This is a genomic window from Dactylosporangium sp. NPDC050688 (assembly GCF_040654515.1).
Taxonomy (GTDB): domain Bacteria; phylum Actinomycetota; class Actinomycetes; order Mycobacteriales; family Micromonosporaceae; genus Dactylosporangium.
The window spans coordinates 1-57,671 of sequence record NZ_JBFAIC010000005.1 but is presented as its reverse complement, the minus strand read 5'-3'; the positions used below and the strand labels follow the sequence as shown (position 1 = coordinate 57,671).

Sequence of the window (57,671 nt, the reverse complement as noted above, 5' to 3'; positions counted from 1 at the left end):
CAAGTCTCGACGAGGTGGACAGGTGAAGTACCTCGTCGACACCAGTGCACTCATCCGCTTGCACCGCAACCGGGTCTCGGCGGTCTGGGACGACCTTGCCGAACGTGGCCTGATCGCCGTGTGTGAACCGGTGCTGGCCGAGGTGATGACCCTCGCCGAAGCGAAGAGCTACCCGATCCTGAACGAGCGGATCCTCGCGCTCCACCCGTGGGCCGCCGTGCCGGACGGCATCTGGTCCCTGGTCACGGCCATCCGACGCGAGCTGGTCCTGCCGGGCGCGTACCAGGGCGTTTCCGTGGCAGACCTGGTGGTGGCAGCGACCGCGATCCGGCTCAAGCTCTCCGTTCTGCACGAGGACGGCGGCTTCGAGACGATGGCGCGGTATGTACCCGAGCTGCGGCAACGCCGGATCAGCGCGGGACCGGAGTGACCGTTCCGGCCGTGTGCGGCCCCCGGCGGATCGGTTTGAGGGCGGCGAGTGTGTTCGTCGCTGGCTTGCGCTGGTGCACGACACCCATTCCGGTGGCGGGCCCGGTTCGATCCGTCGCACGGCTCGCCGTGGGTCACGGCGAGTGGCCGATCCCGTCGCGGCCGCCACGGCTCACTTGTGATCTTGGGCAGTTGATCGAAGTCCGGGCGACCACGACGCGACTTCGATCAACACGGTGATCCGGCCGGAGTGACGGCGGCCACCGGATGCCGCATGCGCGAGCAGTGCCAGCGGCAACGAGCATGGAAGGCTCCAGCACGGGAACCCCCGGCCGGGCACGTGGTCGGCGTTTCCGTCCGCTGGCGGCCGGTGCATCACTGGCCGGGGCGGACCAGGCCTGATTCGTACGCGTACACGACCGCCTGGACGCGGTCGCGGAGGTTGAGCTTCATCAGGACGCGGGCGACGTGGGTCTTCACGGTGGCCTCGCCGACGGTCAGGGCGGCGGCGATCTCGCCGTTGGACAGGCCGCGGGCCATGAGGCGGAGCACGTCGGTCTCGCGGGGGGTGAGGTCGGCCAGTTCGGGGGGAGGCTGGGGGCCGGGGGTGCCGGCGTACGAGGCGATGACCCGGGTCGTGACCGCCGGGTCGAGCAGGGCCTCGCCCGCGGCGACGACGCGGATCGCGGTGATGAGGTGTTCGGGGGAGGAGACCTTCAGCAGGAAGCCGCAGGCGCCGGCGCGGAGGGCCTCGTACAGGTTGTCGTCGGTGTCGAACGTGGTGAGCACGATGACGCGGGGCGGGTGTGGGGCGGCGAGGAGGGAGCGGGTCGCGGCGAGGCCGTCCTGGCGGGGCATCGCGATGTCCATGAGGACGACGTCGGGGCGCAGGCGCCGGGTCAGGGTGACGGCGTCGACGCCGTCGCCGGCCTCGCCGACGACCTGCATGTCGGGTTCGGTCTCGATGACCATGCGCAGGCCGGCGCGGACCATGCGCTGGTCGTCGGCGATGACGACGGTGATCGGGGGCGGCGGGGCGGCGGTCACGGCGCCACCAGCAGGGGCAGGCGGGCGTGCACGGCGAAGCCGCCGCCGGGGCGGGGGCCGGCCTCGAAGTCGCCGCCGAACAGGGTGGCGCGCTCCCGCATGCCGATCAGGCCCTGCCCGCCGCCCAGCCCGAGCCCGGCGTCCCGATCGCCGGCAAAAGCAGGAGCAGGAGCAGGAGCAGGAGCAGAAGCAGATGCGCCCCGGTCGGGGGCAAGAGCAGAAGCAGCAGCAGAAGCGCCCCGGTCACCGGTGAAGGCAGCGACCGGGCCCGAGTCGGCGACCGACAGGTGCACGCCGTCGAGGGCGTACCGCACCCCGACCGTGACCTGCGCCGGGCCGGCGTGCTTCAGCACGTTGGTCAGCGCCTCCTGCACGATCCGGTACGCCGACAGGTCCGCGGCGGGGGCGAGCGGGACCGGGGTGCCCTCGCGGCGGAGGGTGACCGTGAGACCTGCCTCGCCGACCTGGGTGAGCAGCTCGTCGAGGCGGTCCAGGCCGACCGGGGCCGCGGTCGGCCCGCCGGTGTCGCCGCGCAGCAGGCCCAGGGTGCGGCGCAGCTCGCCGACGGCGTCGCGGCCCGAGGACTCGATGCTGCGCAGCAGGTCCGCCTCGACGGTCAGGCCGGCGTCGAGGCGGCGCCGGACCACGCCGGCCTGGATGACCATGACGGTGACGCTGTGGGCGACCATGTCGTGCAGCTCGCGGGCGATGCGGACGCGCTCCTCCATGACCGCCTCCCGGACCCGCTGCTCGCGGATCGCGGCGCGGGCCGCGGCCGCGTCGCTGCTCTGCCGCTGCTGGACGGCGAACGCGGCGCCGAGGATCCACGGGGCGACGGGGAAGAAGAACGCGCCCATCGGGTCGACCGGGTCGACCTGCCAGAAGACGGCGCCGGTCGCGACGGCCAGGACCAGGCCGGTGACCCCCCGCGCGCGGGCCCGCCAGCCGGTGGTGCCGAGCAACGGGACGTGCCGGCCGACCGTGTACGCGGCGATGATCATGGCGGCGAGCTGCCAGAGGCGGTAGTTGACGACCTGGTGCGGATACCAGTACTTGAGGCCGGCGACGCAGTTGGCCAGCAGGATGGTCAGCGGGGCGGCCCGGCGCAGCGCGACCAGCGGGGCGAACCCGGCCAGGACGAACGGCCACCAGCCGCCCGGCTGGTGCGCGACGACCTCCTCCGTCAGCGCGAACGCGACGAACGCGCCCGCCAGCCCGAGATCCGTCCGGCTCATGTTCACCTGCTGACCGTAAAGGCTGACCCGCGGCGGGTGAGCCCGCCCGCCGGATGACAGGGCGTCCCCCTCGCGGCGGATGACGGTTCCGCCCCGGTGCGGGCGACCCGCCGGCCCGCGCGTCCGTACGGTGCTGGTCCACCTTCGACTTCACCTATGACGATGGGTACCAGATGCGACGTTTCATACTGCAGTTCTTCCTCATTCTCGCGCCGGCCTTCCTCGCCGTCGCCACCGCGGTCGACCCCGGCCTCGGCGACGCGCAGGGCATCGGCGTCTACCGCGCGCACCCGGCAGAGACCCAGTGGCACTCGGTGCTGCTGCACTGGTCGTGGCTGCTGTTCGTGCCCGCCTTCCTGGGGCTGCTCGCGCCGATCCGGCGCCGCGGCTCGGTCCTGGCCCGCATCGCGTGGTGCGCGATCGTGTTCGGGCTCGTCACGTTCGGCGCGTTGATGGCGTACGACCTGGCCCTGCTCGCCATGGAGCAGACGCTGCCCGACGACGCTGTCAAGCGCGCGGACGAGGCGTTCCAGGCGATGGGCTGGGCGCAGTGGGGTTGGCAGGTGCCGGGCCTCGCCGGCTGGGCGGTGGCGCTGCTGCTGACCCCGGTCACGGCCGCCTACGCGAAGGTCATCTCCTGGTGGACGGCCGGCGCGGCGCTGCTCGGCACGGTCCTGTACCTGCAGTTCGCGATCTCGCCGCTGCCGGCGAGCGTCTCCGGGCCGGTGGTGATGCTCGTCGCGTACGGCGTCGCCGGCTGGGAGGCCGGCCGGTTCCGGGCGCGCGAGGACGAGCCGGCGACGTTCGGCGCGTTCAAGGACGCCGTCGGGCGGGTCTGCCTGGTCGCGGCGCCGGTCGTGTTCGGCGCGGGCCTGCTCACCGTCCCGGGCCTGTCACCGGACATGGCGGTCGCGGTGCGCCACCCGGCGCTCGCCCAGGCCAGCGCGTTCCTGTTGCACCTGTCGTGGCTGCTGTTCGTGCCGGGGATGCTGCTGCTGATGCGGCGCGGCGGCCGGTTCACCGCCGTGGCGGCCGCGGTCACCGCGTTCGCGCTGATGCACTTCAGCGGCCTGATGGTCGGCGACTACAGCGACCTGGCGGTGCGGCTGACGGCACCGGCGGAGACCGCGGAGCGGGTGAGCGAGGCGATGGGCGGGTACGCGCTGTTCACGTTCGGCTGGGCGCTGCCGGCGATGGCGCTGAGCCTGCTCGGGCTGATCGCGGTGCCGATCGGGGCCGCGGCCGACGGTCTGGTCCGCTGGTGGGTGCCGGTGCTGACCGGCCTCGGGGTGGTGGCGTTCCTCGCGGTGGGGGTCGGGCCGCTGTCGGTGCTCAGCCCGCTGCTGCTGCTCGCCGGCTTCGGCCTCCTGGCCCGCGCCCTGCCGCCGCGCCGCCCGGCCGCGACGCCCACCCCGGAGCCGGTCGCGGCCTGAGCAGGCGCAAGCGCGCCCAGCGCCCGCGGAACGACGGTGGCCGATCAACCCGAGGGTGGATCGGCCACCGTGCGGGCGGCCGTCAGTCGAGGGCGACCCGCAGGTGGCGCGGCCCGCGCAGGATCGGGCTCGGCCGGTACTCCGGCGGGTCCTCCAGCAGCCGCGCCCGGGCCAGGACCGGCGCCAGGGCCTGCAGCGCCACCTGCGCCTCCAGCCGGGCCATCGGCGCGCCGAAGCAGTAGTGGATGCCGTCGCCGAAGCCGAGGTGCGGCACCTGGCGGCGGTCCGGGTCGAACCGGTCGGGGTCGCTGACGTGCGCCGGGTCCCGGTTCGCGGCCGCGAGGAGCAGGGTGATCGACGCGCCCGACGGGATGGTGACGCCGCCGACGGGGATGTCGTCGAGGGCGGTGCGCCACGGCAGGAACTGCACCGGCGGGTCCCACCGCAGGACCTCCTCGACGAGCGGCACCGCGAACGCCGGGTCGGCCAGCAGCCGGTCGATCCAGCGCGGCTCGCGCAGCAGTACCAGCGACGCGTTCGCGATCAGGTTCACGGTCGTCTCGTGCCCGGCGACGAGCAGCAGCAGCGCGGTGCTGACGAGCTCGTCGCGGGTGAGCCGGCCGTCGGGGCCGTCGTCGGTGGCAAGGGAGCGCAGCAGGCCCGGCTCGGGGCCGGTGTCGACGAGGTCACCGAGGTAGTCGGCGAGCTCCCGGAACGCCCGGGTCTGCCGGGGCTGCCCGGCGGACAGCGCCGCGTCGATCCAGGCCTTGAAGCGCGGCTCGTCGGCGAGGGGCACGCCGAGCAGCTCGCAGATCACCAGGACCGGCAGCGGGTAGGCGAACTGGTCGACGAGGTCCACGGTCGACGGCGGGAAGTCGGCGACGAGCCGGTCGACGATGCCTTCGAAGGACGGCTGGAGGTCCGCGACGAGCGTCGGGCGGTGCGGCGGGCCGAACTGCCGGGTGGCGAGGCGGCGCAGCCGGTCGTGCTCGGGCGGGTCGGTGCGCAGGAAGCTCGGCGACAGCCCGACGAGCTCGTCGGTGGGGGTGAAGGCCGAGCTGATCCGCGGGTCGTGCAGCAGCGCCGTGACCTCCCGGAACGTGGTCGCCAGCCAGGTGCCGTCGGGTTCTCGGCCGACCGGGGTGCGCCGCAGCGACGTGTACAGCGGGTAGGGGTCGTGGCGGTTGACGGGGTCGAGGACCGCGCCGAAGATCGAGCCGACGGACGTCGTCATCGGGGCCCCCTCACGAATGTCGCGGACCGGGAGCTGGGACTGTGCCCGGTGACCACGACGGTGGCGTCGCGGGCCAGGAACTTCGGGTCGGGCACGTCGGCCGGGACCGGCACCATCGTCTCGGGCTGGTCGACGGTGGTGAACCGGGGCGGGAACGGCGCCGCCTGCTCGATCAGCCGCGCGTAGAACGGCAGCCACCGGGCGTGGTCGAAGGTGACGGCGGCGGTGAGGCGGCCCTTGTACCCGTACGCGGCGGCGAAGCGGCGCTGCTCCACGGAGCCCTGGGTGACGACGACCTCGTCGGCGAACGTGGGCACGCCGACGGCCTTGATGTTGGTGCCGAACTGCAGCGACCAGAACGACGGCATGTGCAGGTGCGGCCAGCGGTCGGACTCGTCGCTGACCATGTTGTGCGCGGCGACCTCAGCCTGGGCGACGGCGTTGCCCCAGTGCTCCAGGGCCAGGAACTGGTAGCCGAACATCGCGTTGGGGGCGCGGGCCACGTCGCCGGCGACGAACACGTCGTCCAGGACGAGGCCGTTGGCGTCGAAGGCGCGGCAGCCGGCGTCGCAGGCGAGCCCCCACGGCCCGACCGCGAGGCCCGAGTCGCGCAGCCACTCGACGTTGCGGACCCCGCCGAGCGCGGCGACGACGACGGCGACGTCGACCTGGGTGCCGTCGGAGAGATACGCCCGCCGCACCCGCCCGTCCGGGTCGCCCTCGATGGCCTCGACGGTGACCCCGCAGCGCAGGTCGACGCCGTGCTCGCGCTGCAGGTCGGCGGCGACGGCGCCGATCACCCCGCCGAGCGCGCCGGCGAGGGGCGTGGCGGCGGCCTCGGCGACGGTCACGTCCAGGCCCATCGACCGGCACGTCGAGGCGACCTCCGAGCCGGCGAACCCGGCGCCGATGACGAGGACCCGGGGCGCCGGGCCGTCGTGCCCGCCGGGCTCCGTGGCGGGTGGCGGCTCGGTGCGCAGGTGCGCGGCGGCCCCGTACGGCGCGATCGCGGCGAGCCGCCCGTGCAGCCGCTGCGCGTCGTCGCGGGTGCGCAGCACGAACATGCCGTCCAGCGCCGCCTCGACCGGGTCGTGCCACGGCCTGGCCCGCACGCCGGTGGTGATGAGCAGCCGGTCGAACGGCACGGAGCTGCCGTCGGCGAGGCTGACCCGCCGTCCGGCGAGGTCCAGGCCGGTGGCCGCGACGCCGAGCCGCCAGGTGGCGTCGAGGTCGCTCCGGTGCGGCAGCGTGGTCGCGTGTGGCGGCACCCGGCCGCTGAGGGCCTGTTTCGACAGGGGCGGCCGGTCGTACGGCTCGCAGTCCTCACCGTCGATGAGCGTCAGCGACCCGGTGAAGCCCTCCTCGCGCAGTGCCTCGGCGGCGCGCAGCCCGGCGAGGGACGCCCCGACGATCACGATGCGGGACGGGCGTTCCTGGACCTCGATCGGCGGCATGTCCTGCACCGACAGCCGGTCGATCTGGATCGCCTGCACGGGGCAGGCGGCGGCTGCGCGGGTCACGCGCTCGCGCTGGTCGTCGTCGGGGGCGGGGTCGTACATGAGCGCCTCGTCGCCCTGCATCTGGAACGAGGCGGGCGCCAGGAAGGCGCACTGGGCGTAGCCCTGACACTTGGTGAGATCAACTACCACGCGCATGAGCCAACGGTCACCCCTTCGCGGCGGCGGTGCCTCACCCCACGAGGACGGCGGCGGAGGACGGCAGGATCGCCCGGACGACGGTGCCGGCGCCCGGCGCGCTCATCACGTCGAGGGTGCCGCCGACGAGTTCGGCCCGCTCCCGCATCGAGCGCAGCCCGAGCCGGCCGGCCCGCCCGGGCGCGCCGGCCGGCCCGCCGTCGGAGCCGCCGGGCTGGAAGCCGACGCCGTCGTCGACGACCTCGAGGACCACCCGGGTGTCGTCGCCGGCGAGGCGCACCGTGACCTGCGAGGCGCCGGCGTGCCGGGCGGCATTGCCGAGCGCCTCCAGGGCGATGCGGTACAGCGCCTCCTCCACCTGCGGGCTGACCGCCGGCTCGGCGTCCAGCTGCAGCCCCCAGCCGGGCGGGACGGCGCCGGTGCCGGGCGCGAAGTGCAGCGCGTCGACGATGCGCCGCAGCGCGGTGGCGAGGCCGGCGCCGACGAGGGTCTCCGGGCGCAGCCGCACGATGATGCCGCGCAGGTCGCTGAGGCCGGCGCTGGCCGTCTCCTGGATCCAGGCGAGGGACGCCCGGGCGTTGGCCGGGTCGCCGTGCACGAGCTCGGCGGCGGTGCCGGCGCCCAGGCTGATGCCGTACAGCGTCTGCACGACCGAGTCGTGCAGCTCGCGGGCGAGCTGCTCCCGCTCCCGGGTCGCCTGGTGCTCGCCGGTGCCGAGGACGACCGCGGCCACCGCGGCGAACGCCTCCAGCCGGCGCGGCGGCACCGGGCGGCGCCGGCCGACGGCCGCGATCACGCCGGGCGGCCCGGCAGCGCCGGCCTGGCCGGGCAGCGGCACCGCGCTGACCGGGCCGCGCAGCACGGGAAGGCCGGTGCGCACGGCCCCGGCAAGGGCTCCAGCAAGGGCCTCGTCGAGGCCGGGCCGGCCGTCGTGCGTGCCGCCGCGCAGCCGGCCCGACGCGTCGAAGATCAGCACCGCCGTCGCCGGCAGCGCCCGCCCGGCCCGGTCGCACACGGCCCGCAGGACGTCCTCCGCCGGTGCGCCGCCGCGCAGCTGCGCGTGCAGCGCCGCGAGATGCCTCAACTCGGGGCCGCCGCGTGCACCGGGACGAGCCCGACCCGCATCGCGTACAGGGCGGCCTGCGTGCGGCTCTCCGCGTTGAGCTTCTGCAGGATGTTGCTCACGTGCGTCTTGACCGTCTGCGGCGCGATGTGCAGCTCCCGGGCGATCTGCCCGTTGGCCCGCCCCCGGGCCAGCAGCACCAGGACCTCCTCCTCGCGGCGGGTGAGCTGCGGCGGGGTGCTCGGCACGTGCACGTCGCGCACCAGCCGGGCCGCGACCGCCGGCGACAGCTGCACCTGGCCGGCCGCGGCGGCCCGCACCGCCCGGTGCAGCTCGTCGCAGGAGGTGTCCTTCAGCAGGTACCCGACGGCGCCGGCGTGCAGGGCGTCGGCGATCAGCTGCGGCTCCAGGTAGCCGCTGAGGGCGACGACCTCGACCCCGGGCAGCTCCCGGCGGATCACGGCGGTCGCTGAGATACCGTCGAGGACCGGCATGAGCAGGTCCATGAGGACGAGGTCGGGGCGCAGCTCGTGGGCGAGGCGCACGGCCTCGCGCCCGTCGACGGCGAAGCCGACGGTCTCTAGGTCGCCGCTGAGGGACAGGAAGCCGCGCAGGCCCTCACGGACCATTGCGTGGTCGTCGGCGATCAAGATCTTGATACTCATCGCCGCGGGCTATACCCCGGCGCGGCGGCGAATCACCACGTCGTGGGTGCCGTTCGGCGTACACCGAATGGGGGAGGACCAAGGTCGCCGCCACCGACCGACCGTGGCGGGATGTAAGGCGGCCCCATGCGCGGGCACCGTTGCACCGTGACGCCCAACTTGCGCCGGCTGAGCCGGTTTTCGCTGGTGGGAGCCGGCGGTGTGGTGGTCAACAACGTAACGCTGCTCGTCCTGCACGGAGTCCTCGGGCTGGCGTTGCTGCCCGCCACCGTTGCCGCCGTCGAGCTCGCGCTGGTCACCAACTACGTGCTGCACGAACTGTGGACGTTCCGGCGGCGCCGGCTGTCGCTGCAGCGCTTCGCGTACTTCAGTCTCGCCGGCCTCGCCGCCTTGCCGGTCAACGTCGTCGCCGTCCAGCTGCTGGTCGCGCTCGGTATGCACTACCTGCCGGCGAACCTCATCGGCATCGTGGCCGGGTTCGCCGTGAACTTCGCCGTCAGCTCGAAGTGGATTTGGAGTGAACGCACCGATGGAACAGCTGGTGTTGACCATCCTCACCCTGATCTCGCTGGTGCTGACGGTGCAGGCGGCGCATGCGTTGTACCTCATGATCTACACATGGGACCGGCCGGAGGCCGGCGACAGGGCGCGGGTGCCCGATCGACGTGCTACGCCGGCACTCTCCTTCACCGCCATCCTCCCGGCACGGCACGAGGAGGAGGTCATCCAGCACACCATCGCCCGCGCCGCGTCCGCTGACTACCCGCCGCACCTGGTGCAGATCCTCGTGGTGTGCTCGGCCGACGACGTCGGCACGATCGAGCAGGCACAGGCGCAGGTGAACCGGCTGCGCGCGGCGGGTCGCACCAACGTCGAGGTGGTGGTGTTCGACGACGGCCCGATCAACAAGCCGCACGGGCTCAACACCGCGCTGCGCTACGCCACGAACGACGTCGTGGCGATCTTCGACGCCGAGGACGAGGTCCAGCCGCAGCTGTTCGACATCGTCAACACGATCATGTCGGAGGAGGACGTCGGCTGCGTGCAGGCCGGGGTGCAGCTGATGAACTTCGACTCGAACTGGTACTCGACGTTCAACGTCCTGGAGTATTTCTTCTGGTTCCGCAGCCGGCTGCACTACCACGCGAAGAACGGTGCCATCCCGCTCGGCGGCAACACCGTGTTCTTCAAGCGGAGCCTCATCGAACGCCTCGGCGGCTGGGACGAGTCGAACCTGACCGAGGACGCCGACATCGGCCTGCGGCTGTCCAGCATGGGGGAGAAGGTCCGGGTCGTGTACGACGACCGCTACGTCACGAAGGAGGAGACGCCACCGACGCTGCAGAGCTTCATCAAGCAGCGGACCCGGTGGTGTCAAGGCTTCATGCAGACCCTCAGCAAGGGCACCTGGAAGCTCATGCCGACCCGCCGGCAGCGGTTCCTCGCCTGGTACACCCTGGCGTTCCCGCACGTCCAGGCGATGCTCGGCATCTACCTGCCGGTGGCGCTGCTCAGCGCGTTCGTGCTGAGCGTGCCGGTGCCGGTGGCGATGCTGTCGTGGCTGCCGGTGCTGCTGCTCGGCGCGCACTTCGTGATGAGCGTCGTCGGCCTGTACGAGTTCACCGGCGCGCACGGGCTGAAGGCCACCCCGGCGACCGTGGTGAAGATGGCGATCACCTGGTTCCCGTACCAGATGGTGCTGTCCTACGCGGCGGCGCGGGCGCTGTGGCGGCAGGTCAAGGGCGAGCGCAACTGGGAGAAGACGGCCCACGTCGGTGCGCACCGCACCGCGGCGGAGACTGCGGAGCTGACCAATGTCGGCTGACCTGCTGCAGCGGCCGGGGACGCCGGCCGGCACCCCGAAGAAGACCGTCGCGCCGCAGACGCGCGGCTGGCCCCTCATCATCGTCAGCCTGGCGATCGGCCTGGTGACGCACGGCTGGAACATGTTCCGCTACCCGCTCTACCTCACCGACGAGGGCATCTACATGGAGCAGGCGTGGTCGGTGCTGCGTGAGGCGAAGCTGTCGCCGTACACGTACTTCTACGACCACGCGCCGATGGGCTGGCTCACGATCGCGGGCTGGGTCGCGATCCTGCCCGGCGGCTTCAACGCCTTCGGCAACGCCATCAACACCGGGCGCGTGCTGATGCTCATCGTGCACCTGGTGTCGGTGTTCCTGCTGTACGAGACGGTCCGGCGCTTCACCGGCAGCAAGGCCGGCGCGTTCCTGGCCGTGTTCGTGTTCAACGTGTCGCCGCTGGCCGTGTACTACCAGCGCCAGGTCCTGCTCGACAACCTGATGATGCTGTGGATCCTGCTGGGCCTGTACCTGCTGGCCCGCAAGGACGGCCGGATCGTCACCGTCATGGGCGCCGGGCTGTGCTTCGGCCTGGCCCTGGTGACGAAGGAGAACGCGCTGTTCATCCTGCCCGGCTGCGCGTACCTGCTGCACCGCACGATCAAGGAGCAGTCGAACCGGCGGTTCGGGGTGTCGTTCTGGTGGTTCGCGGCGCTCGCCCCGGTCGTCGGCTACCTGCTCTTCGCGCAGATCAAGAACGAGCTGTTCCCGCAGGGCTTCAACTTCAGCCTCGCTGCCGCCACGCCCGGCGACCACGTGTCGCTGCTGTACACCGTGTGGTGGCAGCTGCACCGCAACTCCAACAGCAGCAACGGCCTGTCGTTCACCACGCTGCTGCAGGACAGCTGGCTGTTCAAGGACCGGTACCTGCTCATCGCCGGCACCGCCGCGACGCTGCTGACGCTGTTCGCCGGGCGGCGCAACAAGCGGCTGCGCGGGCCGATGCTGGCGTGCGCGCTGATGGCGGTCGGCTACGGGTTCTACCTCACCCGCAGCGCCCTGCTCGACTTCTACATCGCGCCGATGGTCCCGCTGTTCGCGCTGAACCTCGGGATGTTCTTCGGCTGGCTCACCCGGCGCACCAAGCCGCCCGGCGCGGCGGTGCTGGTGGCCTGCCTGCTGGTGCCGGTGCTGGTCATGCCGGGCGGGTTCCTCGTCAAGTACAACACCAAGGGTGAGCTGGAGTTCAGCGACGCGTACCGGCTGCCACTGACCCGCCTGCAGGAGCAGCAGGTCGCGTGGATCAAGACGAACATACCGCCGGACGCGAAGCTCATCATCGACGACGACATCTGGGTCGCGCTGCACGACAACGACCCACCGTACAAGTACGCGCACCCGCACTACAAGGCCACGTCGGACCCGGACGTGCGGGACAAGGTGTTCGCCTCCAGCTGGGAGAACGTCGACTACGTCGTGATGTCGAACAAGATGCGCGACGCCCTCGAACGCGGTGGCGAGACCTGGATCATCGAGGCGATCGACCAGCACGGGGAGACCGTCTGGCAGGCGACCCGCGGCGACGTCTCACTGCAGATCATCAAGATCGGTGCAACCTCGTGAGTGAGCTGGAGTGACGATGCAGACCCTCAAGCGCCGTAGGGCACCCGCGGGCACGACCAGGAAACGGCCGGGCCGCAGGCGGCTGTCCCGTCCGAAGATCTCCGGCCGCCGGCTCCTCGTGGCCGCAGTCGCCGCGTTCCTGCTGGTCAGCGTCGGGCGGTCGGTGCTGCCGGCGATCGGCATCGAGGCGCCGGGGCTGCCGTCGTTCGGCGGCGGCGGCGATGACACGCCGACCGACGCCCCGACGACGAAGGCCCCGAAGGCGCCCACCGTCGACCTCAACGGTGTCATGGTGCACGGTGGCGGCGAGCCGATGATCACGCTCAACCCGGGCCTGGTGCGGCTGGGCGGCACCGTGACGGTCAGCGGGAACGGGTTCGACCAGGGCTCCATGGTCGACGTGTACCTCGGGCCGTCCGCCACCGCCGCCCAGCCGTCCGGCAAGGCGAAACCGAAGGCGAAGGCCGCCAAACCGGTCCAGGTCGGCACGGCGAAGGCCGGCAAGTACGGGGTCTTCACCGTCAACTTCGCCTTCCCGAACAAGATGACCACCCCCGTGCTGGAGGTGACCGCCCAGGCGCGGGGCAGCGACAAGGTCGCCAAGGCCGAGGCGGCCGTCGCGCAGGGCGCCGGGCAGGCGACGCTGTCCGCCGTCGTCGGCAAGCCCGGCGACACGATCAACCTGACGGTGAAGGGGTTCTCCCCGGGCGAGGAACTGTCGGTCTTCTGGGGCCGGATCAACGGCGAGCCGAGCCTCACCCTCAAGGCCGACGAGGATGGTTCCGTGGGTAAGACCCCGATCAGGGTTGGCGTCACCGCGGTCGGGACGACCAGTCTGGTGGTTGTGGGCAAGACGAGTGGTGCGGCGGCGAGCGCGCCGTTCCAGGTGCTGCGGCTGTACCCGTCGATCAAGCTCGCGCCGTACGCGGTGAAGGCCACCCAGTCGATCACCTTCTCCGGCGTCGGGTTCGCGCCGGGGGAGCGGGTCCTGGTGCGGCTGAACTCGGCCGGCGGGCAGCCGGTGATGGCGGTGACCACCGACGGCGCCGGTGGCTTCAAGGGCGCCGGGCTCACGATGCCCTACCAGCTCAAGGGCGCCCAGTCGCTGGTGTTCATCGGCGAGCAGAGCCGGGCCGCGGCCTCGTCCGGGTTCACGATCCTGCCCTACATGCCCCAGGCGCGCACCAACGCCTACGGCGGCCTGCCCGGCACGGTGGTCAACTTCTACGCCACGCAGTTCGCGCCGAACGAGGCCGTGCACGTCTACGCGAAGACCTCCAAGGGTGCCAAGGGCGAGCTGGTGTCCGCGTTCCGGGTCAACAAGGCCGGCACCGCCCGCGCCGTCGGGCAGTACACGATCCCCGGTAACACCGAGAACAGCGTCATCTTCGAGCTGCGGGGACAGCTCAGCGGCTCCACCGCGACGGTCAACTTCAAGGTGGACTCGTCCGGTGGGCCGGTCGACATCCCGACGCCGAAGCCGTACGTCCTGCCGAAGGATCTGGAGAAGTAGCCCCGGTGTACTGGCAGGCATTCCGGGCCGCCCCGGAGGCGTTGATCGTGCTCGACGCCGCCGGGGTGGTCCGGCTTGCCAGCAGCGCCGCGGAGGCGCTCTTCCACCGGGTCACCGCCGACATGGTCGGCCGCCGGGTCGGGCAGCTGCTGACCAGCGACCCGCGGGCGGCCCTGGACGCGGCCACGGGCGACGGGGAACCGGTCTACACGACCTCCGCGATCCGCCTGCCGGACGGCGCGGAGCTGCCGGTCGACGTGCGGCTGCGCACGCTGCCCGGCGACCCGAGCGGCCTGGTCGTGCTCGCCGTCGACGACCAGGGCGCCGGCGGGATGTCGCGGGCCAGCCTCGAGCACCGGGTGGCCCGGCTGCAGCAGGCCGGGGCCGAGCAGGGAGAGGCGCTCGGCGACGTCATCCTCGCCCAGGAACGGGAGCGGGCCCGCATCGCCGCCGGGGTGCACGACGACAGCCTGCAGGTGATCACCGCGGCGATGCTGCGCCTGCAGCACCTCCGCCGGCGCCTGCGCGACCCGCGCGACCTGGAGCTGCTCGGCAAGCTGGAGGACAGTCTCGCCCTGGCCGCCGACCGGCTGCGGCGGCTGATCTTCGACTTCCGCCCGCCGAAGCTGTCCAGCGACGGGCTCGCCGCGGCCACCCGCGACCTGCTCGACGGGCTCGCCGAGGACCACTCACTCGCCGTCCACCTGCAGGACCGGCTGCAGGGCGAGCCGCCGCTGCCCACCCGGCTGCTGATCTTCCGGATGCTGCAGGAGGCCGTCGCCAACGTCGGCAAGCACGCCGACGCCGACGAGTGCACCGTCATCCTCAGCGAGCAGGACGAGGGCTACCTGGTCCGGGTCGTCGACGACGGCGTCGGTGCCGAGCAGACCGGGAGCGACTTCGAGACCCCGGCCGGGCACCTCGGGCTGGTCCTCATGCGGGAGCGGGCGGCCCTGGCCGGCGGCTGGTTCCGCATCAGCAGCATCGCCGGCAGCGGCACCACCGTCACGTTCTGGGTGCCGCGCGGCGCCGACCTGCAATCCAAAGGAGCCGCCTGATGCGCTACCGCGTGCTGATCGTCGAGGACCACCAGGTGGTCGCCGAAGGCCTTGCCGCGCTGCTCAACGAGCACCCCGAGCTGCGTGTCGTCGCGATCGCCGGCGGCGTCGGCGAGGTCGAGCACCTCGCCGACGTCGAGCGGGTCGACGTGGTGCTGTGCGACTACTGGCTGCCCGACGGCACCGGCCCGGAGGCGGTCGCCGCGCTGCGGGCGCACCTGCCGGAGGTGGCGGTCGTGTTCCTCAGCGCCGACAGCAGCGACGAGGTGGTCCTCGCCGCCCTGGAGGCCGGGGCCGCCGGGTACCTGGTGAAGAGCGCCGGCGGGGCCGACGTCGCCGACGCGGTCCGCCGGGCGATCGACGGGGAGATCCTGGTGCCGGCCCGTCAGCTGGCGAAGCTCCTCGCGCGGCGCCGGGAACGCGCGCACCGCTCGCAGGAGCACGCCCGGCGGCTGGACAGCCTGACGCCGCGGGAGCGGCAGATCCTCAGCCTGATGACCTCCGGCATGGACAACCGTGACATCGCCCGGGAGCTGAGCATCAGCTACACCACGGTGCGCAGCCACGTGCGGCACCTGCTGTCCAAGATGGGCGCCCGCTCGAAACTCGAGGCCGTCGTACGAGCGGCGGACTGGGACGCTCCTACCGTTGCACCATGAGCATTTCGGACATTCGTACGCTGAACTGATATTTCCCCTTCCGTAATGTTTTGACCTGCCCGACGTCGTCGTACGTGAGGACAGGTCAGAAGTTGAAGCGTTCCCGTCTCGTGTGGCTGAGCGCCACCGCTCTTGCGCTTGCCGCCGCCGTCACCGCCGGTGGTGTCGCCCTGTACCACTCCGCCGAGAAGGCCGGTCCGAAAGCCGCCGGGCAGCAGCTGCGGCTGCCGCTGCACACCGACGGCAACCGGATCGTCGACGCCGCAGGCGCGACCATCACCTTCACCGGTGTCAACTGGTTCGGCCTGGAGACCAACACGTTTGCCCCGCACGGGCTGTGGTCCCGGCCGCTGGACGACATGCTCGACCAGATGGCGGCGCAGGGGTTCAACTCGGTGCGCCTGCCGTTCAGCAACGAGCTCTTCGACGCCACGGCCAAGCCCAACGGCGTGGACTTCAAGCTCAACCCCACCCTGGAGGGCCTCACCGGCCCGCAGATCATGGACCAGGTCGTCGAGGGGATCACCAAGCGCGGCATGATGGTGATCCTCGACCGGCACCGGCCGACCTCGCAGGGCCAGAGCAACCTCTGGTACACCGACAAGGTCAGCGAGGAGCGCTGGATCTCCGACTGGAAGATGCTCGCCAAGCACTACCGCGACAACCCCCTCGTCGTCGGCGCCGACCTGCACAACGAGCCGCACGGCGAGGCCACCTGGGGCACCGGCGAGGAGAAGACCGACTGGCGGGCCGCCGCCGAGCGGGCCGGCAACGCGATCCTCGCGGAGAACCCGAACTGGCTGATCGTCGTGGAGGGCATCGAGTCCTACGACGGCGACGGGTACTGGTGGGGCGGCAACCTGCAGGGCGCGGCCAAGGACCCGGTCCGGCTGTCCGACCCGGCGAAGCTGGTCTACTCCGCGCACGACTACAGCCCCAAGGTGTGGTCGCAGCGCTGGTTCACCGACCCCGCGTTCCCGGCGAACATGCCGGCCCTGTGGGACAAGCAGTTCGGCTACCTCGTCAAGAACAACGTCGCGCCGGTGCTCATGGGCGAGTTCGGCGGCCGGTCCGTCGCCGAGACCGACGCCCAGGGCGGCAAGGACCTCGAGGGCATCTGGCAGCGGCACCTGATGGGGTACCTGAAGGAGCACGGGCTCAGCTACACGTACTGGTCCTGGAACCCCAACTCCGGCGACACCGGCGGGATCCTGAAGGACGACTGGAAGACCGTCGACCAGGCCAAGATGGACCTGCTCAAGTCCTACCAGTCGGCACCGCTGGCGAAGAAGCCGTAGCGCATTGTCGATGGGCCCTCTCCGCGCTGTATGTTCAGCGTGGGGAGGGCCTCATGCCTGTTCAGGAACGGGACACCACGGTCGGCAGCCTCAACGCGATCATCGCCGTGCCTTCGGATCCGCCGCGGGCCGGGCTCGTGCTCGTCGACGGCTCCGGCCCCGCGACCCGGCACGCATGGGCCGGGATCCCGGCATGGCTCGCCGCGCGCGGGATGGCCACGCTGCGGCACGACAAGCCCGGCTGCGGCGGCTCCCCCGGAGACTGGCGGGACCAGTCGTTCGCGGACCGGGCCGTGGAGGCCCTCGCGGCGCTCGCCGTCCTGCGCGCCGAGACCGGCGTGGAGCGGGCCGGACTCATCGGCTACAGCCAGGGCGGCTGGATCTCCCTGATCGCCGCCACGAGCGCGCCGCAGGCCGTCGACTTCGTGATCACCGTGTCCGGGCCGGCGGTGGGCATCGCCGAGCAGGAGCGGGTGTCCACGGAACGGGCGCTGCGCCGGGCCGGCCACCCGCCTGCCGTCGTCGACGAGGCGATGCGCTGGGTCGACGAGCGCGCCGCCCGCCTCGCCGTCGGTGACCCGCCCGCCCAGGTGCTCGCCGCGCAGCAGCGGCACGCCGGCCGGGTCTGGTACGACGCCGTGGCCGCCGAGCCGTACGACACCGTGCAGAGCCTGACGTTCTTCGCCCGGGCGCTGAGCTTCGACCCCGCGGCGCGCATCCCGCACCTGCGCTGCCCGATCCTCGCCCTGTACGGTGCCGCCGACGAGCTCGTGCCGGTCGAGCGCAGCGTCGCGGTGCTCGCCGAGCGGCTGCCGGGGCTGCACCGCGGGCGCAACGCCGTGGCCGTCCTGCCCGGCGCCGATCACCTGCTGCACGTTGCGGAGAGTGAGCACGCACCCGCGTTCCTGCCGATGCTCGGGGCGTTCCTCGACCTCGTGGCGCTGTCGTAGCGCATCGACCCGGGCCTTGTCCCGGACTTGTGTGGCCTGCCCACATAGCTCCGTGCCCGACGCCACTCCTAGCGTGTGCGAACACCGCCAGCAGGCGCTGGCCTTAACAAGGCGTTCACACAGGGCTCATACGGAGGAAGCGTGATTCGGCAGACGAGTGCGCCGCGGCGGCTACTGCTCGCGGCGCTCGGCATGGGTATCGCGGCGGCGTTCACGTCCGCCTGCAGCAGTCCCCAGGAGGCGGCGCAGGAGCCCGCCGGGGACGGCGCCCCGATCAAGGTCGGCCTGGTGTACTCGCAGACGGGCGCCCTGGCCGGCTACGGCAAGCAGTACATCGAGGGCTGGAAGGCGGGCCTCGCCTTCGCGACCAAGGGCACCGGCAAGGTCGGCAACCGGCCCGTCGAGGTCAAGGAGGTCGACGACGCCGGTGACCCGGCCAAGGCCGTCTCCGCCGCCAAGGACCTCATCGGCCAGGGATACAAGATCATCGCCGGGAGCACCGGCTCGGCCGTCGCCGGCCAGGTCGCGCCCCTCGCGGCACAGAACAAGGTCCTGTTCGTCTCCGGGCCGGCCGCCTCCGACGCGGTCACCGGCGTCAACAAGTACACCTTCCGCTCCGGCCGCCAGTCCTACCAGGACGTCCTCGCGGCCAAGTCCTACCTGCCCGCGCCCACCGGCAAGAAGGTCCTCGTGTTCGCCCAGGAGGGCACCTTCGGCAAGTCCAACGCCGACGCGGTGAAGGCCGTCATCGGCGGCGCCGGCGCGACCGTGGAGAACCTGTTCGTCCCGGCCAGCGCCACCGAGTTCACCGGCTTCGCGGCGCAGGCCAAGAACGCCAAGGCCGACATGATCTTCGTGGCGTGGGCCGGCACCACCGCCCCGGCCATGTGGCAGGCCCTCGACCAGCAGGGCGTGCTCGGCTCGACCATGGTCGTCACCGGCATCGACCAGCGGGCGTCGTGGGCGACGTTCGGCGCGGCCGGCGGGAAGCTGTCGCTGCTCGCGCACTACTTCGACGGTGCCAGCGACAACGAGGCCACCGCCGCGCTGCGCAAGGGTGTCGAGGGCGGCAAGCTCGACCTGTTCCACCCCGACGGCTTCACCGCCGCGCAGATGATCGTGCGCGCCGCGGCCGAGGGCGGCGACGACGTCGACAAGATGGTCACCGCGCTCGAAGGCTGGAGCTTCGACGGCGTCAAGGGCAAGCTGACCGTCCGCAAGGAGGACCACGCCCTGCTGCAGCCGATGTTCCAGGGCAAGTTCTCCGGCTCCGGCGCGGAGCTGAAGCCGGAGCTGGTCAAGGCGATCGACCCGGCCGACGGGGCCCCGCCGGTCGTGCAGATGAAGGGCTGAGGGATTGTCCCCCCGAAGCAACGCGCCGGCGGCCGGGGTGGTTGACGCCCCGGCCACCGGCCTGCTGTCCACCAGGCGGCTGACCTGGAAGATCGGCGAGGTGGCGATCGTCGACCACGTGTCGGTCGACCTGGCCGAGGGCGAGTTCCTCGCCGTCATCGGCCCCAACGGCGCCGGCAAGACGTCGCTGTTCAACCTGATCTCCGGGCTGCGCCGCCCCACGGACGGCTCGGTCACCCTCGCCGGGCACGACATCACCCGGCTCGCGCCGCACCGGCGGGCCCGGCGCGGCCTCGGCCGCACCTTCCAGTCCTCGTCGGTGTTCGGCTCGCTCACCGTCGCCGCCAACGTGCGCCTGGCCGTGCAGGCCCGGCGCGGCGGCTCGCTCCGGCCGTTCCCGCTGCCGCGCGCCGACCGGGACATCGCCGAGCGTGCCGAGCGGGTGCTGTGGCGGGTCGGCCTCGACCACCGCGCCGGCACCCTGGCCGGCACCCTCGCCCACGGCGAGAAGCGCAAGCTGGAGATCGCGCTGCTGCTGGCCGGCGAGCCGAAGGTGCTGCTGCTGGACGAGCCGATGGCCGGCGTCAGCGCCGAGGACGTGCCCGGCCTGGTCGCACTGATCAAGACGCTGACCCGCGACGAGCGGCGCAGCGTACTCATGGTGGAGCACCACATGGACGTGGTCCTGGACCTGGCGGACCGGGTCGCGGTCATGCACCACGGGGCGCTGCTCATCTGCGACACCCCGGAGGTCGTCATGGCCGACCGGACCGTCCAGGAGGCGTACCTGGGAGAGAAGCTGTGAGCCCGATCCTGGATATTTCCGATTTGTCCGTCAAGGTGGGCGGGTCGCACATTCTGCAGGGCGTCACGTTCAGCGTGCAGCCGCAGGGCGTGACCGCGCTGCTGGGCCGCAACGGCGTCGGCAAGACCACCACCCTCAAGGCCGTGCTCGGCCTGATGCCGCGGGCCGCGGAGATCACCGGCCGGGTCGGCTTCGCCGGCGCCGGGATCACCCGGCAGCCGACGTTCCGCCTGGTGCGGCGGGGCCTGGGCTACGTGCCCGAGGACCGTGGCGTGTTCGCCGGGCTCACCGTCGCGGAGAACCTGCGGCTCGCCGAGCGGGCCGGCACCGCCCCGGACTACGACACCGTGCACGGGCTGTTCCCGGAGCTGCGCAAGCGGGCCCGGCAGCGGGCCGGCACCCTGTCCGGCGGCCAGCAGCAGATGCTGGCGATCGGCCGGGTCCTGCTCAACCCCAACCGGCTGCTGCTCATCGACGAGCCGACGAAGGGCCTCGCCCCGAAGGTCGTCACCGAGGTCGCCGCCGCGCTGGAGGCGGTCGCCGCCGTCGTGCCGATGCTGCTCGTCGAGCAGAACCTCGCCGTCGTGCGGCGGATGGCCCGCCACGCCGTCGTCATCGCCAACGGCCGGGTCGCGTACACCGGCACCGCCGGCGACCTGCTCGACTACACCGAGAAGACCAAGGCGCTGCTCGGCGTCGGCAAGGGAGATCATTCATGAGCGGGCCGGAGCGTAGCGGAGGGCTGCGAATCATGGGCGCAGGGTGGAGTTCAGGCCGGCGCCGGAGCGCAGCGGAGGTGACGGCATGAGCACGTTTGTGCTGCTGACGCTCACCGGGCTGGGTCTGGCCGCCTTGTACTTCCTGGTTGCGTCGGGCCTCGCGCTGGTGTTCGGCCTCGCCGACGTGCTGAACTTCGCGCACGGGCTGTTCCTGTCCGTCGGCGCGTACGGCACCTGGTGGGCCAGCGGCAACCTCCCCGGCGCCGGGCCGTCCGGCTGGGGCTTCGTCCTCGCCGTCGTGTTCGGCGTGGTGTGCGGCACCGCCGTCGCCGCCCTCGTCGAGCTGGTGCTGATCCGGCCGCTGTACTCCCGGACCATCGAGCAGGTCCTGGTCACCGTCGGGCTGTCGCTGGCCGGCGTGGCGTTGCTGCAGGCGTCCTGGGGTGCGGACCCCCGCGTGTACCCGCGGCCGCAGTGGACGCAGGAGCTCACCGAGGTCGCCGGCGCGCGGGTGCCCAACGACCGGTTCCTGCTCATCGGCGCCGCCGCGATGGTGCTCGCCGGGTTGCTCGCGTTCCTCAAGTACACCCGCATCGGCCTGGTCATCCGCGCCGGCGTCGAGGACCGGTCCATGGTCACCGCCCTCGGCATCGACGTGCGGCGCGCCTTCACGCTCGTCTTCGCGATCGGCGGCGCCGCGGCCGCGCTCGCCGGGGCACTCGGCGGGGTCTACGCCGGCTCGATCTCCCCGACCGGCGGCAGCTCGCTGCTCATCTTCGGGTTCATCGTCGTCGTCATCGGCGGCATGGGCTCGGTCGTCGGCGCCGCCTACGCCGCCGTCGCCGTCGGGCTGCTGCAGCAGTTCGTCAACTACACCTCCCCGGGCCTCGGCGACATCTGCGTGGTCGCGCTCCTTGCGATCGTGCTGCTCGTGCGCCCGCAGGGGATCACCGGAAAGGTCGCCACCTCATGATGACGGACACCGCGGTGACCCCGGACGCCACGCAGGCCCGCCCCCGGCGCCGCCCGCACCCGGCCCGCTTCGGCCCGCTCGTCGTGCTGGTCGTGCTCGTCGCGCTGCCGTACTGGTCGATCTCCATCCCCGGCGTGTTCGACGCGGCGCTCAACAAGCCCGGCACCCTGCAGCTGCTCGCGCTGTGCCTGGTCTTCGGCGCCCTGGCCACCGGCTACGACCTGCTGTTCGGCCGCACCGGCCTGCTGTCCTTCGGCCACGCGCTCTACTTCGCCGGCGGTGTCTACGGCACCGACGTCCTCGTCACCAAGGCCGGGCTGCCGCTGTGGCAGGCGGTGCTGCTCGCCATCGCCGGCACCGCCGCGGCGGCCGCGGCGCTCGGCGCGGTCGCGCTGCGTACCAACGGCATCGCGTTCGCCATGGTCACGCTCGCCTTCGCCCAGGTCGGCGCGATCACCATCGGCCGTGACCCGGGCGGCGTCACCGGCGGCGAGGAGGGGCTGCCGATGGACACCACGCAGGTGCCCTCGGCGCTCGTCGGCGTCACCAACACCGTCAACCTGTACTGGCTCGCCGTCGCCGTTGCGGTCGTGACCGTCCTGGTCGTGCACGCGATCGCGGACGCGCCCGCCGGCCGGGTCCTCGCCGCGATCCGCGACGACGAACGCCGCGTCGGGGTGCTCGGGCTGGACCCGTACCGGTACAAGCTGTTCGCGTTCACCGTCGCGGGCGGCCTGGCCGGGCTCGCCGGCGCCATGTACGCGCTGCTGATCGGCGGCGCCACCCCGCACGTGGCGGTCTCCGACCAGACGCTGACGCTGCTGGTCATGGTGGTGCTCGGCGGCCCCGGCACCCGCTGGGGCCCGCTCATCGGCGGGATGCTGTTCACGTACCTGGACTACCGCCTGGTGTCCTTCGGCCGCTCCGACGCGGTGGACAGCCTGCCGGGCGTGCTGAGCGGGCCGCTGTCGCAGCCGCTGTTCGTGCTGGGCACCGTGTTCATCCTCGCCGTGTACTTCTTCCCCGGCGGGCTCGCGGGCCTGCGGACCCGTCTCGGCCCCATCGCCAAGTGGATCCCCGACCGCCGCTAGGGGAGCCACCCGGTTTTATCGGCGCCGGTCGATTCGATCTCAGTCGAATCGATCGGCGTCTTTTCATGTGGTACGGCGGCACACGCGCACGCCGGTAAATGTATGGATCGCCTCCATGGCCTGGGTGTGGCGCCGGTCATAGCGTTCGCCGCAACGGCGGGCCACATGTGACCGCCGGCCGCCCACCGCCATGAGGAGGTGTGTCCCCGATGGACGGTCCCGCTTTGACGGCCCGCGGCCTGACCCGGGATTTCCGCGGCTTCCGGGCCGTCGACCAGGTCGACCTGACCGTCGCCGCCGGCAGCGTGCACGCGCTCGTCGGGCCCAACGGCGCCGGCAAGACGACGCTGTTCAACCTGCTCACCGGGTTCCTCGCGCCGACCGCCGGCCGCATCGACCTCGGTGGCCGGGACATCACCGGGCTGCCGCCGGAGCGGGTCGCCCGCCTCGGCGTCGCCCGGTCGTTCCAGATCACCAGCCTGTTCCCGCAGCAGACCGCCCGCACCCACGTCGAGCTGGCGCTGCAGAGCGCGACGCGGCTCGGCTGGCGGTTCTGGCGCAGCGACCGGCTCCTGGCCCGGTTCTCGGCCCGGGCCGGCGAGCTGCTGGACCTCGTCGGCCTCGCCGACGCGGCCGAAACCCCCGCCGGCAGCCTCGCCTACGGCCGCAAGCGGGCCCTGGAGCTGGCGATCGCGCTCGCCCTGGACCCGCAGGTGCTGCTGCTGGACGAGCCGACCGCGGGCATGGGCCTGGAGGACGTCGAGCGCACCGTCGAGCTCATCGCCGCGGTCCGCGACGGGCGCACCGTCGTGCTCGTCGAGCACAACATGCGGGTGGTCGGGCGGCTCGCCGACACCGTCACCGTGCTGCAGGCCGGGAAGGTCCTCGTCGAGGGCCCGTACGAGCAGGTCCGCGCCGACCCGCGGGTCATCGAGGCATATCTCGGGAGTACCGATGCTGCACATTGAGGGCCTGTCCGCGTGGCACGGCGAGGCCCGCGTGCTGCGCGAGGTCGACCTGAGCGTCGAGCGGGGCGAGGTGGTCACGCTCTGCGGGCGCAACGGGGCCGGCAAGACCACGCTGCTGCGCTGCGTCATGGGGCTGCACGCCGGGCAGTCGGGCGTGGTCCGGCTGGACGGGCAGGACCTCACGCCCCGCAGGGCCCACCAGCGGGCCCGCCTCGGGCTCGGCTGGGTGCCCGACGACCGCGGCGCCTACGCCACCCTCACCGTCGCCGAGCACCTCACGCTGCCGCCCGTGGTCGGGCCCGACCCGTGGAGCCTCGAGCAGGTCCACGAGGCGTTCCCGGCCCTGTACGCCCGCCGCGCCAGCCCCGCCACGAAGCTGTCTGGCGGCGAGCAGCAGATGCTCGCCCTGGCCAGGGTGCTGCGGATGGGCGCGCGCGTGCTGCTGTGCGACGAACCCACCGAAGGGCTCTCCCCGCTGCTGGTCCAGCAGGTCGGGCAGATCCTGCGGCGGGCCAAGGAGCACGGCGTCACCGTCCTGCTCGTCGAGCAGAACCTGCACTTCGCGACCACCGTTGCCGACCGCCACTACCTCCTCGCCGAGGGGCGGATCGTCGGCGCCTTCGACAACACCGACATCCGTTCGCGCGAGGCCGAACTCCTCGCCCACCTCGGCATTTAGGGGATATTTCATGAGAAAGAGTGTCGCGGTCGGTGCCGCGCTCTGTGTCGCCCTGTCCGGCTGCGGCGCCGGTGGTCCCCGCTCCGGCGGCGACTCGAAGCTCACCGGCGACAAGCTCGTGCTCGGCGTCCTCAACGACCAGTCCGGCGTGTACGCGCAGCTGTCGGGCAAGAACTCCGTCGAGGCCGTGAAGATGGCGATCGAGGACTTCAAGGCCAAGTACGGCGACAAGGCCGTCACGAAGAACATCACCGTGGAGACCGCCGACCACCAGAACAAGCCCGACGTGGCGAACACCCGCGCCGCGGAGATGTACGACCGGCTCGGCGTCGACGCGATCCTCGACGTGCCCACGTCCTCGGCCGCGCTGAAGGTCGCCGACGTCGCGAAGGCGAGCAGGAAGCTCTACTTCAACATCTCCGGCGCCACCACCGACCTGACCGGCAAGTCCTGCAACAGGTACACGTTCCACTACGCCTACGACACCGCGATGCTGGCCAACGGCACCGGCACCGCCACCACGCAGGCGGGCGCCAAGAACTGGTACATCGTCTACCCCGACTATGCGTTCGGCCAGGACATGGAGAAGTCCTTCAAGGCCGCCATCGCCAAGGGCGGCGGCAGCGTCGTGGCCAGCGACCCGACCCCGTTCCCCAACGACAACTTCTCCACGTTCCTGCTCAAGGCGCCGACGCTGAGCCCGAAGCCCGACGTGCTCGGCACCATGCAGGCCGGCGCCGACCTGGTGAACCTGGTCAAGCAGTACAACGAGTTCAAGCTGCGGGACAAGGGCGTCGGGCTCGCCGTCGGCCTGATGTTCCTCACCGACATCCACTCCCTGACCCCGGACGCCCTGGCCGGCACCACGTTCACCGACGCGTGGTACTGGAGCTTCGACGAGCGGAACCGGGCCTGGGCCGACCGGTTCTCCGCCCGCGCCGGCGGGCAGCGGCCCACCTTCGCGCACGCCGCGAACTACTCCGCCGCCACCCAGTACCTGGAGGCCGTGCAGGCCGCCGGTACCGACGACGCAGACGCGGTCGTCAAGCAGCTGGAAGGCCGGAAGGTCGACGACTTCTTCCTGCGCAACGGCGAGTTCCGGGCCGCCGACCACCGGGTCGTGCACGACGCCTACCTCGCCAAGGTCAAGCCCGGCAGCGAGGTCAAGGAGCCCTGGGACTACGAGCAGATCGTGAAGACCATCCCCGCCCAGGAGGCGTTCCGCGCCCCGTCGGCCGACTGCAAGCTGTAGCCCGATGGGTTTCCTCACCCAGACGTTCAACGGCCTGGTCGGGGGCAGCTTCTACGCGCTGCTCGCCCTCGGCCTGGCCGTCATCTTCGGCATGCTGCGGGTGGTCAACTTCGCCCACGGCGCGTTCTACATGCTCGGCGCGTTCGGCGCCTACGTGCTGCTCGCCGAGGCCGGCGTCTCCTTCTGGTGGGCGCTGGCCGCGGTACCGGTCGTGCTCGGCCTGCTCGGCGTGCTGCTGGAGCGCACGCTGATCCGCCGGCTGTCCACCCTGGACCCGCTGTACAACTTCCTGCTCACCTTCGGGCTGACGCTGATGCTGCAGGACGTGGTGAAGTCGCGGTACGGCTCGCAGTCCAACCCCTACGCGGCGCCGGCGGGGCTGCGCGGCACCGTCGACTTCGGGCTCTTCGACTTCCCCGCCTACCGGGTGTTCGTCTTCGGCGTCGCGGTGCTGCTGTGCGCCGCGGTGTGGTGGCTGCTGACCCGCACCCGGGTCGGCACCGTCGTGCGGGCCGCCACCGAACGCCCCGAGCTCACCCGGGCCCTCGGCATCGACGTCGGGCGGTGGATCGCGCCCGTGTTCGGCTTCGGGGTGGCCCTGGCGGCCCTCGCCGGGGTGCTCGCCGCGCCGATGCGGGCGGTGAACCCGCTCATGGGCGCCGACCTCATCATCGGGGTCTTCGCCGTCGTCGTCATCGGCGGGCTCGGCTCGGTGTTCGGCTCGGTCACCGCCGGCTTCACGATCGGGCTGCTGCAGGCCTGGAGCGAGGCGTACGGCCCGGCGCTGCTCGCGCAGACCCTGATCTTCCTGGTGATGGCCCTCGTCCTGCTGCTGCGGCCGGCCGGGCTCTTCGGGCGGGAGGAACTGCCGACGTGACCACCCTCATCCTGCAACGGGCCCGCACCCCGCGGTGGGCCGGCTGGGCCCTGGTGACGGCCGGCGCGCTGGTGGCGCTCTGGCTGCCCAACGGGCTCTACCCGGCGGTCGCCGTGGACATGCTGTGCTGGGCGCTGTTCGCCGTCGCCATCGACCTGCTGCTCGGGTACGGCGGGCTGCTGTCCTTCGGGCACGCCGCCTTCTGGGGCACCTCGGCGTACACCGCCGGGCTGGCCGCGGCGCACCTCGGCGTGCCCTTCCCGGTCGCGGTGCTCGGCGGCGCGCTCGCCGCGGCGGCCCTGGCGGTGCCGATCGGCTACCTCGCGGTGAAGCGCTCCGGGATCTACTTCGCGATGGTGACCCTCGCGTTCGCGCAGCTGGTGTACTTCGTGGCCAACGAGTGGTCCTCGGTGACCGGCGGCGAGAACGGCCTGCAGAGCGTGCCGCGGGAGCTGTTCGGGCTGGACCTGTCCGACCCGTACTACTTCTACTACGCCGCGCTGCCCGTCGCGGCGCTCGGGATGCTGCTGGCGTGGCGGGTCGTGCACTCACCGTTCGGCCGGGTGCTGGTCGCGATCCGGGACAACCCCGCGCGGGCCCGCGCGCTCGGGTACCCGGCACATCGGTACAAACTCCTCGCCTTCGTGCTGTCGGCGTTCGTCGCCGGCCTGGGCGGTGGGCTGTTCGCGGTCGCGCACGGCTTCGTGTCCCTGGACGTCGTGCACTGGACGACGTCGGGCAAGGGCGTGGTGCTCGTCGTGCTCGGCGGCATCGGCACGCTGTGGGGCGGGGTCGTCGGCGCGGCGCTCGTGGTCAACCTGGAGGACCAGCTGTCGCAGGCCGGCTTCACCCTGATCGGCCTGGTCACCGGCGGCATCTTCGTGCTCGTCGTGCTGCTCTTCCGGCGCGGCCTGTGGGGATCGGCGGTGTGGCTGCTGCGGCGCTATTCCCGGCTGTGACCGTACGCACAAAATGATACGAGACGGTTCCGTATCGCATCGCCGGGCCATAGCTTGGTCGAGGATACGGAACTGTTCCGTATCGTAAGGCGTTCGCTCACTGGGGGCACGGAACATGGACGCAGCAACACAAGCTCCAGCCAACACCGGACATCCACGACGCTGGGCCATCCTCAGCGTGCTCGTCATCAGCCTGCTCATCGTCGTGCTGGACAACACCGTCCTCAACGTGGCGATGCGCACGATCGCCGACCCCGTGCACGGCCTGGGCGCGACCCAGAGCGAGCTCGAGTGGTCGATCAACTCCTACACCCTGGTCTTCGCCGGTCTGCTCTTCACCGCCGGCATCCTCGCCGACCGCCTCGGCCGGCGGATCACCCTCACCGTCGGGCTCGCGCTCTTCGGCATCGCGTCGCTCGTGTCCGCCTACGCCGACACGCCCGACCAGCTGATCTGGGCCCGTGCCCTGATGGGCCTCGGCGCCGCGGCGGTCATGCCGTCCACGCTGTCGATCATCGCCAACGTCTTCGATCCGCAGGAGCGGCCCAAGGCGATCGGTGTCTGGGCCGGCGCCGTCGGCCTCGGCGTCGCGATCGGCCCGATCGTCGGCGGCGTGCTGCTGGAGCACTTCTGGTGGGGCTCGGTCTTCCTGATCAACGTCCCGATCGTCGTGGCCGGCGTGATCCTGGTCAACGCGCTCATCCCCGAGTCCCGGGACCCGCGGCCCGGCCGCATCGACGTCGTCGGCGTGGTCCTGTCCATCGTCGGGCTGACCCTGCTCACGTACGGCGTCATCGAGGGCGGCGAGGCCGGCTTCGGCGAGCCCGAGTCGTGGGGCGCACTGCTCGCCTCGGTCGTCGTCCTCGCCGCGTTCGTGCTGTACGAGCGGCGCGTGGAGTTCCCCTCGCTGGACGTGCGGCTCTTCGCCAACCGTCAGTTCTCGGCCTCCACCGCGATGATCGGCCTGGTCTTCTTCGCCGCGATGGGCGCCATGTTCGCCAGCGCCTTCTACCTGCAGCTGGTGCGCGGCTACGGCCCGCTCGCCTCCGGCGCGCTGTTCGTGCCCTTCGCGCTCGGCCAGCTGGTCTTCGCCCCGCGCAGCGCCGCGATGGTCAAGCGCTACGGCCCGAAGGCGGTCAGCACCGCCGGCCTGCTCCTGGTCGCGGCCGGCCTGGCCGGCTGGATCTTCATCGGCGAGAGCACCCCGATCTGGGTCGTCGGCGCGCTGTTCTTCATCATGGGCGTCGGCATGGCCAACGTGATGCCGCCCGCGACCGAGGCCATCATGGCCGCGCTGCCCCGTGAGAAGGCCGGCGTCGGCTCGGCCGTCAGCAACACCATCAGGCAGGTCGGCGGCGCCCTCGGCGTGGCCGCGCTCGGCGCCGTCATCAGCTCCTACTACCGCAGCGGCGTGGAGTCCTCCACGACCGGCCTGCCGGCCGCCGTCAAGCACGTGGCCGACGAGTCGATCTCCGGTGCGTACGGCGTCGCGGCGCAGGCCGGGCCCGCCGGGCCGGCGCTGATCCAGCACGCCAACGACGCCTTCATCACGGCGATGCACTACTCGGCGATCGGCTCCGCGGTCTTCGCGGTCCTCGGTGCCGCCGTCGCCTTCGTCTGGCTGCCCGGCAAGCGCCCGGCGACCGCTCCCGCGCCCAGCACCGCGGAGAGCCTCGCCGAGGAGCAGGGCGTTGAGCTGGTCGACGTGTGATGAACAGCGAACTCGCCGGTAGCTTCCATGTGAAAACTCGGCAACAATGGAAACCATGACGACGGCGAGCGTGGATGCGACGGCCGACCAGGACCGCAAGGGTCCCGGCCGGCCCCGCAGCGCCCGCGCGGACGAGGCCATCATCGAAGCGGTCATGGCCCTGCTCAGCGGCGGCCAGAGCGCCGACGCGATCTCGATCGAGGCGGTCGCGGCCAGGGCGGGCGTGGGCAAGGCGACGATCTACCGCCGCTGGCCCAACAAGGAGGCGCTGCTCATCGACGCCGTCACCGCGATGAAGGGCCCGTCGCCGGAGCTCGCCGGCGAGTCCGTCCGCGGCGACCTGGTCACCCTCATCGCCGGGATGCGCACCAAGCGCATGGACCACTACGGCAAGGTGACCGCGTGCCTGCTGCCGCAACTGGCCAAGGGCGAGGAGATGCACCGCGTCTACCAGGGCGTGGTCGAGCCGCGCCGGGAGGTCATGCGCGGGGTGCTGCGGCGGGGGATCGCCAGCGGCGAGCTGCGCGCCGACCTCGACGTGGAGCTGACCCTGCTCATGCTGTCGGGGCCGACGCTCGCGCAGAACATCCTGCGGTGGAACCCGAACGTGCCCGACGAGCAGTTCGCCGAGCGCCTCGTCGACGCCGTCCTGCGCGGCGCCCACGCCTGACCCTCCATGATCCTGAATGGTTCCGGTAGCCCCGGCCACCAAAACCATTCGGGATCATGAACGGCACTGGTCAGGCGCGCAGGCGGTGCAGGCGCAGCGCCAGCTGCACCTCCAGCGCACGCTCCGGTTTCTGCCAGTCGGCGCCGAGCAGCTGGCCGATGCGTTCCAGGCGTTGCGTCACCGTGTTCACGTGGACGTGCAGCAGTTCGGCGGCGCGGGCCAGGCTGCCGCCGACGCCGAAGTACGCCTCCAGGGTCTTCACCAGGGCGGTGCCGCGGCGCACGTCGTAGTCGACGACGGGGCCGATGGTCGAGGACAGGAACTGCTCGACGTCGCGGTCCCGGCCGTCGGGGGCGGAGCCCAGCAGCAGGCCGACGAAGCCCAGCTCGGCGGTGCTGGCGCCGGCGCCGCCGCGGCCGAGGGCGGCCAGGGCGATGACGCAGCGGTCGGCGTCGCGGTACGCGGCGGCGATGCCCGCCGGGCCGGTCGCGGGGCCGCCCGCGCCGGCGGTGACCGGGCGGCCGAGGAGCTTGCCCAGGTCGCGGGCGACGGTGCGGGCCATCGGGCCGGCCGCCTCACCGGGCAGCAGGAGCACCACGTGACCGTCGCGCGCCGCGGCCAGGCCGCCGCGGGTCTGGGCGTAGGTCTGCGCCCAGGACACGGCGCGCTGGCGGGCCGAGCCGCCGGTGACGGCGTCCTCGCCGACGGCGACGACGACGTTCGGGGCGTCCAGGTCGACGCCGAGGCGTTTGGCGCGGGTGCGCAGCGCGTCGGCGTCGCGGACCGGGCGGGTGATGACGTCGTCGAGCAGCTCGCCGCGGACCCGGCCCTCGGCCTCGGCGACGGTACGGCGGAAGAGCTGCAGCAGGGCGGTGACGACCGCGGCCCGCTCCAGGATGCGCTGGTCGGCGTTGACGAGGGGATGGTCGGGGCGCAGCACGAGCGCGCCCAGGTTCTCGGCGCCGGCGACGACCGCGGCGACCCACAGGGCGCCCCGGCGCACGCTGCGGCCCTCCGTGCGCGACGCGGCGAGGGCCTCGGCGATGGCGCTGGCGTCGGGCGGCTCCAGGGCGCCGACGCTGGCCTGGCGGCGGCCGTCGGCGTCCAGCACGAGCAGCGCGCCGCCGAGGACCTCGGTGACGACCTCGGCGATGTCCTCCACCCCGGCGCCGCGCAGCACGAGGGCGGTCATGCGGTCGTGGGCGGCCGCGGCGCGCTCGACGGAGTCGCTGTGGGCACGGACCATGCCGTTGGCCGCCGACAGCTCCTCCAGGGCCGCCTGGGTCTCGCCGAGCAGCCGGGCGGTGTCGATCGCGACGGCGGCGTTCGCGGCGAGGGACACCAGCAGCGACACCTCCTCGCGGGCGAACGGGCGGGCCGAGCGGTTCGCGGCGTACAGCACGCCGATGATGCGGGCGCCGAGGCGCAGCGGCACGCCGAGGATCGCCACGAGGCCCTCCTCGCTGACGCCGGCGTCGATGTCGCCGGTGTGCCGGAAGCGGGCGTCCTCGGGGTAGTTGGCCGTCACGTACGGGCTGCCGGTCTGCGCGACGAGCCCGCCGAGCCCGGCGCCCATGGGCAGCCGCAGCGCCTGGAACCGGGCGGAGATCGAGCCGTCGGTGACCCGCATGTACGTGTCGCCGCGCTCCTCGTCGTTGAGGGTCATGTACGCCACGTCGGCGCCGAGCAGCGTCCGGGCCCGGTGCACGATCGCGGCCAGGACGGCGTCGACGTCGCGCAGGCCGGCGAGGTCGCTGGCGGTGTCGAACAGTCCCGACAGCTCCTCCTCACGGCGCCGGCGGCGCTCCAGCAGCGCCCGTACCCGCAGCGCGACGACCTTGGCCTGCTCCAGCTCGGCGATGCGGTCCGGCGGCAGGCCGGCGTTGCGGGCGGCGACGAGCGGGCCCTCGAACTCGACCGCGGCGGCCTCCCGCGCGAGCAGCTCCAGGTACTCCAGCATCGTCACACCACCATTGTGCTAGTGGGCGGTCCAGCCGCCGTCGATGGCGAGCGACGCGCCGGTGATGAACCCCGCGGCGTCGGTGCACAGGTAGGCGACGAGCTCGGCGACCTCGGCGGGCTCGATCAGCCGCTTGATCGCCGCGCTGGTGAGCATGATCTTCTCCACGACCTCGGTCTCGTCGATGCCGTGGGTGGCCGCCTGCGCCGCGATCTGCCCCTCCACCAGCGGCGTGCGCACGTACGACGGGTTGATGCAGTTGCTGGTGACCCCGTGCGGCGCGCCCTCCAGGGCGACGGTCTTGGACAGCCCCTCCAGGGCGTGCTTGGCCGTCACGTACGCCGCCTTGAACGGCGAGGCCCGCAGGCCGTGCACGGAGGAGATGTTGACGACGCGTCCCCAGCCGCGCGCGTACATGTGCGGCAGGATCCGGCGGGTGAGGCGGAACGGCGCCTCCACCATGACCGCCTGGATGTAGGCGAACCGCTCCGGCGGGAAGTCCTGCAGCGGCGCCACGTGCTGCAGGCCGGCGTTGTTGACCAGCACGTCGGCCGCCCAGTGCCCGGCCAGCCGCTCCTCGGCCTCGTCGGGCTCGGAGAGGTCGGCGACCACCGGGACCGCACCGATCTCGTCGGCCAGGAGCTTCAGCGGCTCGGCGTCGCGGTCGACGGCCACGACCCGGGCACCGGCGGCGGCGAGGCGCACGGCGACGCCCCGGCCGATGCCGCTGCCGGCGCCCGTCACCAGCGCGGTCCGGCCGCGCAGGTCCAGGGCGACCACCTGATGCGGGGCAACGGGATGTGGCGTCGTCATGGCGGGAAACGTACGAGCCTTCGCCCGCGCGTCCCATGGGGTCCGCCCACATACCTTCGGGGCACTCGATGTGTGTGTCGCGTTCCTGGTACGGGTGGCGCGTCGGCTAGTGTGTCGAACACACGTTTGAGGGGGTTTCGGTGCGCGTGCTGGGGGTCGACCCGGGGCTGACCCGCTGCGGCGTCGGCGTGGTCGAGGGCGTGCCCGGCCGCCCCTGCCGGCTCGTGCACTACGAGGTGGTCACCAGCGACCCGGAGACGGACCTGGCGCACCGGCTGCTCAACCTCGACCAGCGGCTCACCGCGCTCGTCGCCGAGCACCGCCCGGAGTCCGTCGCGGTGGAGCGGGTGTTCAGCCAGCACAACGTCCGCACCGTCATGGGCACCGCGCAGGCGGGCGCGGTGGCGATCCTGGTCGCGGCGCGGGCCGGCCTGCCCGTGCAGACCTACACGCCGAGCGAGGTCAAGGCCGCGGTCAGCGGCAACGGCTCCGCGGACAAGGCACAGGTCACCGCGATGGTGACCCGGCTGCTGCGGCTGCAGGTCGCGCCCCGGCCCGCCGATGCCGCCGACGCCCTCGCTCTGGCAATCTGTCATGTCTGGAGGGGCGGCACCCGGGACCGCATCCAGGCGGCGCTGAGGAGAGCACGATGATCGCGAGTGTGCGGGGGCGGGTCGCCGCCGTGTCGCCGGACGGGGCCGTGATCGAGGTGGGCGGGGTCGGCCTCGCCGTGCAGTGCTCCCCGCAGACCGTCGCCGACCTGCGGGTCGGCCAGGAGGCGCGGCTGGCCACGTCGCTGGTCGTGCGGGAGGACTCGCTGACCCTGTACGGGTTCGCCGACGACGACGCCAAGCAGTTGTTCGAGCTGCTGCAGACCGCGACCGGCGTCGGGCCGCGGCTGGCCCAGGCGGTCCTCGCGGTGCACAGCCCCGAGGTGGTGCGCCGGGCCATCGCCGGCAACGACACGTCCACGCTGACCCGGGTGCCGGGCATCGGCAAGAAGGGCGCCGAGCGGCTCGTGCTGGAGCTGCGCGACAAGGTCGGCGCGCTGCCCGGCGACGGCGCGGCGCTCGTCGGGGTCGGCGCCGGCGCCGTGTGGGCCGAGCAGGTCCGCCAGGCGCTCACCGGCCTCGGCTGGACCGCCGGGCAGGCCGACCAGGCCGTCGCCGCGGTCGCCGAGCAGCTCGACGGCGGCACCGTCCCGCCGGTGCCGGTGCTGCTGAAGCAGGCCATCCGCATGCTGGGCACGATCCGGTGACCGACCCCCTCGTCAGTGCGTACGCGGCGGAGGAGGAGCGCGCCGCCGAGCAGAGCGTGCGCCCGAAGCGGCTCGCCGAGCTCATCGGCCAGCACCGGGTCCGCGAGCAGCTGGACCTGCTGCTGCAGAGCGCGCTGCGCCGGGGCAGCCCGCCGGACCACATCCTGCTGTCCGGCCCGCCTGGGCTGGGCAAGACGACCCTCGCGATGATCGTGGCCGCGGAGCTGTCCGCCGGCTTGCGGATGACCAGCGGCCCGGCGATCGAGCGCGCCGGCGACCTGGCCGCGGTGCTGACCAGCCTGTCCGCGGGCGACGTGCTGTTCATCGACGAGATCCACCGCATCGCGAAGCCCGCCGAGGAGCTGCTGTACAGCGCCATGGAGGACTTCCGCGTCGACGTCGTGGTCGGCAAGGGGCCCGGCGCGACCGCGATCCCGCTCGACGTCGAGCCGTTCACGCTGGTCGGCGCGACGACCCGCAGCGGTCTGCTCACCGGCCCGATGCGGGACCGCTTCGGCTTCGTCGGCCAGCTGGAGTTCTACGACCCGGACGAGCTGGAGCTGATCATCGCCCGCTCGGCGCGGATCCTCGACGTGCCGATCACCGACGAGGGATCCGTGGAGATCGGCCGGCGCTCCCGCGGCACGCCACGCATCGCCAACCGGCTGCTGCGCCGGGTCCGTGACTACGCGGAGGTGCGCGGCACCGGCGTGGTCGACCTGGCCGCCGCGAAGGCCGCCCTCGCCGTGTACGACGTCGACGAGCTCGGCCTGGACCGGCTGGACCGGGCGGTGCTGCGCGCACTGATCCGCCAGGGCGGGGGACCGGTGGGGCTGTCCACGCTCGCGGTGGCCGTGGGCGAGCAGCCCGACACCGTGGAAGAGGTCTGTGAACCTTTCCTGCTGCGCACCGGACTGCTCGCTCGTACTCCGCGTGGGCGAGTCGCGACGCCGAGTGCATGGCGTCATCTCGGGCTGCCGGTTCCCGCTGGTACCGTCGGTGGCGGAAGCCACGCATCGGGAACGTCGCCGCAAATGCCCGATCTTTTCAGCTTGGAGCCGTAGCGTCCCTAGCTGTCGTGATCGGACCGTGATAGATGCCGGTCTGCGTGTCTTCCGACACACCGACTAGACTCGCCGCGGTCCGCCGCGCGGACTTCATACTTCGCTCGGTGCGCCCAGGCCCCTGGGTCCCGAGCCGACCGGAAGGCCATGATCGTGCTGTACGCCGAGGCACAGGGTTCAGGTGGCAGTGGGTACACCTCCCTGTTGTTCATCGTGGGGATCTTCGCCCTCATCTACTTCATGATGATCCGCCCGCAACAGCGCCGCCGCCGGGAAGTGCAGAACATGCAGTCCACCATGGGGGTCGGCGACGAGATCATCACCGTCGGCGGCCTGTACGGCACCATCCGCAGCCTGGACGACGAGAGCGTCCTGCTGGAGATCGCGCCCGGCGTCACCGCCAGATACGCCAAGGCCGCGATCGGCAAGGTGAACCAGAAGGCCGTCAGCGACGACGCCGTCGAGGACGAGTCCGCCGGCGACCCGGCAGAGGACGAGACGCCCGCGCCGGGCAACACCCCGAAGTCCCTCGACTGACCGCCGATCCGCCGCACCACCACGAACAAGCACGCCGCGCACCCCGCCGGCGTTAGTGCAGGGAGACCCGACAGCCGTGGCACAACCTCAGGCACCGATGCACCCGGGCCGTCAGCTCGGTGTGCTCGGCACCATCTTCGTTCTGCTCGCCATCTGGGTGTGGTTCGGCGGTGACGGCGGCTGGCGCAACCGGCTTGAGCCGAACCTCGGCCTCGACCTCATCGGCGGGACCACGGTCACGCTGCAGGCGAAGACCGACAACGGCAAGCCGCCCACGAAACAGCAGATGGAGACGGCCAAGGACATCATCGACAGCCGGGTCAACGGCCTGGGTGTCTCCGAGGCCGAGGTCCTCATCGAGGGCGACTCCAACATCAACGTCTCCCTGCCGGGCAAGAGCGACGACCGCCTGAAGCAGATCGGCCAGACCGCCGAGCTGCGCTTCCGTATGGTGCGCGGGCAGACCCAGGACATCGCCGACACCGACCCGTCCGCGTCCGCCTCGGCGTCCGCGTCGGAGTCGGCGCCGGCGTCCGGGTCCGCCCCGGCAGCGCCTGCGTCGGCGTCCACCAGCGCGCAGCCCTCCACCTCGGCGTCCGCGCCCGCGTCCTCGGCCCCGGCGTCCGCCGCGCCGTCCGGGTCGGCGCCGGCCTCCTCCGCGCCGCCCGTGGCGGCCGACGTCGCGCAGCAGCGCGCCGACGTGCAGAAGAAGCTCGGCGACGCCGTCTGGGCCGCCGCCATGCAGGAGACCGGGCCGGTCGACCTGTCCGCGGACCCGTCGAAGGCCGCGCTCTACGCGCCGTTCAAGTCGCTGACCCCCGAGGAGGTCGCGGTCCTGCCGCCGGCGATGCAGTTCAACATCCCGTACGTGACCTGCGCCAAGCTCGACAAGCGCCCGGTCGGCTCGATCCGGGACGAGAAGCAGCCCGCGGTCGCCTGCGAGCCCGGGATCAAGTACAGCCTCGACGTCGCCAAGGTGCTCGGCACGGACGTGTCCAAGGCCGACTCGTCGATCGACTCGACCAACGGCAAGTGGATCGTCACCATCTCGTTCAAGGGCGGCGGCCAGGACCGGTGGACGGACCTGACCCGCGAGGCGTACAACAACGGCACCGACAGCAAGCAGGTCGCCGTCGTGCTCGACAACGAGGTCGTCTCCGCGCCGGTCATCGAGAGCGTCATCCCCGGCGACGCGCGCATCACCGGCCAGTTCACCAAGCGCGACACCGAGCTGCTGGCCAACCAACTGCAGTACGGCGCGCTGCCGCTGTCCTTCGTGCCGCAGGACGCGCAGAGCATCTCCGCCACGCTCGGCAGCTCGCACCTGGAGGCGGGCGTGCTCGCCGCCGGCATCGGCCTGCTGCTGGTGGTGCTCTACTCGTTCTTCTACTACCGGCTGCTTGGACTGGTCATCACGCTGAGCCTGGTGCTGTCCGGCGTGATGGTCTACATGGCCCTGATCGTCCTCGGCCGCACCATGGGCTTCACGCTGACGCTCGCCGGGTTCGCCGGCTTCGTCGTGTCGCTCGGTGTCGCCGCCGACTCGTTCGTCATCTACTTCGAACGGCTCAAGGACGAGATCCGGGAGGGCCGCAGCCCGCGCAGCGCCGTCCCGCGCGCCTGGGTCCGCGCCCGCCGCACGATCATCTCGGCCAACGCGATCACCCTGCTCGCCGCCGCGGTGCTGTACTTCTTCTCCATCGGCTCGGTCAAGGGCTTCGCGTTCGCCCTGGGCGTCGCGACCATCATCGACCTCGTCGTCGTGTTCCTGTTCCGCCATCCGATCATGACGTTGTTCGCGCGCAGCAAGGCATTCTTGTCACCGAGGGTGTCCGGCCTCGGCCGGATCGTCGAGCAGCGTCCCGGCGCCGGTGTGGCGTCCTCCGCCCCCCGTCGTAACCGCCCGAAGGAGGTCTGACGATGAGTGGCAAAGGTGGCATCGCAGCCCGGCTCTACCGTGGTGAAGCCAACGTCAACGTCGTCGGTCGCCGGCGGCTCTGGTTCACCGTCGCCGGGATCGCCCTGCTGATCGCGATCGGCAGCATGATCTTCCGGGGCTTCACGCTCGGCATCGAGTTCGAGGGCGGCAACCAGTACAGCGTCCCGGTGAGCGTCGGCTCGCTCGACGACGTCGAGCAGGCGTTCGGCGACGCCGGTGTCGAGGTCAAGACGGGCCAGACGATCGGTGACACGCAGTACGTCATCAAGACCGAGCTGATCACCGACTCGGCCCGGCAGACCGAGATCAAGGAGAAGGTGGCCGACACCTTCAACATCGACCCGACCCAGATCAGCGACAGCGCCGTCAGCACCTCCTGGGGCGGCCAGGTCACCGACAAGGCCCTGCTGAGCCTGGTGATCTTCCTGGCGCTGGTCACGGCGTACCTGGTGTTCCGGTTCGAGTGGCGGATGGCCGCGGCGGCGATCAGCTCGCTGCTGCTGGACCTGGTGCTGACCGCCGGCGTCTACTCGCTGGTCGGGTTCGAGGTCACGCCCTCCACGGTCATCGGCTTCCTGACGATCCTCGGTTTCGCCCTGTACGACGTCGTCGTCGTGTTCGACAAGGTGCAGGAGAACACCCGGGGCATCACCGGCAACAACAACAGCACCTACAGCGAGGCCGCCAACCTGGCGGTCAACCAGACCCTGATGCGCTCCATCAACACCGGTCTGGTCGCGCTGCTGCCCGTCGGCGGCCTGCTCTTCATCGGTGCCGGCCTCCTCGGCGCGGGCACCCTGAAGGACCTCGGCCTGGTGCTGTTCATCGGTATGGGCGTCGCGGTGTACTCCTCGATCTTCTTCGCCACGCCGGTGCTCGCCGAGCTCAAGGTCCGCGAGCCGCGGCTGCAGGCGCACGAGGCCCGGGTGGCGAACCGCCGCGCGAACCTGGCGAAGCAGGCCACCCAGGCACCGCCCGTCGACAGCGACGGCGTGCCGATCGGCAGCGCCGCCGGCAAGTCCGCGGAGCGCTCCGAGCTCGCCGGTGCCGCACCCCGCCCGGGTGCGCGCCCCGGCAGCCGTCCCGGGCAGGCGAAGCGCCCCCGGGCCGGTGGCAGGCCCGGCTCCGGCCGGCGCTGAGCCTTTCACCCACGTTCACCCCGGTACGGGCGTCGCTGTCACAGCGGCGCCCGTGCCGCCGTTTCCAGGAGGTACCTGCGGTGGAGATCTCGAAGCTGGTCGCGAGCAAGGTCGTCGACGTGCCGGACTTCCCCAAGCCCGGCATCCTGTTCAAGGACCTGATGCCGCTGTTCGCCGACGGCCCGGCCTTCGCCGCCGTCATCGACGCGATCATCGCCGAGCACGGCGCGGACAGCTTCGACGTGGTCGCCGGGATCGAGGCCCGCGGCTTCGTGATCGCCGCCGCCATCGCGTACGCCACCGGCAAGGGCGTCGTGCCGGTCCGCAAGGCCGGCAAGCTGCCCCGCCCCACCGTGTCGGCGAGCTACGCCCTCGAGTACGGCGAGGCGGTCCTCGAGGTGCACGAGGACGCGTTCATCGCGGGGGAGCGGGTCCTGGTCGTCGACGACGTGCTCGCGACCGGGGGTACCGCCGCGGCCACCCTCGGACTCGTCGAACGCGCCGGCGGCCGGGTCAGCGGTTTCAGCGTGCTGCTGGAGCTCGCGTTCCTCGGCGGGCGGGAGCGGGTGGCGCCAAGTCCGGTTCATGCCCTGCTGACCGTCTCCTGACCCCGGTTCCGACCGCTTGGAGCCTGGGAATGTCGGTGGGGGCGGGTACGCTTGCGGTTCATACGTTGACGGCGATGAGGAGTGGCCGGTGACCGGCGACATCGCATCCCCGAAGGGGGGTACGGTCAAGCGGATGGGCGCTGCGTCGACACCGGAGGCGGTCCACGTGCCAGACGATCAGCAACAGGCACCGCAGGGCAACGAGCCCGAGACGGCCGAGGCCGGTGGTGTGGTGCTGCAGTTCCCGACCCCCGACGGCGCCGTGGTGCACAACCGGCGCTCGACCGACCCGGGCTACACCGGCCCCCGCGGTCCCGTCCCCGACGCCCCCGCCACCCCGGCGCGCCGCACCGTGGACGACATCGGTGAGGACACCGAGGACCTGACCGAGGCGGCCGGCTCGATGGCCGGCACCGCACTGGGGCTCGTCGGCGCCACGCCGACCGGCCGCCGGGTCCGGGCGCGCCTGGCCCGGTTCAACGCGCCGTGGCAGAGCCCGTCGGTGAGCGAGGTCCTCGAGCCGCTGATCGCGCAGCACAAGGCCAGCCACCCGAAGGCCGACGTGCGGCTGCTGCAGCGGGCGTATGACATGGCCGAGCACTTCCACAAGGGGCAGTACCGCAAGTCCGGCGACCCCTACATCACCCACCCGCTCGCCGTCGCCACGATCCTGGCCGACCTGGGCATGGACACCACGACCCTGGTCGCGGCGCTGCTGCACGACACGATCGAGGACACCGACTACACCATCGAGCGGATCCAGCACGACTTCGGCGGCGAGGTCACGCTGCTCGTCGACGGCGTCACCAAGCTGGACAAGGTCAAGCTCGGCGACGCGGCGAAGGCCGAGACGATCCGCAAGATGGTCGTCGCCATGGCCAAGGACCCGCGGGTCCTCGTCATCAAGCTCGCCGACCGGCTGCACAACATGCGCACCCTGACCTTCCTGCCCCGCCCCAAGCAGGAGCAGAAGGCCAAGGAGACCCTGGAGATCCTGGCGCCGCTCGCGCACCGCCTCGGCATGAACACGATCAAGTGGGAGCTGGAGGACCTGGCGTTCCGCACGCTGTTCCCGAAGCGGTTCGACGAGATCAGCCGGCTCATCGCCGAGCACACCCCGCAGCGCGACTCGCTGCTGCGTACCGTGACCCAGAAGGTCGCCACCGACCTCAAGGCCGCGAAGATCAAGTCCGAGGTGACCGGCCGGCCGAAGCACCTCTACTCCGTCTACCAGAAGATGATCGTCCGGGGCCGCGACTTCGGCGACATCTACGACCTGGTCGGCGTGCGCATCCTGGTCGACACGGTGCGCGACTGCTACGCGGCACTCGGCGTCATCCACGCGAACTGGCAGCCCGTCCCGGGCCGGTTCAAGGACTACATCGCGATGCCGAAGTTCAACATGTACCAGTCGCTGCACACCACCGTGATCGGCCCCACCGGCAAGCCCGTGGAGCTGCAGATCCGCAGCTACGCGATGCACCGCACCGCCGAGTACGGCATCGCCGCGCACTGGCGTTACAAGGAGAGCAAGAACGCCACGATCGCCGGCCCGCCCGCGCACATCGACGAGATGACGTGGCTGCGGCAGCTGCTGGACTGGCAGCGGGAGGCGAGCGACCCGTCGGAGTTCCTCGACGCGCTGCGCTTCGACCTGTCCAGCCAGGAGGTGTACGTCTTCACGCCCAAGGGCGACGTGATCGCGCTGACCACCGGCTCGACCCCGGTCGACTTCGCCTACGCCGTGCACACCGAGGTCGGCCACAAGTGCATCGGCGCCCGGGTCAACGGCAAGCTCGTCCCCCTCGAGAGCACGCTGTCCAACGGCGACGTCATCGAGATCTTCACCTCCAAGTCCGAGACCGCCGGCCCTACCCAGGACTGGCTCGGCTTCGTCAAGAGCCCGCGGGCCCGCACCAAGATCCGGCAGTACTTCAACAAGGAGCGCCGCGAGGAGGCGATCGAGGCCGGCAAGGAGGCGATCGTCAAGGCCATGCGCAAGCAGGGCCTGCCGCTGCAGCGCCTGCTGACCTCCGAGTCGCTCATGACGATCGCCCGCGAGCTGCACCTCGCCGACGTCGCGGCCCTCTACGCCGCCGTCGGCGACGGCCAGGCATCCGCCCAGTCGATCGTCCAGCGCCTCGTCGCGGGCTACGGCGGCGAGGAGGGCGCGGTCGAGGACATCGCCGAGACCGCCATCCCCACCCGCCCGTCACGCACCCGCACCGCCGCCTCCGACCCCGGCGTCGAGGTCCTCGGCGCCGACGACGTCTGGATCAAGCTCGCCCGCTGCTGCACCCCGGTCCCCGGCGACGCCGTCTTCGGCTTCGTCACCCGCTCCGGCGGCGTCAGCGTCCACCGCGACGACTGCGCCAACGCCGCCGACCTCAAGGAGCAGCCGGAGCGGGTCCTGGAGGTCAACTGGAAGCCCACCAGCGCCTCCACGTTCCTCGTCGCCATCCAGGTCGAGGCCCTCGACCGCCACAAGCTCCTCGCCGACGTCACCCGCGTCCTGTCCGAGGAGAAGGTCAACATCCTCTCCGCCACGGTCACCACGACCCGCGACAGGGTGGCGATCAGCAGGTTCAGCTTCGAGATGGCCGACCCGAAGCACCTCAACCACCTCCTGGCCGCCGTCCGCCGCATCGACGGCGTCTACGACGCCTACCGGGTCACGTCCGGCGCCTGACGAGCCCCGCTCCGGCCGCCGCCGGGTGAGCGCTGACGGCTCGCCCGGCCGGCTCGCCCGGCCGGCTCGCCCGGCCGGCTCGCGGGGCTGGCGGCTCGCGGGGCTGGCGGCTCGCGGGGCTGGCGGCTCGCGGGGCTGGCGGCTCGCGGGGCTGGCGGCTCGCGGGGCTGGCGCAGCACCCGCCGTCCCGCCGGCGGGACGGCCGTGGTGATCGAAGTCGTGTCCTGGTCGCGTGGATGGCCACGGCGGGGCTTCGATCAAGCCAGCAAGATCACACGTGGGCTGGCGCAGCACCCGCCGTCACGACGGCGGGACCGCCGTGGTGATCAAAGTCGTGTCCTGGTCGCCCGGGTGACCACGGCGCGACTTTGATCAGCCCGGCAAGATCGCACGTGGGCAGGAGGCGGTGTTCGCTGCTGCGTCGGCTGGATCACCGTGGTGATCGAAGTCGCGCCCTGGTTGCCTGGATGGCCACGGCGCGGCTTCGATCAAGCCGGCAAGATCACACGTGGGTCGGCGCGGTGCCCGCTGTCCGGTCGGCTGGATGACCGTGGTGATCGAAGTCGTGTCCTGGTCGCGTGGATGGCCACGACGGGGCTTCGATCAAGCTGGCAAGATCACACGTGGGCTGGCGCAGCACCCGCCGTCACGACGGCGGGACCGCCGTGGTGATCAAAGTCGTGTCCTGGTCGCCCGGGTGACCACGGCGCGACTTTGATCAGCCCGGCAAGATCGCACGTGGGCCGGAGGCGGTGTTCGCTGCGGCGTCGGCTGGATGACCGTGGTGATCGAAGTCGTGTCCTGGTCGCGTGGATGGCCACGGCGGGGCTTCGATCAAGCCAGCAAGATCACACGTGGGTCGGCGGCGGGCGGCCGTCCCGGCGTCCGCGGGGTCGCGGCCGTTCTCAGGTGGGGTGGAGCGTTGCAAAATCGGCACGCCTCCCAGGTGCCGGAAAGCGGGAAGGGCCGCAGCTCAGAGAGCTGCGGCCCCTTCTCAAGCGAACAAAATCAGCTGGCCGGGCTCATCGTCAGCGAGTTGATCTTCACCTCGGTCTTCGGGGCGCCGTCGCCGGAGGCGGCGGCGGCCGGGTCGCCGGAGGCGGCGGGGTCCGGGACCGTGCCGGCTTCGGCGACCTTCTTGACCAGGTCGAGGCCTTCGGTGACGCGGCCGAGGACCGTGTAGTCGGCCGACAGGGACTCGATGTCCTTGTAGACGATGAAGAACTGGCTGCCGCTGCTGGCCGGGTTCTGGGTCTTGGCGATCGCGACCATGCCCTCGGTGTACGCGGGACGGCGGCCGGTCGGCAGGTTCTCCTCGGCGTAGCGGTACGTCGGGCCGCCGAGGCTGGTGCCGGACGGGTCGCCGCACTGCAGGACGTAGATGCTCTGGGTCACCAGGCGGTGGCACTTGGAGCCGTCGAAGAACTTCTTGCTCGCCAGGTACGTGAAGCTGGCCGCCGCGCACGGGGCGTGCTCGGTGTCAACGTTGATCTTGATGACGCCGACGCTGGTGTCCATGGTCATGACCTGGGACCCGGTGCGGGGCTCGCCGGACGCCGGCGGGGTGCCGACGTCCTTCACCTCCTTGGGGATCTCCGGCGCGGGCGACGCGGACGGGTCGACCAGGGGCAGCCAGGTGCAGCTGGTCGGGGTCGCGGACGCCGAGGCGGAAGCGCCCGCCTCCGCGCCGGTCTTCGTGTCGTCGCCCTTGGTCAGCACGACCACCAGCCATGCCACGCCGAGCAGGACAACCAACCCACCGGCAGTCGCGGCGATCGTCGTGTTCCTGCGCCGTCGGCTGGCTGAGCGCTCTGCGCGGTCGGCCATCTCCCGCTCCAGCCGCGCACGCGCTGCGGCGCGCTGGCGGTCCCGGTTGGAGGTCACGGTTGGTACTCCTTGCTCAGCAGGGATTGGGGTGGTGTTACGACTTGCTGGAGGCGCTGGCCGACGGGGCCGCCGAGGCAGGCGCCGACGAGGCGGGCGCCGAAGCGGGGGCAGACGGGGCCGGCGTCGGGTCCTCCTGCGGGGCGACGTCGGTGACCGTCAGCGAGCTGATCTTCGCCTCGGTCTTCGGCTTGCCGTCGTTGGCGGGCTCGGAGCCGCCGGCGCCGATCTGGGTGAGCACGTCCATGCCGCCGACGATCGTGCCGAAGACGGTGTAGTTCGGCGGCAGCTTGATGTCCTTGAAGACCAGGAAGAACTGGCTACCGTTGGTGTCGACGCCGGAGTTGGCCATCGCGACGGTGCCGGCCGGGTAGAGCACGTTGGTGTCCGCCGGTGCCGACGGATCCGCCGAGGCCGACGGGGCTGCCGAGGGGTCGGTGGCCGGGTCGGTGGCCGGCGGCGGGTTGTTCTCGTCCGGGAAGCGGTACGCGGGGCCGCCGCTGCCGGTGCCGGACGGGTCGCCGCACTGCAGCAGCGAGTCGTTGAGCATCCGGTGGCAGGTGGTGTTGTCGAAGAACTTCTTGCCCGCCAGGTACGTGAAACTCTCCACGGTGCAGGGCGCCTTGCTCGGGTCGAGCTTGGTCGTCACCGTGCCCTGGCCGAGGGCGATCGTCATCGTCTTCACGCCGTTCTTGACGACGTCGTTGGTCCGCGGCTTGCCCACGTCGGTCACGCCGCCACCGGCGTCGATCGGGGTCCAGGCGCAGTCGGAAGCGCGGATCGGCTCGGGGTCGAACCCGCCGGTCTTCCAGATCACGGTCAGGACCAGCAGGGTCAGTGCCACGGCCCCGCCGATGCCGGCCTGCCATTGCCGACGACGCCGTGCCGCTGCCGCCCGACGGGCGATCTGCCGCTCGGTCTTCGCCCGCGCCAAGGCGCGTTGCCGGCTCTTACTGGAAGCCACCGGTGCTCCCCTCCAGGAAAATACGTTTGGGTGCCACGTCACACGCCCGCCAGAGTGTACGGGTAGAAACCGGAACGGTGGTCGCCGCCCGGTCACGGTTCGCTGTGCCTGACCTCCGGATAGGGTCTGAGGGGTTGTCGCGAGGAAATAGACAGGGAGGAGCGCCGCGTTGCTCGTCGCCGGCTTTCCCGCAGAGGCTTTCGGGACCAACTGCTACGTGGTCGCACCGGCGCCCGGTGAGCAGTGCGTCGTCATCGACCCCGGGATCGGGGTCGTCGACCGGCTGGACGCCGTGCTCGCGGAGCACCGCCTGCAGCCCACCGCGGTCCTGCTCACCCACGGCCACCTGGACCACACGTTCTCCGTCACGCCGGTGTGCGGCGCCCGGGGCATCACGGCGTACATCCACCCGGACGACGGCGACATGCTCGCCGACCCGACCAAGGGGCTCAGCACCGACCTGACCGCGCTGTTCGGCGGCCGGCTCACCTGGGCCGAGCCCGAGGACGTCGCGCCGCTCGCCGACGGGATGACGCTCAAGATCGCCGGGCTGGAGCTGGTCGTCGACCACGCGCCGGGCCACACCCGCGGGTCGGTGATGTTCCGGGCCGACAGTGAAATCTTCACCGGTGATGTCCTGTTCAAGGGCTCCATCGGCCGCACCGACCTGCCCGGCGGCAGCATGGCGCAGATGATGGCGAGCCTGCGCGACAAGGTGCTCACGCTGCCCGACGACCTCGTGGTGCTGCCGGGCCACGGGCCGCAGACCACCATCGGCCGTGAGCGCGCCGGCAACCCCTATCTGCGCGAGGCGCAGACCAAGGCACCCACCAAAGGCTGGTAGAGAGCGATGACCCGTCCCACGCCGCTGTCCGGGTTCCCGGAGTGGCTCCCCGAGCAGCGCCTGGCCGAGCAGCAGGTCCTGGACCGGCTGCGCCGGACGTTCGAGCTGTACGGCTTCTCGCCCCTGGAGACGCGCGCGGTCGAGCCCCTCGACCAGCTGCTGCGCAAGGGCGAGACCTCCAAGGAGGTGTACACCCTGCGCCGGCTGCAGGCCGGTGAGGGGGAGGACGAGCAGAGCCTGGGGTTGCACTTCGACTTGACCGTCCCGTTCGCGCGATATGTCCTTGAAAATGCCGGTAAGCTCCAATTCCCGTTCCGGCGGTACCAGATCCAGAAGGTGTGGCGGGGCGAGCGCCCGCAGGAGGGCCGCTACCGCGAGTTCCTCCAGGCGGACATCGACATCGTCGACCGCGACACCCTGCCCTCCCACTACGAGGCCGAGATCCCCCTGGTCATCGGCGACGCGCTGCGGTCGCTGCCGATCCCGCCGGTCAAGATCCTGGTCAACAACCGCAAGCTGTGTGAGGGGTTCTACCGGGGCCTCGGCATCGAGCACCCCGAAGAGATTCTGAGGATAGTCGACAAACTGGATAAAATCGGCCCTGACGCCGTCTCGGCCGAAATTCAGCAGCAGGCCACCGAGGCGCAGGCCAAGGCGTGTCTGGCCCTGGCCGAGATCACCGCCCAGGACGCGTCCTTCGCCGACGAGGTCCGCCGCCTCGGCGTCGAGCACCCGCTGCTCGACGAGGGCGTCGCCGAACTCGCCGCGGTCGTGGAGACGGCCCGCGAGCACAGCCCCGGCCTGGTCCAGGCGACCCTGAAGATCGCCCGCGGCCTGGACTACTACACCGGCACCGTCTACGAGACCGAGCTCGCCGGGTTCGAGCGGTTCGGCTCGATCTGCTCCGGCGGCCGCTACGACAACCTGGCCAGCGCCGGCCGCGACGTGTTCCCCGGCGTCGGCATCTCCATCGGCGTGTCCCGCCTGCTCGGCCTGCTGTTCAAGGCCGACGCGCTCGGCGTGTCCCGGCCCGTGCCGACCGCCGTGCTCGTCGCGCTGTGGAGCGAGGAGGACCGCCCCGTCAGCAACCGGATCGCCGCGTCGCTGCGCGCCCGCGGTATCGCGACGGAGGTGGCACCCGTACCGGCGAAACTCGGCAAGCAGATCCGCTACGCGGAACGGCGCGGCATCCCGTTCGTCTGGTTCCCCGCCAACGGCGACAACCCCGACCAGGTCAAGGACATCCGCAGCGGGGAACAGGTCGACGCCGGAGCGTGGGCACCCCCCGCCGAGGACATCATCCCGACGCTGCGGTGACAGAATGACTACGACCTGCCCGTGCTCGAAGGAGAGAGACAACCCGTGATCCGATCCCATCAGTCCGGCGCCCTGCGGGCCGGCGACGCCGGCACGACCGTGACGCTTGCCGGCTGGGTGGCCCGCCGCCGCGACCACGGCGGCGTCATCTTCGTGGATCTCCGGGACGCCTCAGGCGTGGTCCAGGTCGTCTTCCGCGAGGACATGCAGGTCGCGCACGCGCTGCGCAACGAGTACTGCGTCCTGGTCACCGGCGAGGTGCGCACCCGGCCGGCCGGCAACGAGAACCCTGACCTGCCCACCGGCGCGGTCGAGGTCGTCGCCACCGGCCTGGAGGTGCTGTCGGAGGCCGCGCCGCTGCCGCTGCCGGTCGACGACGGCGAGGCCGCCAGCGACGACGTGCGCTACCGCTACCGCTACCTCGACCTGCGCCGCTCCGGCCCGCACAAGGCGATGAAGCTGCGCTCCCGGGCCAACCAGATCGCCCGCAACCTGCTCGCCGATCGCGACTTCGTCGAGGTGGAGACCCCGACGCTGACCCGCTCGACGCCTGAGGGCGCCCGCGACTTCCTGGTGCCCGTCCGGTTGCAGCCCGGCACCTGGTACGCGCTGCCCCAGTCGCCGCAGCTGTTCAAGCAGCTGCTCATGGTCGGCGGCCTGGAGCGGTATTACCAGATCGCCCGCTGCTACCGCGACGAGGGCTTCCGCGCCGACCGGCAGCCGGAGTTCACCCAGCTGGACATCGAGATGTCGTTCGTGACCCAGGACGACATCATCGAGCTCGGTGAGGCGATCGTGCGGGCCCTGTGGTCCGACCTCGCCGGCCACGAGATCACCGGCGACATCCCGAAGCTGACCTGGCACGACGCCCTCGCCCGGTACGGCTCCGACAAGCCCGACCTGCGCTACTCCGTCGAGCTGACCGAGCTGACGGACTACCTGCGCGGCACCGAGTTCCGCGTCTTCACCGGCGCGATCGACGCCGGCGGCTACGTCGGCGCGGTCGTCATGCCCGGCGGCGCCGGGCAGACCCGCAAGGAGCTCGACGGCTGGCAGGACTGGGCCAAGGCGCGCGGCGCCCGCGGCCTCGCCTACGTGGTCCTGGACGCCGAGACCGGCGAGCCGCGCGGCCCGGTGGCGAAGAACCTGTCCGCGGAGCACCTGGGCGGCCTCGCCGACGCCGTCGGCGCCAAGCCCGGCGACGCGGTCTTCTTCGCCGCCTCCACCGAGCGCCGCGAGGCGCAGGAGCTGCTCGGCGCCGCCCGCATCGAGATCGCGAAGCGGGCCAAGCTCGTCGACGAGTCGGCGTGGTCGTTCTGCTGGGTCGTCGACGCGCCCATGTTCGAGCCCACCGACCCCGAGGCCGGCGGCACCGGGGGTGGCGCGAAGGGCTGGACGGCCGTGCACCACCCGTTCACCTCGCCCAACCGCGAGTGGATCGACCGGTTCGAGGAGTCCCCGGGCGAGGCCCTGGCGTACGCGTACGACATCGTCTGCAACGGCAACGAGATCGGCGGCGGATCCGTGCGTATCCACCGCGGCGACGTGCAGCGGCGGGTCTTCGACACCCTCGGCATCAGCTCCGAGGACGCCGCGGACAAGTTCGGCTTCCTGCTCGAGGCGTTCAAGTACGGCCCGCCGCCGCACGCCGGCATCGCCTTCGGCTGGGACCGCATCTGCATGCTCCTCGCCGGCGCCGACTCGATCCGCGAGGTGATCGCGTTCCCGAAGACCGGCGGCGGCTTCGACCCGCTGACCGGCGCGCCGACCCCGATCACGGCGCAGCAGCGCGCCGAGGCCGGCGTCGACGCCAAGCCGAAGGCCGCGGCCGCCGAGGCGAAGGCTTGACGGTGCTCGTGACCGGCGCCTCCGGGTATCTCGGAGGCGCCGTCGCCGCCCTGGCCGGGGCCGTGCCCGCACCGCGGGTGGACATCAGGGACCTGGCCGCCCTGTCCGCCCTGTTCGCCGTGGTACGGCCGACGACGGTCATCCACACCGCCACCACCCTCGGCAACAAGGGCGGCGCGCCGCAGGACCTCTGGCCCGTGGTCGCCGCCGGCGCGGCCAACGTCGCGGTCGCCGCCCGCTCGGTCGGTGCCCGCCTCGTCCACGTGTCCTCCGACGCCGTGTTCGCCGGCCGTGATGCGCCGTACACGGAGGCCGACGCGCCGTCGCCGGTGTTCGACTACGGTGCCGTGAAGGCCGCCGCCGAGGAGGCCGTCGCCGCCGTCGACCCGGACGCCGCCGTCGTGCGCACGTCCCTGATCGTCTCCGGCGGCCGCGGCGAGCTGTCCCGGCACGAGCGCACCTGCCTCGACCTGGCCACGGGCGCGGCGCATGGGGCGCTGTTCACCGACGAGATCCGCTGCCCGATCGCGGTGGACGACCTGGCCGCCGCCGTGGTCGCGCTGGCCGCGACCGGCCACGCCGGGGTGCTCAACATCGCCGGCCCGGAGGCGCTGTCGCGCCACGAGCTCGGGGTGCGGGTCGCCACCCGGCACGGCCTGGCCGCCACCGCCGTGCCCGCCTCCACCATCGCCGCGAGCGGTCTGACCCGCCCCGGGCGGGTGGTGCTGGACTCCTCCGCCGCAGCAGGGCTGCTCGGGCTCGTTCCGCGACCCGTCTAGGAAGTCTGTTTCGCAGCGCAAACATGTAGGGTCTGGGGCCGTGGACGGCTTGTTTGAGGTGCAACCACCGGGCGGCGGCGATCCCGCGCGGCCCGGCGGGTTCGACGACGTCGCCGCCGACGCGCCCCTCGCGGTGCGGATGCGGCCACGGACCCTGGACGAGCTGGTCGGGCAGCAGCACCTGCTCGCCCCCGGCGCCCCGCTGCGGCAACTCGTCGTCGGCGCCGCGCCGATGTCGGTGATCCTCTACGGCCCGCCCGGCTCCGGCAAGACCACCATCGCGCACCTGGTCGCCGGCGCCTCCGACCGCAAGTTCGTCGCGCTGTCCGCGCTCACCTCCGGAGTGAAGGACGTGCGTTCGGTCATCGATGTCGCCCGCCGCGAGCGCCGCCGCGGCGGCCCGCCGACCGTGCTGTTCATCGACGAGGTGCACCGCTTCAGCAAGACGCAGCAGGACTCGCTGCTCGCGGCGGTCGAGGACCGCACCGTCACGCTGCTCGCCGCGACCACCGAGAACCCGTTCTTCTCCGTCATCACCCCGCTGCTGTCGCGCTGCGTGCTGCTGAAGCTCGAGCCGCTGACCGACGACGACGTTCGTTCGCTGGTGCGGCGCGCCGTGGCCGACGCGCGAGGGCTCGACGGCCAGGTCACGCTCGCTGCGGAGGCTGAGGCGCATCTGGTACGCCTGGCAGCCGGCGACGTCAGGAAGGCCCTCACGGCGCTGGAGGCGGCCGCCGGCGCCGCCGTGGCGCAAGGGGCGACCGAGGTCGACCTGACCACCGCCGAGCGCGCCGTGGACGTGGCCGCCCTGCGCTACGACCGCGACGGCGACGAGCACTACGACGTGGTCAGCGCGTTCATCAAGAGCATCCGCGGCTCCGACGTCGACGCGGCCCTGCACTACCTGGCGCGGATGCTGGTCGCGGGGGAGGACGCCCGGTTCATCGCCCGGCGGCTCGTCGTGCACGCCAGCGAGGACATCGGCATGGCCGACCCGACCGCGCTGCAGACCGCGACCGCCGCCGCGCACGCCGTGGAGTTCGTCGGCCTGCCCGAGGTCCAGATCGTCCTGGCGCAGGCGGTGATCCACCTGGCGCTCGCCCCGAAGTCCAACGCGGTCGTCGCCGCGATCGGCGCCGCCATGACCGACGTGCGCGCCGGCCGCGGCGGTGCAGTTCCCGCGCATTTACGCGATGCGCATTACAAGGGCGCAGCTCAGGTCGGTCACGGCAAAGGGTACAAATACCCACACGACGACCCTCGAGGCGTTGTGCAGCAGCGGTACGCCCCGGAAGGGCTCGACGACCGGGAGTACTACCGCCCTACGGGCCATGGCGCTGAGCGCACTGTGGCGGAACGATTGCCGAAACTGCGGCGTATCGTGCGGGGGACCACAGGGTCTGCAGCAGAACCCGCGGCCGACGGCGTGACCAGCATGGTGGAGGAGCGGCACCGGTGACATCGGGTCGAGACGAGGCCAAGAAGCGGCGCGGCCGCGGCAAGGCCGAAGAAGGCCCGAGCGACGAGGACCTCGGCTGGCTCGCCGAACTCCGCAGCGCCCGCGGCGACGAGGACGTCCTGCAACCGCCCCCGGCCACAACGGCCCCGGGCGGCCGCGACGTGCTGGACGACGCCCCTGCCCCGGACCCCCGCCGCCGCGCCGACCCGCCGCGCCCCGCCGAGCCGACCCAGGCCTGGCACGTGCCACGCGAGTCCCCGTCCGGCGGCCTCCCGGCATCGGGTCGCCGCGGCGCGGAGCCTCCCTCGGGCAGCATCCCGGCGGCCGGGCGCCGTGGCGTGGAGCCTCCCTCGGGCAGCATCCCGGCGGCCGGGCGCCGTGGCGTGGAGCCTCCCTCGGGCAGCATCCCGGCGGCCGGGCGCCGCGGTCCTGCCGAGCGCGAGTCCCCGTCGGGCGGCATTCCTGCCGGTGGCCGTCGCGCCGCGGCGGAGCCTGCCGCCGGCTGGGCGGCCGGTCGTGGCCGTGGCGAGGCCGAGCGGGAGTCGCCGTCCGGTGGCATTCCGGCGGGCGGTCGTCGCGCGGCGGCGGAGCCTGCCGCCGGCTGGCAGCCCGGTCGTGCCGCGGGTCGTGGCGAGGCGGATCGGGAGTCGCCGTCGGGCGGTGTCCCGGCCGGTGGCCGTCGTGCCGCAGGTCGTGTCGAGCCCGAGCGTGAGTCGCCGTCCGGTGGCATTCCTGCCGGTGGCCGTCGTGCCGCGGGTCGTGGCGAGGCCGAGCGGGAGTCACCGTCCGGGGGCATTCCCGCGGGCGGTCGTCGCGCGGCGGCGGAGCCTGCCGCCGGCTGGCAGCCCGGTCGTGCCGCGGGTCGTGGCGAGGCGGAAGGGGAGTCGCCGTCCGGTGGCGTGCCGGCGCGCGGGCGGGGCAGCGTTCCCGAGCCCCCGCCGCCGTGGCAGCCGGAGACCTCCCAGTCCGCCGGGCGCCGCGCCGCCCCCGAGCCCTCCCAGCCCGTCGGCCGCCGCGCCGCTCCCGAGATCGCCGAGCCGGCCGCCGGGCGCCGTGCCGTGCCGGAGCCCTCGCAGCCCCCCGTGGGCCGCCGTGCCGTGCCGGAGGCCTCGCAGCCCCCCGCGGGACGTCGCGCCGTGCCTGAGACGTCGGAGCCTGTCGTAGGGCGCCGAGCCGCTCCCGAGACCACGCCGCCGGCCGGGCGCCGGGCTGCCGTTGAGCCGCCTGCTGCCGGGCCGGTGGCCGGCCGGGGCGTGGCGGGAGCCGCACCGGTCTCCGGCCGCACCGCCGTGCCCGGGGCCGTGCCTCCCGCCGGTCATGTCGCCGTGCCCGGTGTGACGCCCGCGGCCGGCCGCACCGCCGTTCCCGGCGCCGCGCCCGCGACCGGCCGCACGTCGGTGCCCGGTGTGACGCCCGCGACCGGTCGCACCGCTGTCCCGGGCAGCGCTGCCGTCCCCGGCGCCGAGCCCGTTGGCCGGGGGCAGGCCGCCGCGCCCGTGAGTCGGCCGCCCGTCGCCGGTGGCGGACCTGTCACCGGCCGTACGTCCGTGCCCGGTGGTGGGCTGGGCGCCGTGCCGGGTGTGCCGACCGGCGGTGTGCCGGGTGCGGCGCCGTCGCCGTGGGACTCGCCGGCCCGGGAAGCAGCGCCGGGAGGCCACCGTGCCCCGGTCAGCGAACGCCGCGCCGACGACGAGTCCCCGTCCCGCGGTCGCCGTCTTGACGAGGAGTCGCCCTCCCGCGGCCGGCGGGTCGACGACGAGTCGCCGTCGCGGGGGCGGCGGGCGGTGCCGGAGCCGCGCCGTGGCGAGCCGGACCTGGAGCAGAGCGGTGGGCGGAGGGTGTTCGAGGCGGCCGCGGGGGAGACCCGCTTCGCCGCCGACGGGCTCCCGCCCGCGCAACGTCGTGGTGGGTCCGGGGCCGAGCTGACCAGCCGGTTCGCCGCCGACGCCGGCCCCGCCGCGGCGCAGGGCAGAGGCGCCCACGGCTCAGCCGGCTCCCGAGGCGTCGGCGCCCAGGGCATCGGCGCCCAGGGCCCTGGCCCTCGCGCCGCCGGCCCGCACGGCACCGGCCCCACCACCGGCCCCCTCGCCGGCGGCGGCCCGGGCGGCCCAGGCGGACCAGGCGGCCCGGGCGGACCAGGCGGCCCGGCCGGACCAGGCGGCCCAGGCGGACCAGGCGGCCCGAAAGGCATCCAGACCGGCGGCGGCCCCGGCCCGCAGCACGGACCCCACCATGGCCCGCAGGGCACCCAGGACCCGCACGGCGCCGGCCCGCGCGTCGGGCCGCAGCAGCGTGGCCCCCAGCAGCGCGGGCCGCAGCAGCAGCGCGGGCCCCAGGGCGGCCCCGGTGGCCGGCCGGCGCCGTACGGCGTGGCCCGCCAGCCCGGCGAGGCGCCGCCGAAGCCGTTCGTGGATCTGGCCAGGTTCGACCCGAACCCGGCGACCACGTACCGCGGGACGGCCACCACCCCGGGCGCGTTCGACTGGGAGTCCACGACGCAGATCGCGCCGTTCGGGCTGCTGCAGCTCGCGCAGGCCAAACGGGTCCGGCAGCTGCGCCTGGCGACGATCATCTTCGTGGTGCTGGCGGTGGTGAGCGCGCCGGCGGCGTTCTTCGTGATCCGGGAGTTCACCCGGGACCCGGTGTTCGTGGAGCTGGACAACCTGAACCTGCCGGAGTGGGCGGCGCGCAACCCGACCGACGGGGCGCTCGGCAGCCGGTGGTGCATCCGCGAGTGCCGGTCCCGGCAGCGGACCTGGGAGTCGGCGCGCGGGCCGGAGGAGACCAACCGGGCGTTCGTCGGCAAGCTCAAGGACGCCGGCTGGGTCGAGTGGGACATCCCCGACTGCCAGGCCGAGGGCGTCGACGGGATCGAGACCTGCTGGCAGCGCGACGAGTACGTGCTGGACCTGTGGGTCCGCGCCGCCGTCTGTGACGTGAAGAACGCCCGGCCGACGGTGAACGCGTCGCCGCCCCCGGGGTCGGCCAAGCCGACGGCGAAGGCGCCGGCCAGCCAGCCGGCGTCACAGGAGCCGAACCCGCAGCCGAGCGAGGTGGCCAGCCCGGGGCCGGCGCCGACGGCGATCTGCCCGCTCGCGGTGACCACGATCAAGGTCTTCAACCGGATCAGCTACGGCCCAGGTGGGCAGTAGGCCGGCGGTTGAGCGCGACACCGGCCGGTCGAGAAGCGCCGCTACATCACGGAGGGTAGGGTTCCTCCGTTGGATGAGCGCATCCACGCGGGTGAAGGAGGTCGGGCGTGTCCGTGTCCCTGGGCGGTATCGCGGCGCTGGTGGCGTCGGGTGGTTTTTTCGTGCTCGTGCTCGTGCTCGCGGTGCCGATCCTGCGCGTCCGGCACACGATCGACGCGGCCACCGGCGCGCTGCGCGACGTCGCGGACCAGACGACCCCGATGCTGGAGCGGGTCAACATCACCATCGACAATGTCAACGTGGCCCTCAACCAGGTGCACACCACGCTTGACGGGGTCAACATGCAGCTGGCGCGCATCGACACGATCACCGAGAACGTGTCGCACGTGAGCGCCAACGTGGCGAACCTGTCCACGGTGGTCAGCGCGGCCGCCGCGAACCCGCTGGTGAAGGTCGCCGCCTTCGGCTACGGCGTGCGCAAGGCCGCCGCGAACCGCCGCGCCGCCGCCGATGAGGCCGAGGTGCGGGAGCAGATCAAGCAGTCGCGGCGCAAGCGGATCTGAGCGGCCGGCGCTGCCCGTACACCATTGAAAAAACTCGTACACCATTGAGAAAACGCGAACAGAGAGGTTGAGCCATGCGGCGGATGCTGTGGCTCGGGATCGGACTTGCCATCGGCGCGCTGGTGGTCCGCGCGGTGACGAAGAAAGCGCAGGCGTTCACCCCGCAGGGCATGGCCGCCTCGGCGCGCAACTCGGCCGCCGGGTTCGCCGACAGCGTCCGCGGGTTCGTCGACGACGTGCGCGACGGCATGGCGGAGCGTGAGGCCGAGATCCACGCCGCGTTCACCGAAGGTTCGACCCTTGACGAAGACCTTTACCCGGAAGGCCGGCAGCACCGATGAAGACCGCGGAGATCAAGCGTCGTTTCCTTGCCCATTTCGAGGGCGCGGGACACACGGTGGTGCCCAGCGCGCCGCTGCCGGCGATCGCCGACCCGAACCTGCTGTTCATCAACGCCGGCATGGTGCAGTTCGTGCCGTTCTTCCTCGGTCAGCGCACCCCGCCGTACCCGCGGGCCGCGAGCGTGCAGAAGTGCATCCGCACCCCCGACATCGACGAGGTCGGCAAGACCAGCCGGCACGGCACGTTCTTCCAGATGAACGGCAACTTCTCCTTCGGCGACTACTTCAAGGAAGGCGCGATCAAGCTCGCCTGGGACCTGTCGACGAAGCCGGTCGACCAGGGCGGCTTCGGCCTGGACGCCGACCGGATCTGGGCGACGGTCTACCTCGACGACGACGAGGCGATCGACATCTGGAAGCGCACCGGCCTGCCCGCCGAGCGGATCGTGCGCCGGGGCAAGAAGGACAACTTCTGGTCCATGGGCATCCCCGGCCCGGCCGGCCCCTGCTCGGAGCTGTACTACGACCGCGGCCCCGCCTACGGCAAGGAGGGCGGCCCCGAGGTCGACGAGGACAGGTACCTGGAGTTCTGGAACCTCGTGTTCATGCAGTACGAGATCACCAACGTGCGGTCCAAAGAGGACTTCGACATCGTCGGTGAGCTGCCGAACAAGAACATCGACACCGGCATGGGCCTGGAGCGCATCGCGTCGATCCTGCAGGGCGTGGACAACCTGTACGAGATCGACGAGGTCAACCCGATCCTCACCAAGGCCGCGGAGATGACCGGCAAGCGGTACGGCCAGGCCGTGTCGCACGTCGCCGCCGAGTCGCACCCGGACGACGTGCGGCTGCGCGTCATCGCCGACCACGTCCGCACCGCCCTCATGGTGATCTCCGACGGGGTCACGCCGTCCAACGAGGGCCGCGGGTACGTGCTGCGCCGCATCCTGCGCCGGGCGATCCGCTCGATCCGGCTGCTGGGCTGGCACGAGGGCCCGGCGCTGCCGATCCTGCTGCCGATCGCCCGCGACTGCATGGCGCCGTCCTACCCGGAGGTCGCCGCCGAGTTCGACCGGATCTCCACGTATGCGTACGGCGAGGAGGAGGCCTTCCTGCAGACGCTGCGGGCGGGCACCACGATCCTCGACCAGGCGGTCACGGAGACCAAGGCGGCCGCGAAGAGCGTGCTGCCCGGCGACAAGGCGTTCCAGCTGCACGACACGTACGGCTTCCCGATCGACCTGACCCTGGAGATCGCGGCGGAGCAGGGCCTCACCGTCGACGAGGAGGGCTTCCGCCGGCTCATGGCGGAGCAGCGCACCCGCGCGAAGGCCGACGCGAAGGCCCGCAAGACCGGCCACGCCGACCTGTCGCAGTTCCGTGCCGCGCTGGAGCAGGGCGGGCCGGTGGAGTTCACCGGGTACCGCGAGGTCGCCCGCGAGTCGGTCGTGCGCTCGCTGCTCGGCGCCGACGCCGCCGGCCAGGGCGAGGAGGTGTCGCTGGTCCTGGACGCGACCCCGTTCTACGCCGAGGGCGGCGGTCAGATGCCCGACCTGGGCGTCATCACCACCGGCAGCGGCAAGGTCGAGGTCCTCGACGTGCAGACCCCGCTGCCCGGCCTGATCGTGCACCGCGTCAAGGTCCTCGAGGGCGAGATCCGGCCCGGCGAGTCCGCGTTCGCGGAGATCGACACCACGCGCCGGCGGGCCGTGTCCCGGGCGCACACCGCGACCCACCTGATCCACCAGACGATGCGCAACTTCCTCGGCGAGTCCGCGACGCAGGCGGGGTCGCTCAACGCGCCCGGCCGGCTCCGCTTCGACTTCAACACCCCCGGCGCCGTGCCGCAGAGCGTCCTGCACGACGTCGAGCAGCAGGTCAACGAGGTGCTGCTGCGGGACCTGCTGGTGCACGCGTTCATCACCTCGCAGGAGGAGGCGCGCAAGCTGGGCGCCATGGCGCTGTTCGGCGAGAAGTACGGCGACGAGGTCCGCGTCGTCGAGGTCGGCGACTACGCGCGCGAGCTGTGCGGCGGCACCCACGTCGAGCGCTCCAGCCAGCTGGGCCTGGTGAAGATCCTCTCCGAGTCGTCGATCGGCTCGGGGGTACGGCGGGTCGAGGCGCTCGTCGGTCTGGACGCGTTCGGCCACCTGGCCCGCGAGCACGTGCTCGTGTCGCGCCTGGCCGAGCTCTTCCGGGTCCCCGGCGACCAGGTCGCCGACCGGGTCGAGCAGACCGTCGCGCAGCTGCGTGACGCGGAGCGGGAGCTGGAGAAGCTGCGCACCCAGCTGGTGCTCGCCAACGCCGGCGGGCTCGCCGATGCGGCGAAGGACGTCCACGGCGTCGCGTACGTCGGCACCGAGGCGCCCGAGGGCACCTCCGCCAACGAGGTCCGGACCCTGGTGCAGGAGATCCGCGGCCGCATCCCGGCCGACCGGCCCGCGGTCGTCGCGGTCACCGCCCGCGCCGGCGGCAAGGCGTCCCTCGTGGTCGGGCTCAACGCCGCCGCGAAGGGCCGCGGCCTGTCCGCCGGTGACCTGGTCAAGGGCGCCCTGTCCGGCCGCGGCGGCGGCAACGCCGACCTCGCGCAGGGCGGCGGCGTGCCGGCCGCCGAGGCGCCGAACCTGCTCGCCGCGGTCGAACGCGCGCTGTAGGTGACACCGACGGAGCTGGCGCCGGGGGAGTTGACCCGGATCGGCGGCGCGGGTGCCTCCATCCTGCCCTCGGGGTACGACACTTTTCCCGTACCGGCCGGCTCCGTCGATCGGATTAGTCCGATTTGTACGAAA

General features: G+C 72.3%; 49 protein-coding genes (1 of these 49 running past the window's edge). 39 read left to right on the top strand and 10 right to left on the bottom strand.

The genetic code is table 11. The features are described 5' to 3' along the window. On the top strand, window positions 1-430 hold the 3' portion of the coding sequence (locus AB0H83_RS07160) for a PIN domain-containing protein (protein WP_360088226.1). 125 nt of this gene lie to the left of the window's left edge; only the last 430 of its 555 coding nucleotides appear in the window; the start codon falls outside the window, past its left edge; the stop codon is at window positions 428-430. Between the two features lie 374 nt (window positions 431-804). On the opposite strand, the gene AB0H83_RS07155 is transcribed toward AB0H83_RS07160, so the two are convergent. Then, window positions 805-1,476 (bottom strand): response regulator transcription factor, encoded by a 672-nt coding sequence (locus tag AB0H83_RS07155; RefSeq protein ID WP_360088223.1) that lies wholly within the window; start codon window positions 1,474-1,476, stop codon window positions 805-807. After that, window positions 1,473-2,717 carry a histidine kinase gene (locus AB0H83_RS07150; RefSeq protein WP_360088220.1) on the bottom strand — a complete coding sequence of 415 codons (1,245 nt, stop codon included), beginning with the start codon at window positions 2,715-2,717 and terminating at the stop codon, window positions 1,473-1,475. The genes AB0H83_RS07155 and AB0H83_RS07150 overlap by 4 nt, the downstream gene beginning before the upstream one ends. Before the next feature lie 167 nt (window positions 2,718-2,884). On the opposite strand from AB0H83_RS07150, the gene AB0H83_RS07145 reads away from it, so the two are divergent. After that, on the top strand, window positions 2,885-4,144 hold the full coding sequence (locus AB0H83_RS07145; protein ID WP_360088217.1) for a hypothetical protein: 1,260 nt from the start codon (window positions 2,885-2,887) through the stop codon (window positions 4,142-4,144). 82 nt (window positions 4,145-4,226) lie between these two features. On the opposite strand, the gene AB0H83_RS07140 is transcribed toward AB0H83_RS07145, so the two are convergent. Genes AB0H83_RS07140 through AB0H83_RS07125 form a run of 4 tightly spaced genes read right to left on the bottom strand, consistent with a single transcriptional unit; the run spans window position 4,227 to window position 8,761 of the window. Next, on the bottom strand, window positions 4,227-5,378 hold the full coding sequence (locus tag AB0H83_RS07140) for a cytochrome P450 (protein ID WP_360088214.1): 1,152 nt from the start codon (window positions 5,376-5,378) through the stop codon (window positions 4,227-4,229). Continuing rightward, a complete protein-coding gene (locus AB0H83_RS07135) occupies window positions 5,375-7,033 on the bottom strand; it encodes an FAD-dependent oxidoreductase (protein WP_360088211.1) in 1,659 nt (552 codons plus the stop codon). Before AB0H83_RS07135 ends, AB0H83_RS07140 begins: the two co-directional genes overlap by 4 nt. A gap of 34 nt (window positions 7,034-7,067) precedes the next feature. Next, window positions 7,068-8,117, bottom strand: coding sequence for a sensor histidine kinase (locus tag AB0H83_RS07130; protein WP_360088208.1), 1,050 nt, complete (start codon window positions 8,115-8,117; stop codon window positions 7,068-7,070). Beyond that, entirely contained in the window at window positions 8,114-8,761 is a 648-nt protein-coding gene (locus tag AB0H83_RS07125) for a response regulator transcription factor (RefSeq protein ID WP_360088205.1), read from the bottom strand. Before AB0H83_RS07125 ends, AB0H83_RS07130 begins: the two co-directional genes overlap by 4 nt. A 147-nt stretch (window positions 8,762-8,908) precedes the next feature. On the opposite strand from AB0H83_RS07125, the gene AB0H83_RS07120 reads away from it, so the two are divergent. From AB0H83_RS07120 to AB0H83_RS07025, 20 genes are all read left to right on the top strand, one after another. Further along, window positions 8,909-9,520: a GtrA family protein gene (locus AB0H83_RS07120; protein WP_360088202.1), complete on the top strand. Its 612-nt coding sequence runs from the start codon at window positions 8,909-8,911 to the stop codon at window positions 9,518-9,520. Continuing rightward, window positions 9,414-10,586 (top strand): glycosyltransferase, encoded by a 1,173-nt coding sequence (locus tag AB0H83_RS07115; RefSeq protein WP_360088199.1) that lies wholly within the window; start codon window positions 9,414-9,416, stop codon window positions 10,584-10,586. The genes AB0H83_RS07120 and AB0H83_RS07115 overlap by 107 nt, the downstream gene beginning before the upstream one ends. Further along, on the top strand, window positions 10,576-12,186 hold the full coding sequence (locus tag AB0H83_RS07110) for a glycosyltransferase family 39 protein (RefSeq protein WP_360088196.1): 1,611 nt from the start codon (window positions 10,576-10,578) through the stop codon (window positions 12,184-12,186). Before AB0H83_RS07115 ends, AB0H83_RS07110 begins: the two co-directional genes overlap by 11 nt. 16 nt (window positions 12,187-12,202) lie before the next feature. Beyond that, window positions 12,203-13,699, top strand: coding sequence for a hypothetical protein (locus AB0H83_RS07105; RefSeq protein WP_360088193.1), 1,497 nt, complete (start codon window positions 12,203-12,205; stop codon window positions 13,697-13,699). 5 nt (window positions 13,700-13,704) lie between these two features. Then, window positions 13,705-14,757: an ATP-binding protein gene (locus AB0H83_RS07100; protein ID WP_360088190.1), complete on the top strand. Its 1,053-nt coding sequence runs from the start codon at window positions 13,705-13,707 to the stop codon at window positions 14,755-14,757. Continuing rightward, window positions 14,757-15,416, top strand: a complete 660-nt coding sequence (locus AB0H83_RS07095) for a response regulator transcription factor (RefSeq protein WP_360088187.1) — start codon at window positions 14,757-14,759, stop codon at window positions 15,414-15,416. Before AB0H83_RS07100 ends, AB0H83_RS07095 begins: the two co-directional genes overlap by 1 nt. Window positions 15,417-15,508: 92 nt before the next feature. Continuing rightward, complete coding sequence (locus AB0H83_RS07090; protein ID WP_360088184.1) at window positions 15,509-16,714, top strand: glycoside hydrolase family 5 protein; 1,206 nt, start codon at window positions 15,509-15,511, stop codon at window positions 16,712-16,714. 53 nt (window positions 16,715-16,767) lie between these two features. Then, window positions 16,768-17,664, top strand: coding sequence for an alpha/beta hydrolase (locus tag AB0H83_RS07085; protein ID WP_360088181.1), 897 nt, complete (start codon window positions 16,768-16,770; stop codon window positions 17,662-17,664). Between the two features lie 192 nt (window positions 17,665-17,856). Then, complete coding sequence (locus tag AB0H83_RS07080; RefSeq protein WP_360088770.1) at window positions 17,857-19,017, top strand: substrate-binding domain-containing protein; 1,161 nt, start codon at window positions 17,857-17,859, stop codon at window positions 19,015-19,017. 61 nt (window positions 19,018-19,078) lie between these two features. Further along, a complete protein-coding gene (locus AB0H83_RS07075) occupies window positions 19,079-19,822 on the top strand; it encodes an ABC transporter ATP-binding protein (RefSeq protein WP_360088767.1) in 744 nt (247 codons plus the stop codon). Between the two features lie 23 nt (window positions 19,823-19,845). After that, window positions 19,846-20,541, top strand: coding sequence for an ATP-binding cassette domain-containing protein (locus tag AB0H83_RS07070; RefSeq protein WP_360088178.1), 696 nt, complete (start codon window positions 19,846-19,848; stop codon window positions 20,539-20,541). Between the two features lie 85 nt (window positions 20,542-20,626). Beyond that, entirely contained in the window at window positions 20,627-21,514 is an 888-nt protein-coding gene (locus AB0H83_RS07065) for a branched-chain amino acid ABC transporter permease (RefSeq protein ID WP_360088175.1), read from the top strand. Next, window positions 21,511-22,605: a branched-chain amino acid ABC transporter permease gene (locus AB0H83_RS07060; RefSeq protein ID WP_360088172.1), complete on the top strand. Its 1,095-nt coding sequence runs from the start codon at window positions 21,511-21,513 to the stop codon at window positions 22,603-22,605. Before AB0H83_RS07065 ends, AB0H83_RS07060 begins: the two co-directional genes overlap by 4 nt. Before the next feature lie 209 nt (window positions 22,606-22,814). After that, window positions 22,815-23,573 (top strand): ABC transporter ATP-binding protein, encoded by a 759-nt coding sequence (locus tag AB0H83_RS07055; RefSeq protein ID WP_360088169.1) that lies wholly within the window; start codon window positions 22,815-22,817, stop codon window positions 23,571-23,573. Then, entirely contained in the window at window positions 23,560-24,252 is a 693-nt protein-coding gene (locus AB0H83_RS07050; protein WP_360088166.1) for an ABC transporter ATP-binding protein, read from the top strand. The genes AB0H83_RS07055 and AB0H83_RS07050 overlap by 14 nt, the downstream gene beginning before the upstream one ends. Window positions 24,253-24,262: 10 nt before the next feature. Continuing rightward, window positions 24,263-25,504, top strand: a complete 1,242-nt coding sequence (locus AB0H83_RS07045) for an ABC transporter substrate-binding protein (protein WP_360088163.1) — start codon at window positions 24,263-24,265, stop codon at window positions 25,502-25,504. A 4-nt stretch (window positions 25,505-25,508) separates the two neighbouring features. After that, window positions 25,509-26,381 (top strand): branched-chain amino acid ABC transporter permease, encoded by an 873-nt coding sequence (locus tag AB0H83_RS07040; protein ID WP_360088160.1) that lies wholly within the window; start codon window positions 25,509-25,511, stop codon window positions 26,379-26,381. Between the two features lie 11 nt (window positions 26,382-26,392). Further along, window positions 26,393-27,340, top strand: coding sequence for a branched-chain amino acid ABC transporter permease (locus AB0H83_RS07035; RefSeq protein ID WP_360088764.1), 948 nt, complete (start codon window positions 26,393-26,395; stop codon window positions 27,338-27,340). Between the two features lie 115 nt (window positions 27,341-27,455). Then, complete coding sequence (locus tag AB0H83_RS07030; protein ID WP_360088157.1) at window positions 27,456-29,051, top strand: MFS transporter; 1,596 nt, start codon at window positions 27,456-27,458, stop codon at window positions 29,049-29,051. A gap of 55 nt (window positions 29,052-29,106) precedes the next feature. Continuing rightward, complete coding sequence (locus tag AB0H83_RS07025; RefSeq protein ID WP_360088154.1) at window positions 29,107-29,721, top strand: TetR/AcrR family transcriptional regulator; 615 nt, start codon at window positions 29,107-29,109, stop codon at window positions 29,719-29,721. 70 nt (window positions 29,722-29,791) lie between these two features. On the opposite strand, the gene AB0H83_RS07020 is transcribed toward AB0H83_RS07025, so the two are convergent. Both AB0H83_RS07020 and AB0H83_RS07015 read right to left on the bottom strand, forming a co-directional pair. Continuing rightward, window positions 29,792-31,681 (bottom strand): helix-turn-helix domain-containing protein, encoded by a 1,890-nt coding sequence (locus AB0H83_RS07020; protein WP_360088761.1) that lies wholly within the window; start codon window positions 31,679-31,681, stop codon window positions 29,792-29,794. Window positions 31,682-31,699: 18 nt separating this feature from the next. Next, window positions 31,700-32,494 carry a 3-hydroxybutyrate dehydrogenase gene (locus tag AB0H83_RS07015; protein ID WP_360088151.1) on the bottom strand — a complete coding sequence of 265 codons (795 nt, stop codon included), beginning with the start codon at window positions 32,492-32,494 and terminating at the stop codon, window positions 31,700-31,702. Between the two features lie 140 nt (window positions 32,495-32,634). Here AB0H83_RS07015 and ruvC point away from each other — a divergent pair, with 140 nt between their 5' ends. The 8 genes from ruvC (at window position 32,635) to AB0H83_RS06975 (ending at window position 41,728) form a co-directional block, all read left to right on the top strand. Continuing rightward, complete coding sequence (ruvC, locus tag AB0H83_RS07010; protein ID WP_360088148.1) at window positions 32,635-33,147, top strand: crossover junction endodeoxyribonuclease RuvC; 513 nt, start codon at window positions 32,635-32,637, stop codon at window positions 33,145-33,147. Continuing rightward, window positions 33,144-33,752, top strand: coding sequence for a Holliday junction branch migration protein RuvA (gene ruvA / locus AB0H83_RS07005; protein ID WP_360088145.1), 609 nt, complete (start codon window positions 33,144-33,146; stop codon window positions 33,750-33,752). The genes ruvC and ruvA overlap by 4 nt, the downstream gene beginning before the upstream one ends. Then, window positions 33,749-34,816, top strand: a complete 1,068-nt coding sequence (gene ruvB, locus AB0H83_RS07000; protein WP_360088142.1) for a Holliday junction branch migration DNA helicase RuvB — start codon at window positions 33,749-33,751, stop codon at window positions 34,814-34,816. Before ruvA ends, ruvB begins: the two co-directional genes overlap by 4 nt. A gap of 153 nt (window positions 34,817-34,969) precedes the next feature. Next, a complete protein-coding gene (gene yajC / locus AB0H83_RS06995) occupies window positions 34,970-35,353 on the top strand; it encodes a preprotein translocase subunit YajC (protein WP_360088758.1) in 384 nt (127 codons plus the stop codon). A 76-nt stretch (window positions 35,354-35,429) separates the two neighbouring features. Then, window positions 35,430-37,271, top strand: coding sequence for a protein translocase subunit SecD (gene secD, locus AB0H83_RS06990; protein ID WP_360088139.1), 1,842 nt, complete (start codon window positions 35,430-35,432; stop codon window positions 37,269-37,271). Window positions 37,272-37,273: 2 nt separating this feature from the next. Beyond that, a complete protein-coding gene (gene secF / locus AB0H83_RS06985; protein WP_360088136.1) occupies window positions 37,274-38,431 on the top strand; it encodes a protein translocase subunit SecF in 1,158 nt (385 codons plus the stop codon). A gap of 80 nt (window positions 38,432-38,511) precedes the next feature. After that, window positions 38,512-39,039 carry an adenine phosphoribosyltransferase gene (locus AB0H83_RS06980; RefSeq protein ID WP_360088133.1) on the top strand — a complete coding sequence of 176 codons (528 nt, stop codon included), beginning with the start codon at window positions 38,512-38,514 and terminating at the stop codon, window positions 39,037-39,039. 133 nt (window positions 39,040-39,172) lie between these two features. Further along, window positions 39,173-41,728 (top strand): bifunctional (p)ppGpp synthetase/guanosine-3',5'-bis(diphosphate) 3'-pyrophosphohydrolase, encoded by a 2,556-nt coding sequence (locus AB0H83_RS06975; protein ID WP_360088130.1) that lies wholly within the window; start codon window positions 39,173-39,175, stop codon window positions 41,726-41,728. A 1,008-nt stretch (window positions 41,729-42,736) separates the two neighbouring features. On the opposite strand, the gene AB0H83_RS06970 is transcribed toward AB0H83_RS06975, so the two are convergent. Beyond that, window positions 42,737-43,612 (bottom strand): peptidylprolyl isomerase, encoded by an 876-nt coding sequence (locus AB0H83_RS06970; protein WP_360088127.1) that lies wholly within the window; start codon window positions 43,610-43,612, stop codon window positions 42,737-42,739. A 37-nt stretch (window positions 43,613-43,649) separates the two neighbouring features. Beyond that, window positions 43,650-44,576, bottom strand: a complete 927-nt coding sequence (locus AB0H83_RS06965) for a peptidylprolyl isomerase (protein WP_360088124.1) — start codon at window positions 44,574-44,576, stop codon at window positions 43,650-43,652. A 169-nt stretch (window positions 44,577-44,745) separates the two neighbouring features. On the opposite strand from AB0H83_RS06965, the gene AB0H83_RS06960 reads away from it, so the two are divergent. From AB0H83_RS06960 to alaS, 9 genes are all read left to right on the top strand, one after another. Further along, the gene (locus AB0H83_RS06960; RefSeq protein WP_360088121.1) at window positions 44,746-45,420 is read left to right on the top strand and encodes an MBL fold metallo-hydrolase; all 675 of its coding nucleotides are present in this window, start codon (window positions 44,746-44,748) and stop codon (window positions 45,418-45,420) included. Between the two features lie 6 nt (window positions 45,421-45,426). Beyond that, window positions 45,427-46,737: a histidine--tRNA ligase gene (hisS, locus tag AB0H83_RS06955; protein ID WP_360088118.1), complete on the top strand. Its 1,311-nt coding sequence runs from the start codon at window positions 45,427-45,429 to the stop codon at window positions 46,735-46,737. Window positions 46,738-46,782: 45 nt separating this feature from the next. Next, on the top strand, window positions 46,783-48,585 hold the full coding sequence (gene aspS / locus AB0H83_RS06950; RefSeq protein WP_360088115.1) for an aspartate--tRNA ligase: 1,803 nt from the start codon (window positions 46,783-46,785) through the stop codon (window positions 48,583-48,585). A 2-nt stretch (window positions 48,586-48,587) separates the two neighbouring features. Further along, entirely contained in the window at window positions 48,588-49,364 is a 777-nt protein-coding gene (locus tag AB0H83_RS06945; protein WP_360088755.1) for a sugar nucleotide-binding protein, read from the top strand. Window positions 49,365-49,422: 58 nt separating this feature from the next. Further along, window positions 49,423-50,823, top strand: a complete 1,401-nt coding sequence (locus tag AB0H83_RS06940; protein ID WP_360088752.1) for a replication-associated recombination protein A — start codon at window positions 49,423-49,425, stop codon at window positions 50,821-50,823. Window positions 50,824-52,394: 1,571 nt separating this feature from the next. Next, window positions 52,395-53,975, top strand: a complete 1,581-nt coding sequence (locus AB0H83_RS06935; protein WP_360088112.1) for a hypothetical protein — start codon at window positions 52,395-52,397, stop codon at window positions 53,973-53,975. Between the two features lie 113 nt (window positions 53,976-54,088). Beyond that, window positions 54,089-54,538 carry a DUF948 domain-containing protein gene (locus AB0H83_RS06930; RefSeq protein ID WP_360088749.1) on the top strand — a complete coding sequence of 150 codons (450 nt, stop codon included), beginning with the start codon at window positions 54,089-54,091 and terminating at the stop codon, window positions 54,536-54,538. A gap of 74 nt (window positions 54,539-54,612) precedes the next feature. Beyond that, a complete protein-coding gene (locus AB0H83_RS06925) occupies window positions 54,613-54,879 on the top strand; it encodes a hypothetical protein (RefSeq protein WP_360088109.1) in 267 nt (88 codons plus the stop codon). Then, window positions 54,876-57,536, top strand: a complete 2,661-nt coding sequence (alaS, locus tag AB0H83_RS06920; RefSeq protein ID WP_360088106.1) for an alanine--tRNA ligase — start codon at window positions 54,876-54,878, stop codon at window positions 57,534-57,536. The genes AB0H83_RS06925 and alaS overlap by 4 nt, the downstream gene beginning before the upstream one ends. The last annotated feature ends 135 nt before the right edge of the window (window positions 57,537-57,671 follow it).

Excerpts from the sequence above, each read along its gene's own strand:
- AB0H83_RS07125 (WP_360088205.1), bottom strand. The coding sequence starts at position 8,761 with ATGAGTATCAAGATCTTGATCGCCGACGACCACGCAATGGTCCGTGAG.
- AB0H83_RS07145 (WP_360088217.1), top strand. The coding sequence starts at position 2,885 with ATGCGACGTTTCATACTGCAGTTCTTCCTCATTCTCGCGCCGGCCTTC.
- AB0H83_RS07045 (WP_360088163.1), top strand. The coding sequence starts at position 24,263 with ATGAGAAAGAGTGTCGCGGTCGGTGCCGCGCTCTGTGTCGCCCTGTCC.
- AB0H83_RS07080 (WP_360088770.1), top strand. The coding sequence starts at position 17,857 with ATGGGTATCGCGGCGGCGTTCACGTCCGCCTGCAGCAGTCCCCAGGAG.
- AB0H83_RS06925 (WP_360088109.1), top strand. The coding sequence starts at position 54,613 with ATGCGGCGGATGCTGTGGCTCGGGATCGGACTTGCCATCGGCGCGCTG.
- AB0H83_RS07055 (WP_360088169.1), top strand. The coding sequence starts at position 22,815 with ATGGACGGTCCCGCTTTGACGGCCCGCGGCCTGACCCGGGATTTCCGC.
- AB0H83_RS07020 (WP_360088761.1), bottom strand. The coding sequence starts at position 31,681 with ATGCTGGAGTACCTGGAGCTGCTCGCGCGGGAGGCCGCCGCGGTCGAG.
- AB0H83_RS07065 (WP_360088175.1), top strand. The coding sequence starts at position 20,627 with ATGAGCACGTTTGTGCTGCTGACGCTCACCGGGCTGGGTCTGGCCGCC.
- AB0H83_RS07025 (WP_360088154.1), top strand. The coding sequence starts at position 29,107 with ATGACGACGGCGAGCGTGGATGCGACGGCCGACCAGGACCGCAAGGGT.
- AB0H83_RS07060 (WP_360088172.1), top strand. The coding sequence starts at position 21,511 with ATGATGACGGACACCGCGGTGACCCCGGACGCCACGCAGGCCCGCCCC.
- AB0H83_RS07110 (WP_360088196.1), top strand. The coding sequence starts at position 10,576 with ATGTCGGCTGACCTGCTGCAGCGGCCGGGGACGCCGGCCGGCACCCCG.
- AB0H83_RS07135 (WP_360088211.1), bottom strand. The coding sequence starts at position 7,033 with ATGCGCGTGGTAGTTGATCTCACCAAGTGTCAGGGCTACGCCCAGTGC.
- AB0H83_RS07095 (WP_360088187.1), top strand. The coding sequence starts at position 14,757 with ATGCGCTACCGCGTGCTGATCGTCGAGGACCACCAGGTGGTCGCCGAA.
- hisS (WP_360088118.1), top strand. The coding sequence starts at position 45,427 with ATGACCCGTCCCACGCCGCTGTCCGGGTTCCCGGAGTGGCTCCCCGAG.
- secF (WP_360088136.1), top strand. The coding sequence starts at position 37,274 with ATGAGTGGCAAAGGTGGCATCGCAGCCCGGCTCTACCGTGGTGAAGCC.
- ruvA (WP_360088145.1), top strand. The coding sequence starts at position 33,144 with ATGATCGCGAGTGTGCGGGGGCGGGTCGCCGCCGTGTCGCCGGACGGG.
- AB0H83_RS07105 (WP_360088193.1), top strand. The coding sequence starts at position 12,203 with ATGCAGACCCTCAAGCGCCGTAGGGCACCCGCGGGCACGACCAGGAAA.
- AB0H83_RS07030 (WP_360088157.1), top strand. The coding sequence starts at position 27,456 with ATGGACGCAGCAACACAAGCTCCAGCCAACACCGGACATCCACGACGC.
- alaS (WP_360088106.1), top strand. The coding sequence starts at position 54,876 with ATGAAGACCGCGGAGATCAAGCGTCGTTTCCTTGCCCATTTCGAGGGC.
- AB0H83_RS07015 (WP_360088151.1), bottom strand. The coding sequence starts at position 32,494 with ATGACGACGCCACATCCCGTTGCCCCGCATCAGGTGGTCGCCCTGGAC.
- AB0H83_RS07085 (WP_360088181.1), top strand. The coding sequence starts at position 16,768 with ATGCCTGTTCAGGAACGGGACACCACGGTCGGCAGCCTCAACGCGATC.
- AB0H83_RS06975 (WP_360088130.1), top strand. The coding sequence starts at position 39,173 with ATGGGCGCTGCGTCGACACCGGAGGCGGTCCACGTGCCAGACGATCAG.
- AB0H83_RS07050 (WP_360088166.1), top strand. The coding sequence starts at position 23,560 with ATGCTGCACATTGAGGGCCTGTCCGCGTGGCACGGCGAGGCCCGCGTG.
- AB0H83_RS07040 (WP_360088160.1), top strand. The coding sequence starts at position 25,509 with ATGGGTTTCCTCACCCAGACGTTCAACGGCCTGGTCGGGGGCAGCTTC.
- AB0H83_RS07140 (WP_360088214.1), bottom strand. The coding sequence starts at position 5,378 with ATGACGACGTCCGTCGGCTCGATCTTCGGCGCGGTCCTCGACCCCGTC.